This is a genomic window from Xenorhabdus eapokensis (genome assembly GCF_001908105.1).
In genome coordinates, this window is sequence record NZ_MKGQ01000013.1 from 1 (window position 1) to 46,404 (window position 46,404).

The 46,404-nt window shown below is 42.9% G+C and carries 50 protein-coding genes and 2 pseudogenes; 34 read left to right on the plus strand and 18 right to left on the minus strand.

Annotated elements, in window-relative coordinates; genetic code table 11:
- The 7 genes from tssI to Xedl_RS10600 all read left to right on the plus strand — a co-directional run.
- Positions 1-1,461: type VI secretion system tip protein TssI/VgrG (gene tssI, locus Xedl_RS10570; RefSeq protein WP_074023668.1), on the plus strand; the 1,461-nt coding region annotated here is incomplete at its 5' end.
- Complete coding sequence (locus Xedl_RS10575; RefSeq protein ID WP_083600305.1) at positions 1,458-2,246, plus strand: DUF4123 domain-containing protein; 789 nt, start codon at positions 1,458-1,460, stop codon at positions 2,244-2,246. The genes tssI and Xedl_RS10575, both read left to right, overlap by 4 nt.
- A gap of 21 nt (positions 2,247-2,267) precedes the next feature.
- Positions 2,268-4,211 (plus strand): T6SS phospholipase effector Tle1-like catalytic domain-containing protein, encoded by a 1,944-nt coding sequence (locus Xedl_RS10580; RefSeq protein WP_074023670.1) that lies wholly within the window; start codon positions 2,268-2,270, stop codon positions 4,209-4,211.
- A complete protein-coding gene (locus Xedl_RS10585; protein WP_083600306.1) occupies positions 4,208-4,915 on the plus strand; it encodes a DUF2931 family protein in 708 nt (235 codons plus the stop codon). Before Xedl_RS10580 ends, Xedl_RS10585 begins: the two co-directional genes overlap by 4 nt.
- A 58-nt stretch (positions 4,916-4,973) precedes the next feature.
- The gene (locus tag Xedl_RS10590) at positions 4,974-5,315 is read left to right on the plus strand and encodes a type VI secretion system baseplate subunit TssF (RefSeq protein WP_279625356.1); all 342 of its coding nucleotides are present in this window, start codon (positions 4,974-4,976) and stop codon (positions 5,313-5,315) included.
- Between the two features lie 33 nt (positions 5,316-5,348).
- Complete coding sequence (locus Xedl_RS10595; RefSeq protein ID WP_074023672.1) at positions 5,349-5,648, plus strand: contractile injection system protein, VgrG/Pvc8 family; 300 nt, start codon at positions 5,349-5,351, stop codon at positions 5,646-5,648.
- Positions 5,649-6,254: 606 nt separating this feature from the next.
- Positions 6,255-6,791, plus strand: a complete 537-nt coding sequence (locus Xedl_RS10600; RefSeq protein WP_244149697.1) for a hypothetical protein — start codon at positions 6,255-6,257, stop codon at positions 6,789-6,791.
- Between the two features lie 89 nt (positions 6,792-6,880).
- Here the strand turns inward: Xedl_RS10600 and Xedl_RS10605 are convergent, their stop codons facing one another.
- A complete protein-coding gene (locus tag Xedl_RS10605; RefSeq protein WP_074023674.1) occupies positions 6,881-7,240 on the minus strand; it encodes a DUF1090 family protein in 360 nt (119 codons plus the stop codon).
- Between the two features lie 207 nt (positions 7,241-7,447).
- Between Xedl_RS10605 and Xedl_RS10610 the strand changes: the two genes are divergently transcribed.
- Complete coding sequence (locus tag Xedl_RS10610; RefSeq protein WP_074023675.1) at positions 7,448-8,290, plus strand: 23S rRNA (adenine(2030)-N(6))-methyltransferase RlmJ; 843 nt, start codon at positions 7,448-7,450, stop codon at positions 8,288-8,290.
- A gap of 206 nt (positions 8,291-8,496) precedes the next feature.
- Positions 8,497-9,849: a glutathione-disulfide reductase gene (gene gorA / locus Xedl_RS10615; RefSeq protein ID WP_074023676.1), complete on the plus strand. Its 1,353-nt coding sequence runs from the start codon at positions 8,497-8,499 to the stop codon at positions 9,847-9,849.
- Positions 9,850-9,976: 127 nt separating this feature from the next.
- On the opposite strand, the gene Xedl_RS10620 is transcribed toward gorA, so the two are convergent.
- The 3 genes from Xedl_RS10620 to Xedl_RS35655 all read right to left on the minus strand — a co-directional run bounded on the left by Xedl_RS10620 (position 9,977) and on the right by Xedl_RS35655 (position 12,653).
- On the minus strand, positions 9,977-10,366 hold the full coding sequence (locus Xedl_RS10620; protein ID WP_083600307.1) for a hypothetical protein: 390 nt from the start codon (positions 10,364-10,366) through the stop codon (positions 9,977-9,979).
- 499 nt (positions 10,367-10,865) lie between these two features.
- Entirely contained in the window at positions 10,866-12,458 is a 1,593-nt protein-coding gene (lsrK, locus tag Xedl_RS10630) for an autoinducer-2 kinase (protein ID WP_074023677.1), read from the minus strand.
- Positions 12,459-12,527: 69 nt separating this feature from the next.
- Positions 12,528-12,653, minus strand: coding sequence for a hypothetical protein (locus tag Xedl_RS35655; RefSeq protein WP_279625355.1), 126 nt, complete (start codon positions 12,651-12,653; stop codon positions 12,528-12,530).
- Positions 12,654-12,991: 338 nt separating this feature from the next.
- Here Xedl_RS35655 and Xedl_RS10635 point away from each other — a divergent pair, with 338 nt between their 5' ends.
- From Xedl_RS10635 to lsrG, 3 genes are read left to right on the plus strand one after another with little or no spacing between them, the layout of a single operon-like run.
- Positions 12,992-13,192, plus strand: a complete 201-nt coding sequence (locus Xedl_RS10635) for a hypothetical protein (RefSeq protein ID WP_074023678.1) — start codon at positions 12,992-12,994, stop codon at positions 13,190-13,192.
- A gap of 46 nt (positions 13,193-13,238) precedes the next feature.
- Complete coding sequence (gene lsrF, locus Xedl_RS10640) at positions 13,239-14,120, plus strand: 3-hydroxy-5-phosphonooxypentane-2,4-dione thiolase (RefSeq protein ID WP_074023679.1); 882 nt, start codon at positions 13,239-13,241, stop codon at positions 14,118-14,120.
- 4 nt (positions 14,121-14,124) lie between these two features.
- Complete coding sequence (gene lsrG / locus Xedl_RS10645) at positions 14,125-14,424, plus strand: (4S)-4-hydroxy-5-phosphonooxypentane-2,3-dione isomerase (RefSeq protein WP_074023680.1); 300 nt, start codon at positions 14,125-14,127, stop codon at positions 14,422-14,424.
- Between the two features lie 128 nt (positions 14,425-14,552).
- On the opposite strand, the gene mobB is transcribed toward lsrG, so the two are convergent.
- Complete coding sequence (gene mobB / locus Xedl_RS10650; protein ID WP_074023681.1) at positions 14,553-15,077, minus strand: molybdopterin-guanine dinucleotide biosynthesis protein MobB; 525 nt, start codon at positions 15,075-15,077, stop codon at positions 14,553-14,555.
- A complete protein-coding gene (gene mobA, locus Xedl_RS10655) occupies positions 15,074-15,676 on the minus strand; it encodes a molybdenum cofactor guanylyltransferase MobA (protein WP_074023682.1) in 603 nt (200 codons plus the stop codon). The genes mobB and mobA overlap by 4 nt, the downstream gene beginning before the upstream one ends.
- 145 nt (positions 15,677-15,821) lie before the next feature.
- On the opposite strand from mobA, the gene Xedl_RS10660 reads away from it, so the two are divergent.
- From Xedl_RS10660 to spfP, 5 genes are all read left to right on the plus strand, one after another.
- The gene (locus Xedl_RS10660; RefSeq protein ID WP_074023683.1) at positions 15,822-16,091 is read left to right on the plus strand and encodes a YihD family protein; all 270 of its coding nucleotides are present in this window, start codon (positions 15,822-15,824) and stop codon (positions 16,089-16,091) included.
- 18 nt (positions 16,092-16,109) lie between these two features.
- Positions 16,110-17,099, plus strand: a complete 990-nt coding sequence (locus Xedl_RS10665) for a serine/threonine protein kinase (RefSeq protein ID WP_074023684.1) — start codon at positions 16,110-16,112, stop codon at positions 17,097-17,099.
- A 17-nt stretch (positions 17,100-17,116) separates the two neighbouring features.
- Complete coding sequence (dsbA, locus tag Xedl_RS10670; RefSeq protein ID WP_074023685.1) at positions 17,117-17,740, plus strand: thiol:disulfide interchange protein DsbA; 624 nt, start codon at positions 17,117-17,119, stop codon at positions 17,738-17,740.
- A gap of 409 nt (positions 17,741-18,149) precedes the next feature.
- Positions 18,150-20,942, plus strand: coding sequence for a DNA polymerase I (gene polA, locus Xedl_RS10675; protein WP_074023738.1), 2,793 nt, complete (start codon positions 18,150-18,152; stop codon positions 20,940-20,942).
- A gap of 330 nt (positions 20,943-21,272) precedes the next feature.
- A complete protein-coding gene (gene spfP, locus Xedl_RS41230; RefSeq protein ID WP_438361642.1) occupies positions 21,273-21,320 on the plus strand; it encodes a small protein SpfP in 48 nt (15 codons plus the stop codon).
- A gap of 84 nt (positions 21,321-21,404) precedes the next feature.
- On the opposite strand, the gene yihA is transcribed toward spfP, so the two are convergent.
- The 3 genes from yihA to darT all read right to left on the minus strand — a co-directional run bounded on the left by yihA (position 21,405) and on the right by darT (position 23,878).
- Positions 21,405-22,028, minus strand: a complete 624-nt coding sequence (yihA, locus tag Xedl_RS10680) for a ribosome biogenesis GTP-binding protein YihA/YsxC (protein ID WP_074023686.1) — start codon at positions 22,026-22,028, stop codon at positions 21,405-21,407.
- Between the two features lie 141 nt (positions 22,029-22,169).
- Positions 22,170-23,231, minus strand: a complete 1,062-nt coding sequence (gene darG, locus Xedl_RS10685; RefSeq protein ID WP_074023687.1) for a type II toxin-antitoxin system antitoxin DNA ADP-ribosyl glycohydrolase DarG — start codon at positions 23,229-23,231, stop codon at positions 22,170-22,172.
- Positions 23,228-23,878, minus strand: coding sequence for a type II toxin-antitoxin system toxin DNA ADP-ribosyl transferase DarT (darT, locus tag Xedl_RS10690; RefSeq protein WP_074023739.1), 651 nt, complete (start codon positions 23,876-23,878; stop codon positions 23,228-23,230). The genes darG and darT overlap by 4 nt, the downstream gene beginning before the upstream one ends.
- A gap of 304 nt (positions 23,879-24,182) precedes the next feature.
- On the opposite strand from darT, the gene ppiA reads away from it, so the two are divergent.
- The 3 genes from ppiA to Xedl_RS10705 all read left to right on the plus strand — a co-directional run bounded on the left by ppiA (position 24,183) and on the right by Xedl_RS10705 (position 26,944).
- Complete coding sequence (gene ppiA, locus Xedl_RS10695; protein ID WP_074023688.1) at positions 24,183-24,749, plus strand: peptidylprolyl isomerase A; 567 nt, start codon at positions 24,183-24,185, stop codon at positions 24,747-24,749.
- A gap of 279 nt (positions 24,750-25,028) precedes the next feature.
- Entirely contained in the window at positions 25,029-25,604 is a 576-nt protein-coding gene (locus Xedl_RS10700; RefSeq protein ID WP_074023689.1) for an aminodeoxychorismate synthase component II, read from the plus strand.
- Between the two features lie 122 nt (positions 25,605-25,726).
- A complete protein-coding gene (locus tag Xedl_RS10705) occupies positions 25,727-26,944 on the plus strand; it encodes an aspartate aminotransferase family protein (RefSeq protein ID WP_208605044.1) in 1,218 nt (405 codons plus the stop codon).
- A 64-nt stretch (positions 26,945-27,008) separates the two neighbouring features.
- Here the strand turns inward: Xedl_RS10705 and crp are convergent, their stop codons facing one another.
- The 3 genes from crp to Xedl_RS10720 form a co-directional block, all read right to left on the minus strand.
- Positions 27,009-27,641 carry a cAMP-activated global transcriptional regulator CRP gene (gene crp / locus Xedl_RS10710; RefSeq protein WP_004240730.1) on the minus strand — a complete coding sequence of 211 codons (633 nt, stop codon included), beginning with the start codon at positions 27,639-27,641 and terminating at the stop codon, positions 27,009-27,011.
- A gap of 426 nt (positions 27,642-28,067) precedes the next feature.
- Positions 28,068-28,937, minus strand: coding sequence for a phosphoribulokinase (locus Xedl_RS10715; RefSeq protein WP_074023691.1), 870 nt, complete (start codon positions 28,935-28,937; stop codon positions 28,068-28,070).
- A gap of 65 nt (positions 28,938-29,002) precedes the next feature.
- Positions 29,003-29,221: a YheU family protein gene (locus tag Xedl_RS10720; protein ID WP_074020044.1), complete on the minus strand. Its 219-nt coding sequence runs from the start codon at positions 29,219-29,221 to the stop codon at positions 29,003-29,005.
- Between the two features lie 169 nt (positions 29,222-29,390).
- On the opposite strand from Xedl_RS10720, the pseudogene Xedl_RS25720 reads away from it, so the two are divergent.
- Positions 29,391-29,517: pseudogene (locus Xedl_RS25720) on the plus strand (ISAs1 family transposase); the annotation flags it as partial.
- 10 nt (positions 29,518-29,527) lie between these two features.
- Here the strand turns inward: Xedl_RS25720 and Xedl_RS25725 are convergent.
- Complete coding sequence (locus Xedl_RS25725) at positions 29,528-30,214, minus strand: hypothetical protein (RefSeq protein ID WP_143187419.1); 687 nt, start codon at positions 30,212-30,214, stop codon at positions 29,528-29,530.
- A 343-nt stretch (positions 30,215-30,557) separates the two neighbouring features.
- Positions 30,558-30,719: pseudogene (locus Xedl_RS39315) on the minus strand (transposase); the annotation flags it as partial.
- 107 nt (positions 30,720-30,826) lie between these two features.
- On the opposite strand from Xedl_RS39315, the gene Xedl_RS10730 reads away from it, so the two are divergent.
- Positions 30,827-31,432, plus strand: a complete 606-nt coding sequence (locus Xedl_RS10730) for a LysE family translocator (protein ID WP_074023692.1) — start codon at positions 30,827-30,829, stop codon at positions 31,430-31,432.
- A gap of 3 nt (positions 31,433-31,435) precedes the next feature.
- Here Xedl_RS10730 and murP read toward each other — a convergent pair whose 3' ends face one another.
- Both murP and murQ read right to left on the minus strand, forming a co-directional pair.
- Positions 31,436-32,902, minus strand: coding sequence for a PTS N-acetylmuramic acid transporter subunit IIBC (gene murP / locus Xedl_RS10735; RefSeq protein ID WP_074023693.1), 1,467 nt, complete (start codon positions 32,900-32,902; stop codon positions 31,436-31,438).
- Positions 32,903-32,930: 28 nt separating this feature from the next.
- Entirely contained in the window at positions 32,931-33,836 is a 906-nt protein-coding gene (gene murQ / locus Xedl_RS10740; protein ID WP_208605047.1) for an N-acetylmuramic acid 6-phosphate etherase, read from the minus strand.
- Between the two features lie 1,084 nt (positions 33,837-34,920).
- On the opposite strand from murQ, the gene Xedl_RS10745 reads away from it, so the two are divergent.
- A complete protein-coding gene (locus Xedl_RS10745) occupies positions 34,921-35,814 on the plus strand; it encodes a LysR family transcriptional regulator (protein WP_074023740.1) in 894 nt (297 codons plus the stop codon).
- A gap of 286 nt (positions 35,815-36,100) precedes the next feature.
- Here the strand turns inward: Xedl_RS10745 and Xedl_RS10750 are convergent, their stop codons facing one another.
- Complete coding sequence (locus tag Xedl_RS10750; RefSeq protein ID WP_074023695.1) at positions 36,101-38,056, minus strand: ABC transporter ATP-binding protein; 1,956 nt, start codon at positions 38,054-38,056, stop codon at positions 36,101-36,103.
- A 249-nt stretch (positions 38,057-38,305) separates the two neighbouring features.
- Here Xedl_RS10750 and Xedl_RS10755 point away from each other — a divergent pair, with 249 nt between their 5' ends.
- Together Xedl_RS10755 and slyD are read left to right on the plus strand one after the other, a co-directional pair.
- Positions 38,306-38,509 carry a YheV family putative zinc ribbon protein gene (locus Xedl_RS10755; protein ID WP_074020827.1) on the plus strand — a complete coding sequence of 68 codons (204 nt, stop codon included), beginning with the start codon at positions 38,306-38,308 and terminating at the stop codon, positions 38,507-38,509.
- A 145-nt stretch (positions 38,510-38,654) separates the two neighbouring features.
- Complete coding sequence (gene slyD / locus Xedl_RS10760; RefSeq protein ID WP_074023696.1) at positions 38,655-39,200, plus strand: peptidylprolyl isomerase; 546 nt, start codon at positions 38,655-38,657, stop codon at positions 39,198-39,200.
- Between the two features lie 125 nt (positions 39,201-39,325).
- On the opposite strand, the gene Xedl_RS10765 is transcribed toward slyD, so the two are convergent.
- Positions 39,326-39,544 (minus strand): SlyX family protein, encoded by a 219-nt coding sequence (locus tag Xedl_RS10765; protein WP_074020829.1) that lies wholly within the window; start codon positions 39,542-39,544, stop codon positions 39,326-39,328.
- Between the two features lie 245 nt (positions 39,545-39,789).
- On the opposite strand from Xedl_RS10765, the gene fkpA reads away from it, so the two are divergent.
- From fkpA to Xedl_RS10810, 9 genes are all read left to right on the plus strand, one after another.
- On the plus strand, positions 39,790-40,554 hold the full coding sequence (gene fkpA, locus Xedl_RS10770; RefSeq protein ID WP_074023697.1) for an FKBP-type peptidyl-prolyl cis-trans isomerase: 765 nt from the start codon (positions 39,790-39,792) through the stop codon (positions 40,552-40,554).
- Positions 40,555-41,028: 474 nt separating this feature from the next.
- On the plus strand, positions 41,029-41,766 hold the full coding sequence (locus Xedl_RS10775) for a helix-turn-helix transcriptional regulator (RefSeq protein WP_074023698.1): 738 nt from the start codon (positions 41,029-41,031) through the stop codon (positions 41,764-41,766).
- On the plus strand, positions 41,766-42,161 hold the full coding sequence (gene tusD, locus Xedl_RS10780) for a sulfurtransferase complex subunit TusD (protein ID WP_074023699.1): 396 nt from the start codon (positions 41,766-41,768) through the stop codon (positions 42,159-42,161). Before Xedl_RS10775 ends, tusD begins: the two co-directional genes overlap by 1 nt.
- Before the next feature lie 34 nt (positions 42,162-42,195).
- Positions 42,196-42,555 (plus strand): sulfurtransferase complex subunit TusC, encoded by a 360-nt coding sequence (gene tusC / locus Xedl_RS10785; protein ID WP_074023700.1) that lies wholly within the window; start codon positions 42,196-42,198, stop codon positions 42,553-42,555.
- 19 nt (positions 42,556-42,574) lie between these two features.
- Positions 42,575-42,862, plus strand: a complete 288-nt coding sequence (tusB, locus tag Xedl_RS10790) for a sulfurtransferase complex subunit TusB (protein WP_074023701.1) — start codon at positions 42,575-42,577, stop codon at positions 42,860-42,862.
- Between the two features lie 226 nt (positions 42,863-43,088).
- Positions 43,089-43,463, plus strand: coding sequence for a 30S ribosomal protein S12 (gene rpsL / locus Xedl_RS10795; RefSeq protein WP_010848548.1), 375 nt, complete (start codon positions 43,089-43,091; stop codon positions 43,461-43,463).
- Positions 43,464-43,561: 98 nt separating this feature from the next.
- Positions 43,562-44,032, plus strand: coding sequence for a 30S ribosomal protein S7 (rpsG, locus tag Xedl_RS10800; RefSeq protein ID WP_047770766.1), 471 nt, complete (start codon positions 43,562-43,564; stop codon positions 44,030-44,032).
- Positions 44,033-44,125: 93 nt separating this feature from the next.
- The gene (fusA, locus tag Xedl_RS10805) at positions 44,126-46,234 is read left to right on the plus strand and encodes an elongation factor G (RefSeq protein ID WP_074023702.1); all 2,109 of its coding nucleotides are present in this window, start codon (positions 44,126-44,128) and stop codon (positions 46,232-46,234) included.
- Between the two features lie 70 nt (positions 46,235-46,304).
- Positions 46,305-46,404: GTP-binding protein (locus tag Xedl_RS10810; protein ID WP_234369306.1), on the plus strand; the 100-nt coding region annotated here is incomplete at its 3' end.

The window sequence follows — 46,404 nt, forward strand, 5'->3', positions numbered from 1 at the left end:
GGCTTGCCGCTGCAATACCAGCCCCAGCCGGAAACCGCGCATGGGGTAGATACGATTTATCAGGTACGGTTAGGCGTCGGCATGAGCCCGCAACGTAGCTTGCACAAAGATTTCAACCCGGAAAACCCGCGCTATCACCTCTCCCATATGCACAGCAGCGAAGGCTTTCGTGACTTCGGCAGCCAGACCCCCTATACCGTGTTTGAAAGTTACGGTCGTTTTCAGAAAGATGCGGCCGCCATCCCATTTTTAAAATACAGGCAGGAAGCGCTGGATAACCAGAAACAGACGGGCAGCGGCAGTAGTAACTGTATCAAACTGATGCCAGGTAAAATTTTCGAGATAAAAAATCATCTCCATAAACCGCTTAATGTTCGCTGGCAGGTGGTCGGTATCAGCCACCACGGGCGTTGCCCGCAGGCATTGGGAGACAGTGGCGGTGAAGGCACCACACTTTCCAACCAGTTCAGTTTTATTTCCGGTCTGGATGATTATCGTCCGCCTTTCCACTACAAGCCTCTGGCAGATGGCGATGAAACTGCCATCGTGGTCGGTCCGGAAGGCGAAGAAATTTTCGTCAACAAAGACGGGGCGATTAAAGTCCATTTCCGCTGGAACCGCTATGACCAGCCGGATGATAGCGCATCGTGCTGGGTACGTGTCGCTCAGGGCTGGAACGGTAACGGCTTTGGTTTTATGGCGATACCGCGTATCGGGCAGGAAGTGATTATCTCTTACCTGAATGGGGATATCGACCGCCCCATCGTCACCGGCTGTGTTTACAACGGCCTGAACCGTCCGCCGCTGGATTTACCGGCGCAAAAAACCCGTACCACGTTTAAAACCAAAACCCACAAAGGCAAAGGCTTTAACGAACTGCGCTTTGAGGATGCGAAAGACAGCGAAGAAATCTATCTCCACGGCCAGAAAGACCTGACTGCGCATATCGAAAACGATGCCTACTGGCATATCAAACATGACCAGAAGAGCCGCATCGATAACAACCGTTACCACGATATCCGCGCCGATGACCATCATCAGGTCGCCGGTTCGCGCAAAATCACCACCGAAGGGGATGTCTCCCACCGGATTGCCGGCAGCCAGCATATCCAGACCGGGGATGCGACCGTCATTGACAGCGGGCAGGAAATCCACCTGAAAAGTGGCGGTAAAGTGGTGCTGGAAGCGGCAGCCGAAATCACGCTGAAAGTGGGCGGTAGTTTTCTCAAAGTCACACCGGGCGGCATTTTGTCTTCCATGATTAATGTCGGGCAGGGTTCAGGCGGCAGCGGGCGAGGGGTTTCACTGCAATTACCGGAAGGCGTGGCACCACTGGCACAAGTGGGGCAACTCCCGATGGCGGAAGCACTCCCGATAACCGAGTTTCCGGCTAAGCCTCCCTGCGCCATTCTCGCGCAACAAGAGGAAAACTGGGTTATTACCGGATCAGAGGAAGCATGATGGAATCGACTAATTGGAAAAGCTGGTTATCACAGCAAGACAGAGGAGCGTGTTATTTTCTGGTCAATAGTCTGGCGAAGCCGAATCCCGTCCAGCTTTTTTACCTCAACGACTGGACAGAGCAGGCATTTCCGCTCTACAGCGGTACACCGATGAATGCCATGCTGGAACAAAGCCCGTGGCTGATCCAACCCAAAGCCAAGTACCTGCCGGAACTGGCGCAATTGCTGGATAAGCATGAATTCAGCGATGCCAGTTGGGGCTGGGGCTATCGCAGTACCTTACCGTGGTCATTTCAGTTAGAACACTGGCGCTTACATCAGCAGGTATTGCTGCGTGGTCAGGTGGTGGTGTTGCGACTGATGGATAACCGCATTTTCACACCGTTACTGCCCGCTTTGAAACCGGGGGACTGGGGTGAACTATTAACCCCGGTGAATGAATTGATGATCGATACGCCTAACCCGGTTTGCTACTACCGCCCAGAAAATTGTCCTCAGGAACTGAACACGAATTTATTTGTGTTGGGTGATCATCTGGTTGAAGCGCGTTACTCAACCGATACGACGCTCAAGAATCTGGCTTACGCGTTAAGTTGTCAGCTTTGGGAAGAAAACTCCGAATTGGCACTGAAACTGGATGAACCGGCAGGACAATTGCAGCACAACCTTTTGGCGTGGCTGAAACAGGCGAGAAACGAAAACGGTAAACTGGACACGTTAACCCTTGAGCACTTTCTGACTGATAGTCAAAAAATTGCCCTTAACGAGCCTATTGACGGATAAATAAAACATAAGGAAAAAAGAATGAAGCCGTTAGATCCGACAAATTGCATTGATTGCCAAAAAATACTGAAACACTGGATTGAATTTCAGCTCGTCGATGAACAGGGTGAACCATTAACGGGTATGCCTTATAAACTGACAAGTCGCGGAAACAAAAGTATTGTGCGGACGGGAACCACGGATGGTAATGGAATATTACGTGAAGCAGATCTTCCCCCTATGCCTGTGACACTTACTGTCTCAGCGCAGCTTTTGGCTGATAAAGTGACCCAATGCCCTGCTCGTCCAGATACCGGAAAAATAGGAAATCTTCAGATAAGAGAAAATAGCTACAACGGCAAACACGACTATCACTATATTACATTAGGTGCAATCAGCGATGCTTACCCAAAAGTCAAAGGCTGGCAAGAAGACGAATTAAAAACATCTGAACACTTTAAGGATTCGGTATTAAAAGGATTTACTGCCCATCCCCTTAATAGACGATATGTACTGGAAGTTCAGGCAATAGAAAGTGGTATTAATTTGATTATTGGCGTCTTTTTTGATGGGACGGGGAATAATACAGAAAATATCAATGAGCGGCTTCTGTGTGTTCCGGAAACAGCAGATCAACAATCGATGCGCTGTTCCTTTAACCAATTTGGCTTGCCCGGTGATACCTCGCGGATCAGTTATGATGGTTATTATACCAATGTACATTTTTTGCATGAGATATATAAGGTGGGTAAAACAGATAACAACTCGCATCAAATTAAAGTCTATATTGAGGGAATTGGTACACAGGCTGGAAAATCAGACAGTGTGGTGGGTTATGGATTGGGGGTAGGGGAAACCGGTGTTCATGCTAAAACTGAAATGGCTATACAGAAAATAAAGATTGAGATAACAGAATCACTGAAAAATATTCAGGATAATATCAGATATCTCCAGTTTGATATTATTGGTTTTAGCCGGGGAGCAGCGGCTGCCCGCCATTTTGCCAACCGGGTTTTTAATCGTGATCCTATTCTGGTGCAAGCCTTAACTGATGGTTTTAATCAACGACGTTACCTGAATAAGTCCAAATATCCTACAGGGAAAAGCCGTTTTCTGGGTATTTTTGATACCGTTGCGGCGATTGGTACACTCAGCAATGGACTTAACCCTCATACCGCTGATACAGGCGATATTGATATTCGTTTACCTGAAGGCATAGCAGAGCATATTTTCCATATTACGGCCATGAATGAATGTCGTTATAATTTCTCTTTAAATAGCATTAAGCCTGATTATCCGGAATTAATATTCCCCGGCGCGCATTCCGATATTGGTGGAGGCTATAACCCGATGGAAACAGAACGGTTATTTATCACACGGCCACGTAGCCTCACCGTGGATGAGAGTACCCCTAATAACACCACCTGGATATATAGAAGAGCACAGGAAGAATTATTTCAGATAAGAAGCTATCCGGCTATTGCCCCGTTATTGCACAACAACGAGGTGAAAGTAGAAACGTGGCAAAATAACCAGTTTTACCCGCGTAACGAGCTGGAGCGTTTTCAAAAACAAGTAGCATCGGCGACAGTACTATATCGGGAAATCACCAATGACTGGTCTAAAGTAGTCATGCTGGTCATGCAGGATGCCGCACAAGAGTCTGGTGTGATTTTTGGTGAGCCTAATGCTGATGATAAAGATTACCAACTCTGTCCAGAACTTGCACCACTGGCAGAAAAAGCAATCAATCAAGGGCGTGCTGTTCGACAAGGCCAGTCATTAATTCCTTTTAACGCAGAAGAGTTAGCCTTGATCCAGACTAAATACGTCCATTGCTCATCACACTGGAATAGTGTGGTAATAAAAGATGAACAGATTCAAGGTGGTGTGAAGGCGGTAGAGTTAGTCAGTTTTGTGAACCGCCCTTGTGAACAATGGCACCGAACCATTTTTGATATTACTGGTAAGGAAATTTCAAAATGAGAAACAAAAAACTATTAGTCCTGTTATTGGGGCTAGGTGTGGTGGTGGGATTAACGGCCTGCCAGTCTTATCTACCCGGCAAACGGGTAGTGAATTACAAGCCTATTGTGCGCCACAGTGAGCCATTGCCTTATGAAAAATGGAGATTTCAATTTATCACTCCGGAATATTTTCCTGTCAGTATTAGTTTTGTTCAATTTCAGGATGAAGATAATTATATAGTGCAAAAATTTATGCCTGATGGAGCTGATTCAGATTATCGTAGTGTAACCACATGGAATAAAAAACTAGGTGGAGGCTCTAGTGGAATTAACAATCATGGTGAAGCACTGCCTAGGTCATTGATTGTTTGCTGGGACTCCGTAATTGATAAAAAATCCTATCAGACTCTGTTTGAATTTACGCCAGAGGTAAGACAATTAATGAGAAAACCAGCTACCTATCCAGGTTATGAAAGTTATCCGCCAGACTATCGAGAGAGAATTTTTATTGGATTAGCACCCGGCGGTACAGCTCGCGCTTGGCTACGGGGTTATGATAAAAATAATGGTGATAATATATTAATTGCCACCGGTGAGTCAGTTTTCGGCGAAAATATGACGGTATGTCAGGGCAAAACAAAAGTTCTGAATGGTTATAGTGAATATTCCGAACGTATCAAGGACTTTATCAAAGGGAAAAAATACCCCTATGGAGAGTGGTAAACAATTACCTTGAAGTCATCCCAATATCAGAAGCCAATTTATTTATGATTTCGATAGCCTGAAACAGTTTCTCCGGTTGTTTGACCCGTATGCTGACACGCATCGCCCCTTGAGCCGCCAGTTCCGCCAACACATTGACGGCATTGTACAGGTGGAAGAGAGTCTGACTGACCGGATGCGGCGGGGGCGCCCCATTCGCGGGCATCTACTCTCACTTATGCTGAACCCTGATTATTATCGTAATCAGGGGGAAATGTATCGCTTCTGCCGGTTAATCAACCAGGCACTGGCTTGTTTTATCACCCAATCTTCGTTTGTCATGCTGGAGATTTTCACCCCGGACAGTCACAAGGTGCTATGGCAGTTCTGGCACGTCGATGGGTTACGCCCGGCCATGTAAGGCATGCATGTCATAACCGATAAGGAATAAAAAATGAAAAGTGGATTACGTTTTACCTGCCGTATCGCGGGTGTGCCGGAAGACACCTTTGCTATAGGCGAATTTTCTCTACAGGAAGGATTATCCGAACTCTTTACCCTCAATCTGACACTGGTCAGAACGGGCAACCCGAACCCCTTTAAACCACAGGCGGAGATTGATTTGGCCTCGCTGCTGATGCAGGAAGCGGTACTGCAAATCTTTCATGGGGCAACCGAGCAACGCAAAATCACCGGCATCATCTCCCATGCGGACTGGGTAGGCACCGATGGTAATAAGACAATCGCACATTGAGCCGCAGTTGACAAATGAAGGCCAGCCAATCTTATTTATCATGTATAAATTACCAGTATTTAATTTCTTTTTATGATTATTCCATTACATAACAATTCAGGCACATTTGATTACCCTAAAACTATCATAAAATCACGTTAGCAACTATTTATCTAGTATATTATTTGTTTACCATGTTTTTCTATTTGAAATCAAAAAAAACATGGGTACAATTACTATACTTTTTAGCCATTCAGAGTGTTTCTGTATAACTCTTTTGATGCTAAAGGTTAGAAGTAGGCATTTATTTTTATCTTGTAAACCGCATTTAAGATACCAAATAGTAATTTTATAACAATCGCTTGTATGTAATAAGTGATGTGGAGTTGTCTCCATAATTCAAGATATACCTTCATGTTATATTGTAAATTCCAAAAATATCAGGCTGCTGTTGGAAAGGCAGATGGGGACATTTTCTGTCTGTGTTTATCTATCAGTGTCGTGATGTAAGATGTGGCGATAAAAATGAAGTTGTAAAATTCATAGGAAATAATATCAATTAGTTGATTTTAAAGGTTAAAATTCCAAGGCCGTTTTCTCATATCAAATTTGATTATGAAGGGGGGAATGATGTTTTTCCGTGGTGTCAACAAAAGTAATATGATTATTTTTTCGTTAATACTGGGAATTACTATTTTATTTTTGTCTTTTGAAAACAGCAGATTAGGGATTATTGATTACGCCGATAAGCATTGCCGGAAAAATACAACCTGTTTGATTGATGTAAATAAGATTATTCCTTTTGACTGGGATAAAATGTATATCATCGACAAAGGTATCTCACCGGAAGATATTGAAAAAATTATCGGGGTGAAGTTTAATTACGAAACGGGGCTTTTTTATAAAATTATTTTTGTCAGAGATCAGAAGGTGATTTATTCAGATGAGTATCATCTATCTGATGAGTCCCATATGAAAAAATTTATTAAGCCTAATTTTCACTATCCTTATGAAAAAGAAGGGAATTATTTTAGTCATTTTGCCATTTCTAAAGACAATCCCATTCTTTCAGTAAAAATTGAAAATGAACCGCTTATGAGTGATAAAATTTATTACAATATTTTTCCTTCTAATGCGCAGCAAATTAGAGGGAAAGAGCTATAAAGCTTGTTGGAAATAGATAGAATAAATACAGGATTGGATGCAGGCCGTATTCTTACGCGCCTGCATTTTTTATTTATTTCTTATGATATCTATTTTTTGCTTTTAGAAGGTTTTTGAGACTGCTTTTTGCTACCTGGCTGTTTAAATCGTGGTGAATTGTTTTTATCAGCTAAACTCCCTGTTGTATTATTTTTTGCATTGTCTTTCGTTGTTTCTGATTTATTTTTTTGTTCCTGCAAAAGTTTTTCCAGAGCACATGTGGTTTTTATGTTTTCCAAAGTGCGAGCTAATCCTTTTATTAAACGCTTATCTTTATCAGCTTGAGCATATTGGAGCTGTTTTTCTAACGTTTTTTTCTTTATCTCGCATCCCGTTTTACCTTGGTTTGCATAGGTAGCACTCATACTGAAAACGATCAATACAGATAAGATCACTGTTTTCGACACCATGAATTATTCCTAAAATTTTAAGAATACCTATCTGAAATTTTACACGCTGATCTCGATTTGATCTTGAAAACCCCTTGGATCCACAACGAAGAGGGAGCACAAAGAGGCTTTTAACTTTTTTGTTGGGAATGAGGCTATAATGCCTCTTTAGTTGTCTGGTAGGGCATCAGGCAAGTTATCAATATTTTGCTCTTGGGGTTAAATCCAATGTTAAGTTATCGCCACAGTTTCCATGCCGGCAACCACGCTGATGTGTTAAAGCACGTAGTACAAAGCCTGATCATTGAGTCGTTTAAAGTAAAAGAAAAACCTTTCCTGTATCTGGATACCCACTCTGGCGCAGGCCGTTATCACTTGAGTGGAGAACATGCCGAGCGCACAGGAGAGTATCTGGAAGGTATTGCCCGTATTTGGCAGCGTGATGATATTCCCGAAGAATTGGCTGCGTATATGGATGTTGTGAAGGCGCTGAATCCACAAGGTTCTTTACGTTATTATCCTGGCTCTCCATTGATTGCCCGTCACTTATTGCGTGAGCATGATGAGCTTAATCTGAGTGAATTGCATCCCAGCGATTTTCCTCTGTTACGTACGGAATTCTCCCGCGACATGCGCGCCCGTGTCCTGAGGGAAGATGGTTTTCAGCAGTTGAAATCCAAATTACCACCAAAAAGTCGTCGTGGGTTTGTGCTGATCGACCCGCCTTATGAGTTGAAATCGGATTATCAGAATGTTGTTCAGGGTATTCAGGAAGGGTATAAGCGCTTTGCTACAGGTACTTATGCACTGTGGTATCCTGTTGTTCTGCGTCAGCAGATTAAACGCTTAGTGAAGGGGTTGGAAGCAACGGGTATTCGTAAGATCTTACAAATTGAACTTGGTGTGCGCCCTGACAGTGATCAACGTGGCATGACGGCATCAGGTATGATTGTCATTAATCCACCGTGGAAATTAGAACAACAGATGAAGGCTATATTGCCGTGGTTGCATCAGGTACTGGTTCCTGAAGGTACAGGACATACATCAGTAGAGTGGATTGTCCCCGAATAAGGTAAAGGTTCAGCATGGCATCATTATAAAATGTGTTGTTATTCAATTGATTACCCATGAATAAACTGTGGTGCGATATCACTCGATAGCCGTGGCCTATGGCAATAAGAGTTAGAATCGTCCACCGTCAATGATAACTTTTTGTAATAATGACGTTAGGTTGAACTTGAGCAGTAACTTAATTGATTAGACGGAAGTGACCTAAGATGAGTAAACATTACGATTATATTGCAATTGGTGGCGGCAGTGGTGGCATTGCTTCCATTAACCGTGCGGCCATGTATGGGCAAACATGTGCCTTGATTGAAGCAAAGGCATTAGGTGGGACATGTGTTAATGTGGGCTGTGTACCAAAGAAAGTAATGTGGCACGCTGCTCAAGTTGCGGAATCTATTCATCAATATGGTCCCGATTATGGTTTTGATACCACCGTTAATCATTTCGACTGGAAAAAACTTATTGCCAGCCGTACTGCTTATATTGATCGTATCCATCAATCATATGAACGCGTATTGAATAACAATAAGGTCGATGTCATTCAAGGATCCGCCCGTTTTGTTGATGCACATACTATTGAGGTTAATGGCGAAAAAATCACGGCCGACCATATCCTGATCGCGACAGGGGGTCGCCCGATACGTCCAGATATTCCCGGTGCGGAATATGGCATTGATTCAGATGGTTTTTTCGAGCTTAATGAAATGCCGCAGCGCGTTGCTGTGGTAGGGGCTGGCTATATTGCTGTTGAAATCGCGGGTGTTTTGAATGCGTTGGGTAGTGAAACGCATCTGTTTGTCCGTAAACATGCGCCATTACGCTCTTTCGACCCTATGATTGTGGAAACACTGTTGGAAGTCATCAAAACTGAAGGGCCAACATTGCATACAGATGCGATATTACAGTCTGTAATTAAAAATCATGATGGCAGCCTGACGGTTAAATTGCAGGATGGTCGAGAGCAAGTTGTTGATACGCTTATTTGGGCGGTTGGGCGTGAGCCGATGACAGATAAGCTGAATCTGGCCGCAACAGGTGTTGAACTGAATGAAAAAGGCTATATCCAAGTCGATAAGTTTCAGAATACTAATGTTAATGGTATTTATGCGGTTGGTGATAACACGGGAGCGGTGGAATTGACGCCAGTTGCGATTGCGGCAGGGCGTCGTTTGTCAGAGCGTCTGTTTAATAACAAACCTGATGAGCATCTGGATTACACTAATATACCAACTGTGGTATTCAGCCATCCGCCAATTGGTACTGTAGGTTTGACGGAGCCACAGGCAAAGGCTCAGTATGGTGAAGATCAGGTTAAGGTTTATACATCATCATTTACCGCAATGTATACTGCGGTGACACAGTACCGCCAGCCATGCCGTATGAAACTGGTCTGTGTGGGAGCCAATGAAAAGATAGTCGGTATTCACGGTATCGGCTTTGGAATGGATGAAATACTGCAAGGTTTTGCGGTTGCGCTGAAAATGGGGGCAACGAAGAAGGATTTTGATAATACGGTTGCTATTCATCCCACGGCAGCGGAAGAGTTTGTGACTATGAGATGAGAGATTAGAAAATTTCTTCTTATCAGTTGATCCTGGAAAACAAAGCTATACTGGCTATATATACTGCATATATAGCCAGTGTTTTTTATAAACTGAATAAATTATATGGTTGAAAGATAAACCGTCCTTAACTTCTAAATCCTAAGTCACTATCATCTTTATTTCCCATAATTTTTCTTGTTAGTTCATAACAACCTGTTATTCTATTCTTACTCACCAAAAATCTGGAAAAAACTTCAAATTCAATCATAGAGCCATCTTTTTTATTAGCCTTAACCAGATGATGTGTATGAACATTTTTACCGTTTTCTGCGACAGATAAAATAGTCACATTCACGTTGGTTAAAGAGATCTTCAGTAGATTTATATGGGAAACAAAATCATTAAAAGATATTTTATTACCATTTACTACTTGGAAATAATCTTTCGAAAAAAAATTTTCAATGGTTGAAATATTCATATCATCATTTTCAAGTATTTGTTTCAAAGCATTTACCACAATATTAGAGTGAGACAAGGTATATCTCTCCATAAAAAAGATGAAAACAATATACAATGTTATAAATTGTAGTAGAGAAAATCTAGGGTGATGGTATTTTATTTTCACTGAATAGTTTATATTTTCCTTTTCGGAATCAAGTATTATAGCTTACGGTTACTTTGTGTTAGGAGGTGATCTATTCTATTTCTCTGTTATTGTAGTTATATTTTTGCTTTGGCAAAGATTTTATCGAGTTATTGCAAAATTAACTAAAAAACATAAAGATTGGTTTTGAGTAATGTTTTAAAGAGTGATGTAAATAACATTATTAATAAAAAATAAGCAAAACATATTCTATGGTGTCAGGTTTATTTATGATCTAATTGATAATATGAGTATGGTATCGTATATGCTGACGCAACGTTCGTGGCAACCTGTTTGGTGAATGGGCGTCCAACAGTCCCTGAAGTTGTCATGAGTGCTATTTGATTGATTATTTGATTGGCCTCTAATTGTTAAAGAGGCCAATAAAAAATCACAACCCCGGTGCTTTCCACAATGAAGTTGTTAGCCCATCATCTACCAGATGCAGTTGGTCTGCATATACTGCCTGCCAATCTTTCTTCGCTTTTTGGTAAACCTCACGGTGGCGTAAATTCGGTTGATATTCCCGCTCCCAACGCACCAATCTTTCTCCCGTCGCGGGCATGGAATCATATAATCCAACACCGACCCCTGCCGCTATTGCACAACCTAATGCCGTTGCTTCTTTTACCACAGGCACCCGAACAGGCAATCCGGTAACGTCAGACAGAATTTGGCTCCAGAGTTTGCCTTTTGAGCCACCGCCAGCGAAGACCAGTGAATCTGGTTGAACGCCAGAGAAAGCCGAAACCATATCGAGGTTACAGGCCGAGACGATAGCCGCGTTTTCTTCCAGTGCCCGGAATAGTGTTGCTTTGTTGCATTTTTCCGGATCAATCGAGAGATTGAGGAAAGATGGAGCCGCGTGATACCACGATTTAAAGCGCATGACATCGGAGAAAATCGGCATGACACCATAGGCACCGGCAGGAACCCTTGCCGCCATATCTTCCAGTAGATTATAGGCATCAACGCCCAATCGTTCGGCCAGCAATTTTTCTTCTGCGCAAAAAGCATCGCGGAACCAGCGCATGGTGAGACCGGTGAAGAAACTAATGGATTCTGCTTGTGCCATGCCGGGAATCACGTGTGGGTTGATACGAATGTTCATGTTTGGATCGGTGATTGGTGCAGGCAGATTGACGACTTGCTGCCAGAATGTTCCGCCGAGTACTGCGGTTTGGGCGGGTTTAACAACGCCAATACCAAGACAGCCGAGTTGAACGTCTCCGCCGCCCATAATCACGGGGATGCCGCTGCTCAAGCCACATTCTGCCGCTGCCTTTTCCGTAATATAGCCGAGCAAGGTTCCTGTTTCTTTGACGGGGGAGAGGATATCAGAGCGTAAGCCTGCCATTTCCAACAAGCTTGGGCGCCAGTCGCGGCTGGTTAAATCCAGCATACCTGTTGTGCCCGCGTTAGAGGGATCAACGGCCAGCTCGCCACTTAGCCTATAAGCCAGCCAATCACTGATCATGGTGAGGGTACTGGCATGTTGATAGATATCAGGGCGGTGATGCGCCAGCCAAAGCAAGCGTGGCATTGCTCCCAATGCCAATGTTTGGCCGGAATAGCGGTAGACGTCATATTCAAAGGTATTATTGTAAAGCTCCTTCAGCTCGCTGACTTCATGGCTGGAGCGGGCATCTACATTGGCACATGCCCAGATAGGATCGCCATCGAGATTATAGAGGACAATACCTTCCCGCATTGAACAGGCAGCAACTCCTTGGATTGCATTGGCGGGCAATTCCGCCTTTTGCAGGGCTTGCCGAATGCATTGGCAGGTCAGTTGCCAGTTATTTTTCAGATCGAATTCCATTGAACCGGCAACATTCGGTACAGGATGGTGTATCCATTCGGCTTGTCCAACGGAAACCTGATTCCCTTCGAGATCAAATATAACTGCACGAATACTGCCAGTTCCTGCATCAAGCGCCATCAAATACTTCCTTGATGGGTGAGCATGAGCGCATTGATTCATAATACTATCCTCGTCTGTTGTTATCTTTGTTCGATATGGCACAGGGAATGGATAGATATATAAGCATTATTAGTCGATCAAGTTAGCATTGCCTTCACGGTTTGTTCTTCTGTCACCAATGAGTTGGTATAACCCCCCTTTTAGTGCAGCAACGATAGCGTCTGCTTTTTCGATACCACCTTTGCGGCCAAACATCAATTGTTCCATCGCCGATATAGCCGGAATGCATGATGGTTTCTTCAGATAATACGCTTTTCTCTGATACTGATTGTTTCTTATTTAATTTGATCGACATAATAACTTCTTTATCCACGAAGAAAGAATAAGAATAAAGATCTCTAATGTACTAGAGTCTTATCGCAAAATTTGAACATATTTAAATGTAGATCTGATTTTTTCACAAAATGTGATCTGATTATTGAAAAAATCTTAAGTTTTTCATTAGAGTCTTGAGCAAATGTTTTTAAAATAAATAAGTGTTCAATTTCATATCGGTGTCAGAAACGCAAACCTAAAATTTCATGAGGTATGTGATGTCACAGAGCAATACTGCCACTAATACCAATGATCCGTCTTGCCTGAATCCAACCAACAATACTCCGCTTTTAGTTGCTCGTGGGATCAGTAAGCAGTTTTCTGGCTTGATGGGGTTAAAGCAGATTGATTTCGTGTTGGCTCCCACTAAGGCACATCAAGATTTCACCAAAGACAATATCAATCAGTACGATTTCTAATTCATGGGGCTGGTGTATAGCCCCTGACACCTTTCTGGAGGGAGAAATGGCAGATTTAGATGATATCAAAGATGGTAAAGATTTTGGCATTAATACACCGCAGCAGAACACGCTGTTTGAACTGAAAGGTTGTGGTGCGTTGGATTGGGGTATGCAGTCCCGTTTGTCACGAATTTTCAATCCCACCACCAATAAAACGGTGATGCTGGCATTTGATCACGGTTATTTTCAAGGTCCAACCACAGGTTTAGAACGTATTGATATCAATATCGCTCCGCTGTTTGAACACACCGACGTGTTGATGTGTACCCGCGGTATCCTGCGCAGTCAGGTTCCGCCTGCAACCAATAAACCAGTCGTTCTGCGTGCGTCTGGAGCCAACTCGATTCTGACTGAACTCTCCAATGAAGCTGTTGCGGTGGCGATGGAAGATGCACTTCGCCTCAACGTCTGTGCGGTTGCGGCACAGGTTTATATCGGTTCAGAACACGAACACCAATCCATCAAAAATATAGTTAAGCTGGTGGATCAGGGAACACGTTATGGCATGCCAACAATGGCGGTGACGGGCGTCGGTAAAGATATGGCGCGTGACCAACGTTATTTCTCGCTGGCGACTCGTATTGCAGCCGAAATAGGGGCGAACATTATCAAAACCTACTATGTCGATAGCGGTTTTGAGCGAGTGGTGGCAGGCTGCCCAGTGCCGATTGTGATTGCAGGTGGTAAGAAATTACCGGAACTGGAGGCGTTGAATATGTGCTATCAGGCGATTGATCAAGGGGCATCTGGTGTGGATATGGGACGCAATATTTTCCAGTCGGAAGCACCTGTTGCGATGCTGAAAGCTGTGCAGGCCGTAGTGCACCATAATGAGAAACCGGCTCAGGCTTATGAGCTTTTCCTGAGTGAAAAAGCCAAGGGGTAATAATATGCATATCACATTAGTGGAAATTAATGTTAAGGCTGACAAGGTAGACGAATTTATCGACGTATTTCGGGATAATCATCTTGGTTCTGTTAAAGAGTCAGGCAATTTACGGTTCGATGTATTGCGTGATGAGAATATTCCAACCCGTTTTTATATCTATGAAGCCTATGCTGATGAAGAGGCTGTTGCGGCGCATAAGAAAACCCCCCATTACTTGCGTTGTGTCGAAAAACTGGAAGCATTAATGACTGAGCCTCGCAAAAAAACGACGTTTATTGGTTTGATGCCGGAAGGGAAGTAAGGCAAAAGGGGACTCAGGCCGAGTGACAGCAAATATTTTCGCCTGTCATCAAATGGAAAATAAGACTGGTCTAACCCTCTGTTTATCAATGTAATAATGATAACGGAGGGTAATTGGCGTCACCATGATTATTGATATAACCATTTGGCAATAAATGCGGTTACTTGCTCCGGCTGATTGATATTAAGCTGTGGAAATGGTGTTGCCAGCGCAATATCGCTAGCAATTGCTATGACATAGGGATCGAGGATCTCATCAACGGTATGATTCAGGCCATCTCGATAAAGGGCTATTTTGGGGATTGGTTCTTGTTTGAATCCTTCAACCAAAATCAGATCCAGCGAATTTGCATCAAATCGGCTGGCAAGATAGTAAAGATCCGGTTCTGGTAACTCTGGGGTTTCAGTCATTAAAGCCCAGCGCTGCTGGCTGGCGACTAACGTTTGTACCGCCCCCGCTTTGCGGAGTTCATAGCTGTCTTTGCCTGGCTTATCGACATCCATATTGTGATGAGTATGTTTAATTAGCCCAACGCGGATATGTTGCTGGCGTAACAGTGGAATGACTTGCTTTAATAGTGTTGTTTTTCCGGTTCCACTATAAGCGGTGATACCCAGAATAGGCAGTGCTGTATTGTTGCTGCTGTGGTTCATGCTGGCTCCTGAAGGCATTCCCAATGACGGTGTTTCCAGTTATGGCATTCTTCAGGTGTATTTAAGTTAGTGAAAGCGTTGGGATTGGGAAAATAGACCGCCTTTGCCTTAATCATCTGCATAAATAACATCAGTTTTCTGTCTCCCAAAGCGAGATAGCTTTCCAGACGGGGGATTAGGTTGCGGTGCATTAATACCAGGGTAGGATGTGCACGCACGCAATCATGTGCATAAGCAGCCCAGGCGTTTTGTTTGTAGTGCCACAGTTTTGCGACCAGGTTTTCAGGGAAATTGGGGACATCGCAAGGGACAAATACCACCCATTCGTGGATGGCGCTTTTTAAAACCGCCAACATACCTGCCAATGGTCCGGAAAAATCGGCAACGATATCCGGTATGATGGGATAGCCACTCTGATGATAAATTTCCAGATTGCGATTGGCATTAATCAACAGTTCATGAATCTGTGGCTGCAATCTGGTGGCAATGTGTTGGTATAGTGGGGCATTGTTAAATTGCAGCAATCCTTTGTCGTTTCCCCCCATGCGGGTGGATAATCCCCCCGCCAGAATTGCGCCACTGATTTTTGGATGCGTCATGTTTAATCACCTGGTATTGGGCAATGAACTATTTCTAACCATGCTGCTTGAGGTGGCAGTATAACTTTACGCTGATTGACAGACCAATGCTTTCTCTGAGCCATTAACCCTGCTAATTTGTATCGTGATTTATAAGGAACTAAAAATGAAGTATCACCGCCTCAATGAAGTTATCGAACTTTTACATCCAGTATGGAAAAATGAGCCGGATTTGAATCTGATAGAGCTGTTGCAGAAACTGGCTGATGAAGCGGGATTCACAGGGCAGTTGTCTGAATTAACGGATGATATTCTGATTTATCATCTGAAAATGCGCGGTACGGATAGCCATGCCGAAATCCCTGGGTTGAAAAAAGATTATGAAGAAGATTTTAAGACGGCGTTGTTGCGTGCTCGGGGCATTGTTAAAGATTAATGAAGAGAGAACTGTGTTGTGACAGAACCGAAGGCTTTTAATTTCCAAAATATCACGCCAGATTTAATCATGGATGCATTGGGGCAATCTGGCCTGTACCTTGATTCTGGTCTAACCGAACTGAATAGCTATGAGAATCGGGTATATCAGTTCATGGATGAAAACCGCAAACGCTATGTTGTGAAATTTTATCGCCCCCTGCGCTGGAGCCAGCAGCAAATTCAGGAGGAACATGATTTTGCGCATGAATTGCAACAGGCTGATTTGCCCGTGGCAGCGCCGTTGATATTTGATGGGCAGACGGTGCTAAATTATGGTGGTTTCTTTTTTGCCATTTTTCCCAGTGTGGGGGGACGCCAGTACGAATCAGATAGTGTTGACCAATTGGAAGATGTTGGGCGCTTGCTGGGAAGAATGCATCAAATTGGGGCAAAAAAACCATTTTCTGCTCGTCCTACTCTTAACCTGAATGAATATTTATATCAGCCGTATCAATACTTGGCTGAATGTGAACTCATTCCCGCCAGGCATAAACAGGGTTTTCTGGCTGCACTGGATGAATTAAATCAGACGGTGGCAAGCCAATGGCATGATAACTGGCAGGTATTGCGGCTGCATGGGGATTGCCATGCTGGTAATATCTTGTGGCGTGATGAAGCATGGTTTGTGGATCTTGATGATGCCCGCAATGGTCCCGCTATGCAGGATTTGTGGATGTTGCTCAATGGCTCACGGCAAGAACGGTTGATCCAGCTGGATATTTTGCTTGAGTCGTATGATCAGTTTATGGCATTTGATCCCAAGACATTGGCATTAATAGAGCCTCTGCGAGCGATGCGAATGGTCTATTATTTAGCCTGGGTTGCTCGTCGTTGGCAAGATCCGGCTTTTCCAAAAGCGTTTCCGTGGATGGCTGATAGTGATTTTTGGCATAAGCAAGCGAGTCTTTTTTCTGAACAAGTCCGGCTGTTACAGGAGCCACCTTTACAGCTCAACCCGATGTATTAATTTTTTTGGAGACCATTATGAAGAAATTTTGGCTAGCGCTGGTGGGAGCGTTCATGGCATTTAATGCGTCCGCTTCCAGTTTTTCTGAAGGCAAACAGTATACCGAGTTAAAAGATCCGGTTGCGAATCAGCCTCAGGTGGTGGAGTTTTTCTCTTTTTATTGTCCTCACTGCTATCAGTTTGAAAATATTTATCATGTTCCTGCTACTGTTGAGAAAAATTTGCCAGCAGGTGTGACTCATGAACGTTATCATGTGGATTTTCTGGGGCCTTTGGGGAAAGCACTAACTGATGCCTGGGCAGTCGCCATTGTCATGAAGATAGAAGATAAAGTCACGCCTATTTTGTTTGATGGCATTCAGAAAAGCCAGACCATCAATAGTAAGGAAGATATCCGCAATGCTTTCATCAAGGCGGGAGTATCTGGTGAAGAATATGATGCAGCCTTGAACAGCTTTATCGTGCAGTCGGTAGCCGCTAAAGAGCGTCAGTCAGCCAAAGATTTCAACTTGCGCGGTGTTCCGGCGATCTTTGTTAATGGTAAGTACTTGATTAACAATGGTGGAATTGATACCCGTTCAGCTTTGGACTATGCCCAGAAATTCTCTCAAGTAGTGAACTATTTGGTGAACAAAAAATAAGTCGCCAGATGCGGATGTAAAGAAACAAAAACGCGAGTATTAATATAAAATAATACAGGTATTGTGCCGACTATAAGAGAGTTGGCACAATACTTGCCAAAAAACACCTTTCATAACATAAACTCTGGTAATATCCACAAGTCAGTGATTTTAAAGCGGTTGTAATATTTATTTAATATTTTGCGTAATTCATTGATTTTTTATCTCCTGTTATCCACGCTTTGTGGGAATAAACATAAATCTGTTTTATATGCCATTTTTTGTGCACAAAGTTATCCACAGAGTACTTATCAGAATATTTGCCATAAAATGCAAGTTGGTACGAGAAATTTCCCGCAAAATTCGTCTAGAACGACACAGTATGGCATTCTATTCTTTATTTATCCCACAGAACGACGAAGAAAATTTTATGGCACAGATAGCAGACAATCCCCTGATTTTGGTTGATGGTTCTTCATACCTTTATCGTGCATACCATGCGTTTCCTCCACTGACAAACAGTTCAGGAGAACCGACGGGCGCCATGTATGGCGTGCTGAACATGTTGCGAAGTTTAATCATGCAGTACAGACCCAGTCATGTGGCGGTCGTGTTTGATGCCAAAGGCAAAACGTTCCGTGATGAGCTATTTGCTGAATATAAATCCCATCGGCCGCCCATGCCGGATGATTTGCGTTTGCAGATTGAGCCGTTGCACAAAATGGTCAAGGCAATGGGACTGCCAATTCTGGTTGTGCCAGGGGTTGAAGCTGATGATGTTATCGGTACATTAGCTTTGCAGGCAGAAAAAGAGGGGCGTTCGGTGCTGATCAGCACTGGTGATAAGGATATGGCGCAATTGGTGACGCCAAATATCACCCTGATTAACACCATGACCAACACTATTTTGGGGCCGGAAGAGGTTGAGGGAAAATATGGTATTCCTCCTGAACTGATGATCGATTTTCTCGCCCTAATGGGGGATTCTTCCGATAATATTCCGGGAGTGCCAGGAGTGGGAGAGAAAACTGCCCTGGGGTTATTGCAGGGGATTGGCGGATTGAATGAGATTTATGCCCGGCTTGATGACATTGCCACACTCGGTTTCCGTGGTGCCAAAACACTGGGTGGTAAAATGGAACAGCATAAAGAGGTGGCTTATCTTTCCTACCAATTGGCGACAATCAAAACCGATGTTGAATTGGATAAGAATTGTTTAGATCTTTCCATTATGTCACCGGATACGGCTGAATTACTGACTCTGTTTAGTCATTATGAATTTAAGCGGTGGATTAGTGACGTACAAAATGGCAGTTGGCTGGAAGGCAATGGGAAGAAACCTGTTGCAGCCAACGTGAAGTCAGAATCAGTGGCTGCTGTTCCAGCCGCTGCTAAAATTTCACCGGAAAATTATCAAACTATCCTTGAGCGCCAATCCCTTGATGAGTGGATTGAAAAGCTGAAACAGGCTCCGGCATGCTCTTTTGATACTGAAACCGACAGTCTTGATACCCTAACAGCGAATCTGGTGGGGATGTCCTTTGCCATTGCAGTGGGGGAATCAGAAGTCGAAGCCGCTTATCTGCCATTGGGACACGATTATCTGGATGTGCCACAGCAATTAGATCTGCATGAAGTGCTCGCAGCATTAAAACCGCTACTGGAAGATGCCAATCTGCCTAAAATTGGTCAAAACCTGAAATTTGATCGTGGTGTTTTAGCGCGTTATGACATTGCCCTGAATGGTATTGTTTTTGATACCATGCTGGAATCGTATGTTTTGAACAGCGTGGCAGGGCGACATGATATGGATAGCCTTGCTGATCGTCATCTGGCCTATAAAACCACCACATTTGAAGAAATTGCGGGCAAGGGCAAAAAGCAATTAACTTTCAATCAAATTCCGCTGGAGGAAGCTGCAAAATATGCGGCAGAAGATGCGGACGTGACTTTAAGACTGCACCAGGCTATGTATCCTCAATTAGAGGGCGCCCCAACTTTGCAAAAAGTTTTCCATAATATCGAAATGCCACTGGTACCGGTGTTGTCTCGTATGGAAAGAACTGGGGTATTGATCAACGCCCAAACGTTGGCAGAACATTCAAGGGAAATCACTGCGCGTTTGGATGAGTTGGAAAAATCTGCGTATGAGCTGGCAGGGGAAGAGTTCAATCTGGCGTCACCAAAACAGTTACAAGTCATCTTATTTGAAAAAATGAATTTGCCTGTATTGAAGAAGACGCCAAATGGCGCACCATCAACCAATGAAGAAGTGCTGGAAGAGTTGGCAGAGCGCCATGAATTGGCAAGGGTGATTTTAGAACATCGTGGTCTGGCAAAACTGAAAACCACTTATACTGATAAGCTGCCTCAGATGGTGCACCCACTGACACATCGTGTTCATACTTCATATCATCAGGCGGTAACTGCGACGGGGCGCCTCTCTTCCCGTGATCCAAACTTGCAAAACATCCCTGTTCGCAATGACGAAGGACGCCGTATCCGTCAGGCATTTGTTGCACCGGAAGGTTACCGCATTATGGCGGCGGACTATTCACAGATTGAATTGCGTATTATGGCGCACTTATCACAGGACAAAGGCTTGTTGGAAGCCTTTGCCCAAGGTAAGGATATCCACCGTGCGACGGCTGCGGAAGTGTTTGGCATACCATTGGCACAAGTGACCAGCGAGCAGCGTCGCAGTGCCAAGGCGATTAACTTTGGTTTGATTTACGGCATGAGTTCGTTTGGTTTATCTCGCCAATTAGGTATTCCGCGTGGTGAAGCACAGCGCTATATGGATCTCTATTTTGAACGTTATCCGGGAGTGTTGGCTTATATGGAACGTACACGGGCGCAGGCGGCTGATCACGGATTTGTCGAAACGTTGGAAGGCCGTCGGTTGTACCTGCCGGATATCAAATCGCGTAATGCCATGCGCCGTAAGGCGTCAGAGCGCGAAGCCATCAATGCACCTATGCAGGGGACGGCAGCGGATATCATCAAATTGGCAATGATTGCGGTAGATAACTGGCTTGTCAGTGAGCAACCCAAAGTACGTATGATCATGCAGGTTCACGATGAACTGGTATTCGAAGTACATGAGTCAGAGCTGGAAACAGCGGGGCAGAAAATCAGGGAACTGATGGAACAAAGCATGCAGCTTGATGTGCCGTTAAAAGTGGATATTGGGATTGGTGATAATTGGGATCAGGCTCACTGATCTCCCTTCTATCTTAAAAACTGAAAAAGAGCCGCAGAAATGCGGTTCTTTTTTTATTGCATGTTTTTTATGGAAATGCTGCTTGTTTAATGAACTTAATTTGTCTCAATTATGCTGCGAAGAGGCGTATGACAAGAATTTCAGTTAGGTTTTAGATTAGATCTAGATCTCATAAATATGTAATTAAACTACATAAATGACGACATAATAACCTAATTTGCTTAAATGTTAACTGCTGAATCGAGGTAATAGGTGAAAATTAATTACAAAAAAGTCTTTTTTTGATGAAAAGAATAGGTTAAAGTTATCGGCGTAGGGTACAGAGGTAAGATGTTCTATCTTTCAGACCTTTTACTTCACGTAATCGGATTTAGCTGAATATTAGCTGCCCCAGTCATCTCTTTTGACTGGGGCGTTTTTTTATGTCCGATTTATAGAAGTGCGGTGAGCAAGGGGCGGATATTACTCCGTCTCAATAGCAGGCTGATTGAACCAAAGGTTGAGTTTTTGCTCTAGTTTATCGGTGCCGATTTTTTTCAGAGCGGAGAAGTATTCGATCTGAATATCACCATTCAGAGATGCCAATTCCTGACGAACTTTCGCCAGTTGGCTTTTACGGGCACCGGAAGTCAGTTTATCGGCTTTAGTGAGCAATACCATGACGGGGACTTGCATCACGACTGCCCATTCGATCATTTGCCTATCCAGATCTTTCAATGGATGGCGAATATCCATCAAAACCACCAGCCCTAGCAAGCATTCACGTTTTTGGAGATACTCCCCCAAGGCTTTCTGCCATTTACGTTTCATCTCTTCTGGGACTTCAGCGTAACCATATCCCGGTAAGTCTACCAGACGAACACCTTCTTCAACTTCGAACAGGTTAATTAACTGAGTACGGCCGGGGGTTTTACTGGTACGCGCAAGACTCTTTTGACGGGTTAATGCATTCAGGGCGCTGGATTTACCCGCATTCGACCTGCCGGCAAACGCGACCTCAATGCCCGTATCTTGAGGCAGGTGGCGAATGTCAGGTGCACTCGTGACAAAGTGGGTCATATGATAGTTGTAGTTCTTGATGGTCAAAATGGTTATCTCCCTGAGGAATACACAAAAATAGCGCGGTGATTATACCGAGAGCAACCGCTTGTGGACAGGCGTAACTTGATGAGTCTGCTTAACCTATTAATTCAGATGATTAGGTCCTTTAATTTATTCTATTTTTACTTAAATTGAAGCAAGCCTATTTATAGCGATATTGACATGGCGATCTTCAAACAACGATAGTTTCCGTGTAGCCCATTTAGCACCACCTTTCCATTGGCTCAAGCCCCTTTTAACTGATTCTATGTTGCTATCACATTTTTCTTTATATAAGAGCCAATCGACTGTAGCCAGCAACTCCATGCCATAGGGCGACTCAAATCCTTCAATGAGCTCTGCTGTTTTTTCTAATACGGATAAGTAATCTTTAGCTTCGGTTCTCAAATAAATCTGAAGTTCTTCTTTTTTAGCATCATTAAATCGGATCACATCTAGTGGATCACTATCAGGAATACGTTTATCAGAGCAAAGGTAGCTACCATCTAATGCATTGAGTAAATGAGTTAAGTTGTGGGCATATGGTCCATAGTTTTTCGCTTCAAACTTAAGCTTGAGAATGTCCGGAAGGCTTTGTTTTTCAAGTTCTCTAGAAAGCAGCCAAGCTAGCTTCTGAATTTCGAGTAAACTACACTCCATACCTAGTATCCAGTAACGACGAATAAGTTCTGCGATCATGGCTCGGGCTGGAGTTAATGCATCAATTCCCTTTTTTTTACTAACATTTTGGTATCTGGCAATAGGTTCGTAAATGTAGATGTTTACCTCATTTAGAGGTGATAGTGCTACTTCGATCGCTGGTTTCACGTCATCCCAGTTAAGACCACCATTACCTGCCCCTAAAGGAGGAATTGCAATAGATTTGATGTTATTTTTCACTATCCAATCTTTAAGATCGCTTAACCCTTCAACAATCCATTCCATTTTAGAAGGGGAGCGCCAGTGCTGTTTAGTTGGAAAGTTAACAATCCAGCGAGGGCGAACAAGCTCTCCTGTTTCAGTAACAAATATTTTTCCAGTCTCAACGTCACCAGAATTACAAGCTTTTTTATACAACGCCATGTTCAAAGGGAAACGTTCTTTGAACATTAAAGCAATTCCTTTGCCCATAACTCCTACGGTATTGACTGTGTTGACTAATGCTTCCACATCAGAGTCGAGTAAATTGCCTTTTGTATAATGAATCATGAAAAATACCACCCTGGTCTTGCGATCACCTGAACATTATGACCAGATTGTTTAATTAACTTTTCTAAGTATTGCTTATCTTTTTCAGAATAACACACGATACCAATAAGAGCCTCTACGGGGCAATAGTTATGTATAAGGGCTTCAGTTTGGTAACGCTCAAATTTTGCGAGATCATCAGGATCTCTTTTGAAATCTTTTGATTGGATAATATCCCAGTCAATTTTGTCTAGATCTGCAACATTAGAGTAAAAATTCGACCACATGTAGTACGCGTGGCTATCAGTAAAAATAAAGGGAACATCTAATTTATTTAATTTATGCAAACTGGAAACAAGGATGATTATTTCATTATTAGGGCGTTGTTTTATTCCTCCCCAACCACTATGTATGTTCTTTAGCAGAGGAGAAAAAGGTGTGAAGTAAAACGGGATATAATCATTTAGTGTTCCTCCTGGGGCAATGGGAACAGGGTGATTAGCCCTTTTCAATATGAGTTCTGGATTACCAATATCTACCCAATCATTTGATTTATTGCTACTATTTCCAGCGAAAAAACCATTTTGAAGAATCCATAATAGGTTATTTTTGTGGATAATTCGCCAGATCAACGCTTTTTCGGGATTCAATCTTTCTTTATAGTTCATGTTAGCGACCATTCTGGAAAAAATATCCGAAGGCGCAGTTTAAGAAACTGAGCTTACAGATTTTGAATTATTCTGATCATACTGTCGAGTGTTCATCAATCTTCAATTTTTATACTTTGACATGGAAAGCGTATCAATATGGGGGTTATTCTCAAAATAACCTTTGTTTAAATATGCGAATATAAAAGTCATATGACTCGTAAATGTAGGTAAATCTTTGGAACTTAACTCCATTGGGAATTACACTTAATGAGTTTTGTTGTTATGAGTTTTATTGTTGACCTCAAAAATAAAGGAATCATCAATGTTTAAACGTATTTTTGTGTCGCTTATGACTGCATGTGCCATCAGTGCGATAGCTGTCCCAGCATTAGCCGCTGAAACTCACGTGAAGCTGGTAACATCGGCTGGAGAAATCGAACTTGCGTTAGATGGCAATAAAGCACCAATTACTACCAAGAATTTCGTTGAGTATGTCAATGAGGGATTTTATAACAACACTATCTTTCATCGCGTTATTCCAGGTTTTATGATCCAGGGTGGCGGTTTTACAAAAGATATGAAGCAGAAGGCCACCAAAGAGCCAATCAAAAATGAAGCAGATAACGGTCTGCGTAACCTTCGTGGCACGATTGCTATGGCACGTACCGCAGATAAGGATAGCGCAACCAGCCAGTTTTTTATCAACGTGACCGATAATGCTTTCCTCGATCACGGGCAGCGTGACTTCGGTTATGCAGTCTTTGGCAAAGTCGTCAAAGGCATGGATGTGGTTGATAAAATTTCTCAAGTCAAAACAGAAAATGTTGGCCCTTATCAAAATGTACCGGTAAAACCTATTGTGATCTTGTCTGCCAAGGTTGAACCTTAACAGCCTGAACACAGACATAATACGGTATTCGGATAATCATTAATGGTTGTTTGAGTACCGTTTGTATTCCCCCTCCCCCCCTTTCTACGTTGTTGCATGGTTGCTGCATGATAGTAATGCGCTCGCCGTATCACTATTTTAAAAGTGCTTCTGTGGTATGATGAATCCCCCATTGTTGTTGATACTGTTTTACCTGATTTTACTATTATACAGAATGCATAATACCCCAATGGGGTAGGGCAACTTATAAGACTATAATAATCAGTAGGATATACTCCTATGTTACTAATAATAGATAATTACGATTCTTTTACATTCAATTTATATCAATATTTTTGCGAGTTAGGGGCAGAGGTTGTAGTTAAGCGTAATGATGAGATCCAGCTTGAAGATATCGAAGATTTGGCGCCTACTCATTTAGTCATTTCTCCGGGGCCTTGTACGCCGAATGAAGCAGGGATCTCACTGGAAGCGATCTCACATTTTGCAGGGAAATTACCCATCCTGGGCGTGTGCCTGGGACATCAGGCAATAGGCCAGGCTTTTGGTGCGAGCGTTGTTAAAGCTCGTGAAGTGATGCATGGAAAAACCAGCCTGATCCACCATAGCCAGCAAGGGGTATTCAAAGGATTGGATCGTCCATTGACAGTCACCCGTTATCACTCTCTGGTCATTGCCGCAGAAACGCTTCCTGCTTCATTTGAAGTGACGGCCTGGAGTCAGCGTAATGGTGACGTAGATGAAATCATGGGAATACGCCACCGTACTTTGCCACTGGAAGGAGTGCAATTTCATCCAGAAAGCATTCTGAGTGAGCAGGGACATGAATTATTGAATAATTTCCTCAAATATTAGGCAGATATCGCCACATTCCCTCATTCTGTTGTTTTTTTATTTGCCCTTAAATGATTTTTTATTCATATTTTATGATTATTATTTCATTTCTGAATGGCAAATATAAAAATAAGGTGAGGGAAATGGTAGAAAATAAAGCAGTAAACCGAAATATCTATGAGCAAGTGATGTTGCCCATTTATGCACCGGCGAATTTCATTCCTGTCAAAGGACAAGGCAGCCGAGTATGGGATCAACAGGGTAAAGAATACATTGATTTTACCGGTGGCATTGCTGTCCTGGCTTTGGGGCACTGTCATCCGGCTTTGGTGAATGCGTTGAAACAGCAAGGTGAAAAATTGTGGCATATCAGCAATGTTTTTACCAACGAGCCGGCCTTAACCTTAGCGCAGAAATTGATTGATGCGACTTTTGCCCAGAAGGTCTTTTTCGCGAATTCGGGAGCGGAAGCCAATGAAGCGGCATTTAAATTAGCACGTCGTTATGCGATTACTCGTCATCATCCCAATAAAACTAAAATTATTGCTTTCCATCAGGCGTTTCATGGACGCACTTTTTTCACTGTTTCGGTAGGCGGGCAGCCGAAATATGCCGAAGGGTTTGGGCCTAAACCTGCTGATATTGTTCATGTGCCTTTTAACGATTTGGATGCCGTCAGGGCGGAAATCAATGATCGCACTTGCGCTGTTGTTTTGGAGCCAATTCAAGGAGAGGGAGGCGTCATGCCTGCGACGATGGAGTTTCTGCATGGAGTGCGTGAATTGTGCGATAAACATCAGGCTTTGTTGGTCTTTGATGAAGTTCAGAGTGGAATAGGGCGCACGGGTAAGTTATATGCTTACCAGCATTATGGCGTACAGCCGGATATCTTAACGACAGCAAAAGCGTTGGGGGGCGGTTTTCCAATCAGTGCAATGTTAACGACAGATACAATCGCGGCGGCAATGGAAACGGGTACACACGGAACGACTTATGGTGGAAATCCATTGGCTTGTCGTGTCGGTTGTGTCGTACTGGATATTATCAATACGCCAGAAGTGCTGATGGGCGTGGAAAAACGGCACGATATGTACATTCATGCTCTGGAAAAGATGAACCAAAAATATGGCATCTTTCGTGAAGTTCGTGGCAAAGGGTTGCTGATGGGCGCCGTATTGAAGGCTGAATATCAAGGCAAAGCCAGAGAAATATTACAGCAAGCGGCGGAAATGGGATTGATGTTATTAAGTGCAGGAGACAGTATCTTGCGCTTTACGCCATCTTTGATTATTCCTGAGGAGGAAATCACCGAGGGTATAATGCGGCTGGAAATGGCGATCTCCCGTTGGTTAAATAAATAACAGTAAAAAAAGCCAGTACGAAGTAACAAATGCACTGGCTGAGTAGTTTCTGGTTTATCGGGAATTAACGTGTCCCATAAACAACGATGGTTTTACCATGTGCAGAGATCAGGTTTTGATCTTCCAGCATTTTCAGGATACGGCCAACCGTTTCACGCGAGCAACCCACAATCTGCCCAATTTCCTGACGTGTGATTTTGATTTGCATACCATCAGGGTGAGTCATGGCATCAGGTTGTTTGGCCAAATTGAGCAACGTCTGGGCGATACGGCCTGTGACGTCCAGAAAGGCTAAGTTACCTACTTTTTCGGAAGTGGTTTGTAGGCGACTGGCCATCTGAGCAGATAAACGCATCAGAATATCAGGATTGACCTGAATTAACTGGCGAAATTTCTTATAGGAAATTTCAGCCACTTCGCAGGCACTTTTTGCTCGTACCCATGCAGTACGCTCTTGCCCCTCTTCAAACAATCCAAGTTCACCAATGAAGTCCCCCTGATTTAAATAAGAGAGAATCATTTCCTTACCTTCTTCATCTTTTATTAGAACAGCAACCGAACCTTTAACAATGTAGTAAAGCGTTTCTGCTTTCTCGCCTTGATGAATAAGCGTGCTCTTGGATGGATATTTGTGAATATGGCAGTGTGACAAAAACCATTCAAGAGTAGGGTCTGTTTGTGGCTTGCCGAGAACCATTCGCTTTATCCTCTGTTGTTATTTCTGCCTTTATGAATGTGAGAAACGGTAGTTCCTCTTCAGGCTGGCTTTATAAAGTCAATAGATTAACATATTAACCTGCTGAAAAACTGACAAGCGGGAATTTTATATGGATTATAAAGATGTCAAAATGTAGGCATATTGATCTTAACCCATATACCTTGCCAGTCCACGCTTGTAACCTTGTTTGTAACACAGGAAAGCATTTCTGTCTCCTCCTGTATCGCTTCAGCATATTAAACTGGCTGCCAGATTACCAGAAATCAGGCAGAAGAGTTGGTTTTATTGATTTTACATTTATAAAAGGGAAAAAATTATGTCACCAAAAATGGTCTGTTTATTTAAATAAAACAGGTAACGTTATTTTTTGTTACCTGCCTTATTAAAAATTAAATAAGGATTAAATTACGCAATTTTTTTACCTTCCAGTAATTGTTTAACCAGCGGTGCCATAATTAATTCCATTGCCAGCCCCATTTTTCCACCTGGAACGACGATAGTATTTATGCTGGAAATAAATGACCCTTGAAGCATCGCTAGCAAATAAGGAAAATCAATTTGAGTGAGGCCACGGAAGCGGATCACAATAAAACTTTCGTCCAGCGAGGGAATGGACTTGGCAGAGAAGGGGTTGGAGGTATCAACGGTAGGGACACGCTGGAAATTGATGTGGGTACGTGAAAACTGAGGTGTGATGTAGCGGATATAGTCATCCATTGAGCGGACAACAGAATCCATGACTGCTTCTCTGGAATGCCCACGCTCGCCAGTATCACGAATGAGTTTTTGTATCCATTCTAAGTTGACGATAGGCACAACGCCAATCAACAGATCCACATAACTGGCGACATTGTGTTGTGGCGTGACAATACCCCCGTGCAGTCCTTCATAAAAGAGGACGTCCGTATTTGATGGCAGGGGTTCCCACGGTGTGAAAGTCCCTGGTGATTGGTTATAGGGAACGGCTTCATCATAGGTATGGAGATATTTTCGACAGCGGCCATTGCCCGTTTCACCATATTCAACGAATGTCTTTTCCAGTATAGCGAAATCATTAGCTTCTGGCCCAAAATAGCTGATATGTCTGCCTTGTTCTCTTGCTTTGCGTATCTCGGCATCCATTTCAGGACGAGTGTAACGATGGAAACTATCTCCTTCTATCAGTGCGGCTGTTATATCAAATTGTTGGAAAATCTTGCGGAAAGCGACACTGGTAGTGGTTGTTCCTGCTCCACTGGAACCAGTGATTGCGATGACGGGGTGTTTGGCAGACATGAACAGACTCCTTAATCAATAAAACTGGCGAATCAGTCAGTTAGCATGAGGAAAGTAAGTTGAATTTACGGACGGAACATCTCTTTAGGCAAGATATTAACGGTTCCATGTAGTTCAGACCATACCAACAGAACCTCACCTCGTTCAAGCTGACGTTTCACATCCTGCACTTTTTGTTCGAGTGTTTTTTCCTGTTCACCGTAATCCGTACCTTCCCGCAGGACAAAACTTTCAATCAAGTTGTGGAGTGTATCGGCTTCCAATTGTTGCCACGGGATAATCATTGTGGTTGCTCCTGAGAATACGGTAATTCATTATCGGGTAAAGTTAGACGTTGCCACTGGGGTTGTAGTCTGGGATTCATAATGAATTGATTTCATGATTAGGGACTGTTAACGTTTTGTGAAGGATTATGACAAGCCTGAACACCGTTTGACCTTGGAAGGTATTCCAGTCAGCGCTTGGGCAGTGGCAAATCAGCTTTGTTTTGGTCAGGTGAAAGTGTCGGATAAATCAAACGAAATTACTGCATCCTCCCAAACTTCTCGCCTTGCTGGATATTGAAGGTTCCACAATCACCAATAAAACCATCAAAATGGCTCATTTTTGGGTATGTATTGATTCCATAATGCCTCACCTTCTTTACCCTCCCAAGGTGGAGTAGTAGGTTTGCCCCTCAACCAAAATTGTATTTTTTGTTGAACCCGATAGAGATGCCTATTTCTATAAACCCATCTTAACTCACGCGCAGTGATATCTGACGCGCTGCCCCAAAAACTAATATATGCTTTTTTTTGCACTACATATACCATGTCTATGCTATCAAGAATAAAATGCACATGCATATCTTTGGTTATTTCGTCATCGCTTATGGTTATCCAAGATAATCCCCCCTTGCATTTTCTACCGAATTGTAACATTACGTTAGCATCTATTTTTTCATCTTCTTTTTCTTCCTTTTCTATGTCCGCCAAAGATCTTTGGGTAGTGCAATATTTAGGATGCTGATCAAGATATGACATAAAGTTACTTTGGAAACGCCGTTTTTTCCCCAAGGTCATTCTGTTTTTTTGTTTCTGCCCGCTAACCTTTGTCTCTGCGTCTATTGGAATCACATACTCATCTATTATTCGAGGTCGTACTCTGTACTGATTTATTTTTAGTTCAATTAGTTGAAATTCATAAACTCCTTTAATGTATTTAAATCTGTCTTCCATTAGTCCACAAATAAGATCACTAGGATAAATTTTTTGCCTAAACGGTGCATTGAATGGCATTTTTTTCTCCTTATATTATTATCTTGTTTTTGATAATGGGCTTTTACTTATGTTGGTGTTTTATGCTGAACGAGTCTAATGTTTCCGCCCTCAGTAAGTTTAGTGATTTATTCTTAATAATTTCTGATTGTTTTTATATTCCTCTGCCAAAGGAAGAAGACCTGCGATACATCGGAATATGACTTCTGGAAGCCTGACTATCGTACACTTTGTCAGTTATCACAAAGTCCGAAGGGAGGAGTGTTCGAATAAATTTTCAGTATGGACAATATCATGCGCTTGTCCTCCGGACAATACTGCCATTAATAAACAACCATTCCCTATCGATAAACTCAGATAACTATTTGAAAATTAGTTATAAAATCCCTTTCTTTGACCAGACATTAAAACGCGAAAAGACACTATTCCATTTGTCGGATTCTGTCGGTAAATCGCGCCAAGGAATGTTCGTTTTCATTAGATAAAGAATGCCTTCCAAAGTCAAATAGTATTCAGGCTTGTCATAATCCTTCGCTAAACGTCGACAGTCCTATTATCTTGTATATGAAATAACATCCTGTTATTTTTCTTGAAAAGAAATGCCAACTAACTGGGTGAGAGGGGAATCTACCCATGACTTTAAGCCTGATATTTTCGCTTAGTATATTTATGTTTATTTCCGCTGTCACACCAGGACCAAATAATTTGTTACTGACATCATCGGGAGCTAATTTTGGTATTCGCCGCTCTATCCCGCTTTGTCTGGGCATTATTCTGGGAATGCAGACTATTTTGCTGCTGTCTGCGTTTGGTGTTGCGGCGTTATTGTTGATTTATCCTGCTATACACATGGGGCTGAAAATACTCGGATGTCTGTATTTATTATGGCTAGCCTGGAAAACAGCCACTTCACATTATACGCGGCTGGACACCACAACGTCGGCAGGAGAGCCAATCAAAATTTACCAAGGTTGGTTATTGCAGTTCTTGAATCCCAAAACATGGTTGATGGGATTGGGAGCCATCAGTAGTTACAGTCTGGCTGGAGAGCTGTATAACCATTCCATTTTTGTTATCAGTATCGTGATGTTAATCGTCAATACCCTTGCGGGTGCAATCTGGCTTGTGCTCGGTTCACTGATAGGTCAGTTACTGAAAAGCCGTCGCGCGTGGTTTACATTCAATATCGCAATGGGTGTCCTGACTGCCGCTTGTGTGCCTTTAATCTGGTTTGGCTGAGCTTTAACTTAAGTCGATATTTTTGCTGCCGAAGAGTAGCGTTAGTGTGAAGCCAGCGATATAAGAGACGATTAGTCCGGCACCATATATTGCCATGCCCGTGAAGATGCCGCTGTTGGATGTCATCAGCGGCAGGGCAACCAGCCCGGAAGGGCCGAAAACGCTATTTAATCCGACAGGCCATCCCCACCAGGCAATCAGGCCGATAAAAAAGCCACCTACGGCACCGCCGAGACAGGCGGTGACAAAAGGTTTGACGCGGGGAAGTGTGACGCCATAGATCAAAGGCTCTCCAATTCCCAGTAAACCTGGAAGGATGGCGCCTTTGATCTGAGTACGGAGCAAAGCCCCTTTTTGGGCTTTGGCATATAACGCCAGTGCAGAGCCTACTTGCCCCGCCCCTGCCATCGCCAGAATGGGAAAAAGGGAATTAAATCCTTGTGCTTCCATCAAAGCAAAATAGACGGGGACAAAGCCCTGATGCACACCAAACATCACGGCGATTAGGAATAGCCCTGCCAAAATGGCTGTACCGAACGGATTGCCATTCAAGTTCATAAATAGCCATGACATCATGGTAAACAGATAACTTCCGACAGGCATAATGACGATAAATGTGACAGCGCCCATAATAAGTAGGGTGACAGTGGAAGTCAGGATCATATCCAGATCAGAGGGCATGATTTTGCGGATCTGTTTTTCCACCCAGGCACCGAGAATACAGGCAATCAGTATCCCGATAATATTGCCTCGCGGGTCAATGGCGAAGCCAAAAAAATGGCTGATACCAGCGTAGAAGACACTGGTAGCTGCGGCGTTATAACCCAATACAAATAGAGAAGCGATGATGGCTCCGTTGACTCCAGATCCTCCGAATGACTTTTGGGTATTGTAGCCAATCAAGATACCGAAGAAACTGAACATGCCTTTGCTGAAAATTTTCAGATAGCCAACCATCTCAACCAATATAGCGTTGGGATGAGTGACTTCTTTAATAAAAACTTGTTCCAACATAGTAGCAAAGCCTAATAACAGGCCAACGGCGATAAATCCTGGGATCAGGGGAGTAAAGATGGTGGCAAATTTAGCCAGAAATTTATGGACTGAACGGGTTTGCTTTTCTTTGAGGTGTTTTTTGTTCGAGGTGGAGATATTTTTTAGCGTGTCAGAATGGGGTTTAGCAGAGGAAAATGCAGAACCACGGGGATGACGTGTGTCACTTAACAGCGTTTTCATCATCTCTGCTGCTGTTTGAGCTTTGCCGGAACCAAGGACAATTTGCAGTTGATCGTCAGTTTCTATGACGCCTAAGACACCGACAACCTTCTTCAGCCTGAATATATCGGCAAGTGAATCATCCCGTAGAGTCAACCGCAGGCGGGTCATGCAATTTCCACAGCGTACAACATTATCCGGCCCGCCAATGGCGTTGAGTATTTCCTCCAACATTTCCTGACGAATTTTAGCCATTGAAATCCCCCTTCTAAAGAGGTAATGATTATCGGTCTGCTGAGATAGCTGGCCGGATAAGCCCTTGGTGTTCAGCCAGTAATGTTTTAGCCTCTTCGGCGCTGACGCCCGATAAAATCATTACGATTGCGGTCTTGCAATGACCACCACAGGTGTTTAAGGCCTGTTCTGCCATTTCTCTGCTGCATTCAGTGGCAGCCATGACGATATTTTTCTGGCGTTCGATTAATTTGGCATTGGTAGCTTCTACGTCAACCATTAAATTACCATATACCTTGCCAATACGGATCATGGCGCCTGTTGTGATCATATTCAGTATCAATTTTTGTGCCGTTCCTGCCTTCATGCGGGATGAGCCTGTTATCACTTCTGGCCCCACGACGGGCGTGATGGCAATATCAGCCAATTGCACCATTGGGCTGTCTGGATTGCAACTGATACAGGCGATAGTGGCACCCACTGATTTGGCATATTCCATTGCACCTAATACATAAGGTGTCCGGCCACTGGCAGCGATCCCTACCAGCACATCTCTTGGGTTAAAGTGTAAAGCCTTAAGATCTTCTGTACCTAATTGCCGATTATCTTCTGCATTTTCGACAGCTTTCAGAATGGCTTGATGCCCTCCGGCAATTAAGCCGATTACCTGCTCTGGTTTTGTACCATAGGTTGGTGGGCATTCACTGGCATCCAGGATACCTAAGCGCCCAGATGTGCCGGCTCCACTATAGAGTAAGCGCCCACCCTGACGAAATGCCTCGGCAACTTTATCAACCACATTGGCAACTTGAGGTAGTGTTTTTTCAACAGCAATAGCCACTTTTTTATCTTCATCGTTGATAACACGCAGCATATCAAGAGTTGAGAGTTGATCAATGTGGGTACTGGCGGGGTTACGACTCTCTGTTATCATATTGCTCAAGTCGATTTTCATCATTTTTCTGCCATATTTTGTCGAAATTAAGAAGTGATTTATGTAGGTCAGATTATCTTACTGAGCATTTAATATAAAATATACCCTAAAATAGATTAAAAACACTATTTTTCGCTTTCTCTTTTATACGGGGAAATTGTCGATATTATGTTTAAAGGAGGTTTCTTAGATGACTGAGCGACTGGAGAAGGAATAAAATTATATACTATATTGGTCATCAATTTGGTTCTGTTTGTGTTTTTTATTTTTTCGATAAAAATCAAAATGCTTTATTCATAAAATGGCAGGCTAATACAGAATATTCTGATATAAAAAACATCAAGAGCTTGTTAAGAATAGGTGTATCTTATCATTAGTAACACACGATAAAGCCTGCTATTGTCATATTGCTGTTTTTTTGATATCACGTTTATGAGCGGTGTTTTTTACTCGTTTTATGATGGTTTCTATCATTATTGTTGTATTTAATATAGCACCTTAAATTAATCTCCTTATTAACACGCAATAAGAGTAAATATTAAAATGACCAGAAAAGCAAAACAGGGATGAGTTATTAGTAATATAATGAATATAAACTATATGCTGTTTGTTACATTATACGAGCAAACCAGACATATATACTTTTCTTTATATTGATCAATGAGATTATTCACACAATAATTTCGTAGAATGATGTTTTTGTCTTTCATGATCTTTGGTGTTTTCTTTATTAAATTATCAATAAGTTAAATTTATGAAACTGTGGCGTGGTGTTCATTATCTTTATCCAGCGTGGCTTTAAACTTAAAAACATTAATAACATTGTAGTTTAAAAAATGAAACAGCATGTTAAATAATATTAGCAACAAGGAGTGGTGCTTATTTTGTCAAAATAATTAGTTACTTTTGAAATTGTCTTTGAATGAAATTAGTGTGTAATAATAATAAATTTTTTGCGAATTTTTCCCTTATTAACTAACATTTTATTAGTTAACATTTTGACCATTTGACCTGATAAAACCTTTGGCAAAACACTAAGTTAAAATGCTATCACCATGAATCTGTAATGTTTTGTAGTTATTTAACAATCATTGGGCTAAAGAACATGGATATACGCAATCTTGAAGCTTTTATCATTTTGGCTGAAACTCTTAATTATCATAAGGCTTCTAAAAGGCTCTATCTTTCCCAGCCCGCCTTGACGAAGAAAATCCACGGGCTGGAAGATATTCTTGGTGCGTCACTATTTACAAGAGGACCAAGTGGAACAAGGTTGACAGATTTTGGGCAGAAGACATTGGAAAATGCCCGAAAGTTTTTAACTCACTATGAACACTTCAAAAGTCAGGTTCATTTTGATTCAAAAGAGGATAAGGTCAGGCATTTATATGTTGGCTCTTGTTTTCCTATCCACAATTATTCTCAAATAGAGAAGCAGATTGTGGAAAAGAAAGAGAATGTTGTGCTGTCATTGGTGACGGGGCTGTCAGTTGAACAGCAAATAAATTTACTGAATGCGGGGATGCTACATATTGCAGTGATGCCACTATCATCTATTAATGCTCAATTAGAGTCCAAAAAGGTATTTACCGAAAAATTGGTCTATATCTTTAAGAAGGGCAGTTATTTGGTATCTAAATTTAGAACAGTCTTAAATAAGTTTGAAAATGGGATTATTCCGACAAATTCATCAGAAAAAGAAGAGGTGGTTGAGTTAACAGATTATTTTAATGTTTTTCCTATTTATACGGGTAATAATATGAATTTGCTATTAAAAACAAATGATATCATGTTGATAATAAAGATGATTATAAAAAATAGTGCCTATACATGTGTACCTAAACGCATTATTAGTGCTATTCCTGAGTACTATATGAATTCTTTAGAAGTTGTTGAAACGGGTAAAAAAATTGATCTTGGTGTGGTATGGGCAAAATCCATGGATGAGGCTTTGATTGAGGATGCTGAAAACTTCTCTACCTTAGTTGCTAATGTATAACTCAGTGATTATTGTTTGTTTTATGTAGGATGTTTTCATTTGGTCTCTTATGATAATCAAATTTGAGGATAACTTGTAAAAATTTTCTCAGTAAGGCGTGCAAAATGAGAATGAGCACCTTAAACATTTTTCAATTATAAATAATCTTCTGCGTATATAGATGGATTTATTATTTTTTACGGCGAGTATTTTAGTTGTTTACAAGCAATGATGGGATAAGGGAAGAGGGGATAATCGGGTATTGAATGATAAGACCGATTATCCCCACACGCTTACACCTAAAAGATTAACTGATTCCTTGACTCGCGTTAAATACGGCTGTCACTTGTTCAAGCTGTTCCTGGATATCTAACCATTCCATTTCGGTATCTTCCAGTTTAGATTTTGTTTGCGTTTGTTGATGCAGACATTCCGTTAGCTCGGTTTTACGCTCAGTATCGTAAAGTGTGTTGTCTGACAGCTTTTCTTCTAATTCCAGCAACGCCGTACCCAGTTTTTCCATCTGTTTTTCAAGGGCTGTAAGCTGTTTGCGCAATGGCTGCGTTTGGTTACGGAATTCAGCTTCACGCCGTTTTTGATCTTTACGCTCTTGAGCACTGTAATTTTGAGTATTATTTGCTGAAGATTCGCTCTCTGATTTTTCTTTTTCCTGGCTATCCCGCATTTGTTGGCGTTGTAGTTCAGTTAACCATTGCTGGTAATCTTCTAAATCGCCTTTAAAAAGTTCTACTTTGCCATCATGCACCAGATAAAGCTCATCTGTTGTAGAGCGCAGTAAGTGCCTGTCATGCGAGACGACGACCAGAGCGCCTTCGAAATCAATAAGTGCTTCAGTCAATGCCTGTCTCATGTCGAGATCAAGATGGTTGGTCGGTTCGTCAAGCAGAAGGAGGTTAGGACGCTGCCAGACAATTAGCGCCAGTACCAAACGGGCTTTTTCACCACCGGAAAAACGTCCGCTTGGATCGGTCACTTGATCGCCTTTGAAGCCAAACCCTCCCAGATAATCCCGAAGCTGTTGCTCCGTCTCTTGGGGAGCGATTCGGGCTAAATGTTGTAATGGAGATTCATCTGCCCGCAGGTATTCTAATTGGTGCTGTGCGAAGTAACCCAGCTTAATGCCTTTCGATAAGGCAATTTCTCCTTGCTGAGGTGCAAGCTCGCCTGCCAGCAATTTGATCAACGTGGATTTACCCGCACCATTGCGACCTAGCAGGCCGATCCGTGAACCCGGCACCAGATTTAATTTAATCGAGTTCAATACCGTTTTTTCACCATAGCCAGCACTGACTTTATCCATGTTTAAGAGTGGATTTGGCAGATTATCCGGCTGGCGGAAACTGAAATGGAAAGGGTTATCAACATGAGCAGGAGCGATAAGCTCCATGCGTTCCAGCATTTTGATGCGGCTTTGTGCCTGTTTTGCTTTAGAGGCTTTGGCGCGGAAGCGGTCAATATAGCTCTGCAAATGTGCCACTTTTTCCTGTTGGCTTTGGTATAGCGCCTGTTGCTGGGCAAATTTGGCCGCACGTTGCCGTTCGAAGGAAGAGTAGTTGCCGGTATATTCGTACAGATCCTGCTGCTCAATATGCAGAATTTTATCAATGATTGGATCGAGAAAATCGCGATCGTGGGAAATGAGGATCAGGGTGCCGGTATAACTTTTTAACCATTTTTCCAGCCAGATAACCGCGTCCAGATCAAGGTGGTTGGTCGGCTCGTCGAGTAATAGCAGATCAGAGCGGCAGATCAGTGCTTGTGCCAGGTTGAGGCGCATACGCCAACCACCAGAGAATGAACGTACAGGTTGTTCTAGCTGAGTCTGGGAAAAACCTAATCCATGCAGCAGACTAGCGGCTCTGGCGCGAATTGTCCATGCCTGAATAGTATCAAGCAAGCCATGAAGATGGGCGATGGCGTGACCGTCATTTTGTTCATTGGCTATTTTGAGTTTTTGTTCCAGTTGCCGGAATTCGCGGTCACCATCAATAACATATTCTAGGGCTGATGTTTCCAGGGCTGGAGTTTCCTGATTAACCCAGGCCAGTGCCCAATTATTGGGAAATGTGACAGAACCACTTTCAGCCTGAAGTTCATCTTTCAGTAATGAAAGCAGGGTAGATTTACCACAGCCATTTTTGCCAACTAATCCTACTTTTTGTCCAGGATTGATGGTTGCGTTGGCGTTATCCAGCAGGACGCGAATACCACGACGGATTTGCAGTGAAGAGAAAACAATCATAGATGTCGTCTATATATAATGTGTTAAGTTAATTAATAGTTAGATTTATATATCCTTCATCTTTCAAGTTGCTGCTATGTTGACTGTGTTCCCCATACCAATCGTATATTGATATGCATAGTGATCGTTGATGCGTATAGTGATCGATGTGCCGCAATTTGAAATCTATTGGGTATATGTGTTCAATTTTAAGTGCTTGGTGTGCATGGTAGCGGAAAATAAGTGTTCTGACACGTCTTAGGGGGAATTATGTCAATTAGTCGTAAGCGTTTTATTGCGGGAGCGGTTTGCCCAAAATGCCAATCACAGGATACGTTGGCAATGTGGCAGGAAAATAAGGTTGATGTAGTTGAGTGTGTCCATTGTGGCCACATACAGAGGCAGACGGATGAAGCTGTTACCTCCCATATCAGAGAGCAGGAACAGGTCATTGGGATCTTTACACCGCAGTAATTCAATACACGTACAACGAATTGTGGATAAATTTTACTATTTGTCTAGGTACAGCAACGTAGAATTCCGTTACAATTAACCGCATTTTTTGGATAGTAAAAAATTTTCCTTCACGGGTTTTTCCCTAGGGTATGTAGGAGTTGTCATGAAAGTAGCAAAAGACTTGGTGGTCAGCCTGGCTTATCAAGTAAGAACAGAAGATGGTGTTTTAGTTGATGAGTCCTCGGTGAGTGCACCGTTAGATTATCTGCATGGCCGTGGTTCTTTAATCAGCGGATTAGAGAAAGCACTGGAAGGCCGTGAGGCGGGTGAACGTTTTGATGTTAGCGTAGAAGCAGCAGATGCATACGGTCAGTATGATGATAATCTGGTTCAGCGTGCACCAAAAGATGTGTTTGTTGGCGTTGATGATCTTCAAGTTGGTATGCGTTTCCTGGCTGACACAGATCAGGGTCCTATTCCAGTAGAAATCACTGAGATAGAAGGTGATGAAGTGGTTGTTGATGCTAACCACATGCTGGCTGGCCAGAATCTGAAATTCAATGTTGAAATTGTAGCGATCCGTGAAGCGACCGAAGAAGAATTGGCTCATGGTCATGTACACGGTCAGGGTGGCTGTGGTGATCACGATCATGATCACGGCGATCATGATCATGGCGATCATGGATGCTGCGGTGGTAGCTGCCACTAAAACTGACTCAGGACTCACTGAAAATCGTTAGTCACCTGAAACATCAGTAAGCAGAAGAGGGAAGCACATTAGCGCTTCTCTTTTTTGTCTAAGCCTTCCTTGGCATAGATTGCTCCAGACAAATATCAGTAATGGGGGGGAGGTGTTTCTTCAGAAAGTGGTGCAATGATAGATGTCTGGTGAGTTTGCAGACGTTCAGCTATTAATTTTAGTTGTTCTTTCAATTTGTCAGTTTCGATTTGTTGCTTTATCACTTCCTGATTCAATTCTTCAATGGTAGCTTCTTGATAAGCCAGCTTGGTTTCTAGTTGCTCAAATCTTTGCTCAAATTTAGATAATTCCATTATCTTTCCTCCTGCCTCTGAATCAATTAATGTAAATAACGAAGCGATTACTTGGTCAAGATGACATTATAATGCTCATATATCCAGTGAAATAGGATATTACGAAATCTCTTTGCGTTAATGTTGTCTCAACGATTTTTATTGCAAGGTCTAGCAAATATTGTCATTGGTTTCCTTAGGCGGTTATAGTAGATATCATGACCTATGCTGATGGTAACCCCACCCAAACTTTATTGGAGAATAGGATGAAATCATTGTTTAAAATAACTCTGTTGGCAACAACTCTAGCGGTGGCATTTAGCGTTCCTCAAGCTTTGGCCACTAACACTGAAACCAAAGACGAAGTAAAACTAAATAGTGCTTTTAAAACAGCAGAACAGCAAAATTCTTATGCTCTGGGTGCTTCTCTGGGGAGCTACATGGCCAACTCACTGCAAGAGCAGAAAACGCTTGGGATCAATATAGAAAAAGAACAGTTATTGGCTGGTGTTGAAGATGCGTTAAATAATAAAGCTAAACTGAGTGAGAAAGAGGTTCAGGAAACCCTGACGACTTTTGAATCTAAAGTGAAAAGTGCAGCCTTAGCCAAGGCAGAAAAAGAAGCCAGTGAAAATGGCGAAAAAGGTGCCAAATATCGTAAAGAGTTTGCTAAACAAGCGGGCGTAGTGGAAACTAAAACAGGGCTGCTTTATAAAATTGAAAAAGAAGGCACGGGTAACGCACCTAAAGAAACCGATACTGTGGTTGTTAACTACAAAGGTTCTTTGATCGATGGTCAGGTTTTTGACAGTTCTTATGACCGTAAAGAGCCGCTGACAATTCGTTTGGATAGCGTTATTCCTGGCTGGAGAGAAGGTATACAGCATGTGAAGAAAGGTGGAAAAATCACATTAGTTATTCCTCCTAAGCTGGCTTATGATCAGGCAAATTTACCTAAAATTCCAGCTAACTCCACTTTAGTTTTCAATGTTGAATTGTTGGATATTAAGCCTGCTGCCAAGGCAAAATAATTCCTTTAATTAAAGGACATTAGCAGGGGCTTAAGGCTCCTGCTTTATCAGATATTTCTTCCACCTTTCGATTTGCTGCTGATATTTACCTCTATTTGATTAGTAATAAGCATGAATAAAGAATAATAAATTTATTTGCTTATTATTTCCTGCGATATTAAATGAGATATTGCTTTTCGTATTTTAGGTGGATTCAGCATAAAGCTGTGATAGAACCCCGCGCTATACTCAGCAAGAGCTTGACGGCAGTTCAATGTGGTTTTAACGTCACTATTCTGAATAGTCCGAATAGAATATAGAACAAACATTTTAACTGTTTGTTTTTAGAACTTATCACATAAGGCTATTTAATTTGTTTGTAACAACAGGTGTTTACCAAAGTAGATGCTGAGTTGCAGTAATGTGATTTTATAATAAATCTTGCCCTGATGTTTTTGGTAAGGCAAAGTCAGAATTTGAAGGATGGTGTATTACATGTCTACCCCGCTATTAACCGGTGATAATATCTCTAGTGATAACAGTGATATTGATTTAATGGGAAATCAATCGTTTAGTGAAACTGATCACGAAATTTTAAAATCTTACGAAGCTGCTGTTGATGGCCTGGCTATGTTGATTGGTGGGCATTGTGAAATAGTTCTTCATTCACTGGAAGATCTTAAATGTTCAGCCGTCAGAATAGCTAATGGCGAGCATACAGGGCGTAAAATTGGCTCTCCGATTACCGATCTGGCGTTGAGAATGCTGCATGATATTACGGATGAAGACTGTAGCGTTTCTAAGGCATATTTCACGCGGGCAAAAAGTGGCTCGTTAATGAAATCTATCACGATTGCTATCCGCAATCGCCAGCGTCGAGTCATCGGGCTTTTGTGTATCAATATGAACCTCGATGTGCCTTTCTCTGAAATTATTCAGACCTTTATCCCGGAAAAAACGCATGAAGTTGCTTCAAACGTCAATTTTGCCTCTTCTGTGGATGATCTGGTGGCACAAACTCTGGAATTCACTATTGAAGAAGTGAATGCTGATCGTAATGTTTCCAATAATGCGAAAAACCGACAGGTCGTGCTGAACCTTTATGAGAAAGGTATTTTTGATATTAAAGATGCCATTAATCAGGTCGCTGATCGTTTGAATATTTCCAAGCATACGGTATATCTCTATATTCGCCAGTTTAAAAATGGTGAATTTACTGGTTCGGAGAAGTAATGTCGCCACTGTCTTATTGTTTGCTGGTCACTGGGCCAGCTTACGGTACTCAACAAGCCAGCAGCGCTTACCAATTTGCTCAGGCGTTGATCGCCTCAGGCCATAAACTGCATAGCGTGTTTTTTTATCGCGAAGGTGTCCAAAACGGCAATCAGTTGGTTGCTCCTGCTAATGATGAATTTGATTTGGTCAGAGCCTGGCAAGTATTGGCCGTCCAACATCAATTCGATCTGTTTATCTGCGTTGCAGCGGCATTGCGGCGTGGTGTCGTGGATGAACAGCAAGCCCGTGAATTGAATCTTCCTGCCGCTAATTTAGCCGAAGGGTTTGAACTTAGTGGGTTGGGATCGTTAGCAGAAGCCATGATGCGATGTGATCGTGTCATACAATTTTAACGCTGTTTAGGTTTGGGAATTTTCGTGGGTATCGATGAAAAAAATTGCCTTTGTTTTTACTGAAGCGCCTCACGGCTCTTCTGCCGGTAGGGAAGGGCTGGATGCACTGCTTGCGACGTCGGCATTGACTGAGCAGATCGGTGTATTCTTTATTTCTGATGGCGTATTTCAATTATTGGCCAATCAGCAGCCGGATAAAATCCTGGCTCGTGACTATATCTCAACTTTTAAGATCTTACCGCTTTATGACATTGATAAATGTTATGTTTGTCTGGATGATCTAGTCATTCGAGGAGGCAGCCCAGCAAACAATTTTGTGCTGGAAGCTGAATTTCTTTCTGCTGCCGCCATCCGAGAATTGTTGGCGGGTTATGATCTTGTGTTGAAATTTTAATCTATTTCAGGCGGGTAACATGTTATATACTGTCAGTCGCTCACCTTATCATAATGACTTCGATGCAATGCTTGGCCTTGTATCTGATACAGATGATGTTCTATTGATGCAGAATGGTGTGTTATTGGGTATTAATGATAACCGTTATTTGGTTGAGTTGCTCCATACAGGGGCTGGCATCTATGTTTTGAAGGAAGATCTTGATGCACGGGGGCTGATTGAACAGATTTCAGACCGTGTAAGGGTGATTGATTACAATGGCTTTGTTAGCTTAACGGTGAAACATCAGCAAAATTTTGCCTGGTAGAGGTGATTGGTAGATCTGAATGGCATTTTTCAGCAATTTTACCAGTTCAGCGCTTTATCAGCAGCACTTTATCGATGCGGTACTTTACCGATATAGAAAAACTGTATATTTCTTGACACCTCGTTAAGTCAGCAATAAAATTCCGCGTCCTCTTGTTTTGTCATAATGGCAGAGAGAGGGTAAAATCCGTGTTTACGAAGCAAAAAAACCAGGAGCTTTTTTAATAATGGCAACTATTAATCAGCTGGTTCGCAAATCTCGTAGCTCGAAAGTTGTGAAAAGCAACGTTCCTGCTCTGGAAGCTTGCCCGCAAAAACGTGGCGTATGTACTCGTGTATATACCACCACTCCTAAAAAACCAAACTCCGCACTGCGTAAAGTATGCCGTGTGCGTTTGACTAACGGTTACGAAGTTTCTTCCTACATCGGTGGTGAAGGCCACAACTTGCAGGAACACTCCGTTATCCTGATCCGTGGCGGTCGTGTTAAAGACTTGCCAGGTGTGCGTTACCACACTGTTCGCGGCGCTCTGGACTGTGCCGGTGTTAAAGACCGTAAACAAGGTCGTTCTAAGTACGGTGTGAAGAAGCCAAAGGCTTAATGGTTCTCCGTTAAGTAAGGCCAAACATTTTTCACATTAATGTCAAAATAAACTCGTAGAGTTTTGGACAACCCTGAAATTCGAAACGGAGTATTTCCATGCCACGTCGTCGTGTAATTGGTCAACGTAAAATTCTGCCAGATCCAAAATTCGGATCTGAACTGCTGGCTAAATTTGTAAATATCCTGATGGTAGACGGTAAGAAGTCTGTCGCAGAAGCAATTGTATATGGTGCGCTTGAGACCCTGGCTCAGCGTTCTGGTAAAGATCATCTGGAAGCATTCGAGCTGGCACTGGATAACGTGCGCCCGACTGTAGAAGTTAAGTCCCGCCGTGTTGGTGGTTCTACTTATCAGGTTCCAGTTGAAGTTCGTCCGGTTCGTCGTAATGCTCTGGCAATGCGTTGGATCGTTGAAGCTGCTCGTAAACGCGGTGATAAGTCCATGGCTCTGCGCCTGGCAAATGAATTATCTGATGCGGCTGAAAATAAAGGCGCTGCTGTGAAGAAACGTGAAGACGTTCACCGTATGGCAGAAGCTAACAAGGCGTTCGCACACTACCGTTGGTAATCCCTTATTGGGTATTCCATCGGCAGTGAATATGTTCTGGGTAGCTGTCCAGCTACCCGTTCTCTAAATTGAACGCCCACGAGAGAGGAAAAAATGGCTCGTAAAACCCCTATAACTCGTTACCGTAATATCGGTATCAGTGCGCACATTGACGCGGGTAAAACCACTACCACCGAACGTATTCTGTTCTACACTGGTGTAAGCCATAAGATCGGTGAAGTTCATGATGGCGCTGCTACTATGGACTGGATGGAGCAGGAGCAAGAACGTGGTATTACCATCACGTCTGCTGCGACTACCGCATTTTGGTCTGGTATGGCTAAACAGTATGAGCCACACCGTATCAACATCATCGACACCCCAGGCCACGTTGACTTCACTATCGAAGTAGAACGTTCCATGCGTGTTCTTGACGGTGCAGTAATGGTTTACTGTGCAGTTGGTGGTGTCCAGCCTCAGTCTGAAACTGTATGGCGTCAGGCGAACAAATATAGCGTTCCACGTATCGCGTTTGTTAACAAAATGGACCGTATGGGAGCGAACTTCCTGCGCGTTGTTGAGCAGATCAAAACTCGTCTGGCTGCTAACCCTGTTCCTCTGCAATTGGCAATCGGTGCAGAAGATACTTTCACCGGCGTTATTGATTTGCTGAAAATGAAAGCAATCAACTGGAACGACGAAGATCAGGGTATTACCTTCGAATACGAAGATATTCCGGCTGACATGCTTGAGCAGGCTGAGGAATGGCATCAGAACCTGATTGAATCCGCAGCAGAAGCATCAGAAGAGCTGATGGATAAATACCTGGGCGGTGAAGAGCTGACTGAAGAAGAAATCAAGGCAGCTCTGCGTAAGCGTGTTTTGGCTAACGAAATTATCCTGGTTACCTGTGGTTCTGCATTTAAGAACAAAGGTGTTCAGGCAATGCTGGATGCAGTTGTCGAATATCTGCCAGCCCCAACTGATGTTGAATCCATCAAAGGTATGCTGCCAGACGGTAAAGATACTCCGGCTGAGCGCCACTCCAGCGATGATGAACCATTCTCAGCACTGGCGTTCAAAATTGCGACTGACCCATTCGTGGGTAACCTGACTTTCTTCCGCGTTTACTCTGGTATTGTTAACTCTGGCGATACCGTACTGAACCCGGTGAAAGACAAAAAAGAACGTTTTGGCCGTATCGTTCAGATGCACGCTAACAAACGTGAAGAAATCAAAGAAGTCCGTGCAGGCGATATCGCTGCTGCTATCGGTCTGAAAGATGTAACCACCGGTGATACTCTCTGTGACCTGAACGCGCCAATCATTCTGGAGCGCATGGAATTCCCAGAGCCAGTTATCTCTGTTGCGATCGAGCCAAAAACGAAAGCTGACCAAGAAAAAATGGGTATCGCTTTAGGTCGTCTGGCTCAGGAAGACCCATCTTTCCGCGTGAGCAGTGATGAAGAGTCTGGTCAGACCATCATCGCAGGTATGGGTGAGCTGCACCTCGACGTTCTGGTTGACCGTATGCGTCGTGAATTCAACGTTGAAGCGAACGTAGGTAAACCTCAGGTTGCTTACCGTGAAACCATCCGTGCTTCTGTTGAGCAGGAAGGTAAACACGCTAAACAATCCGGTGGTCGCGGTCAGTACGGTCACGTTTGGCTACGTATCGAGCCTCTGGAAGCAGGTGGTGCTGGTTACGAGTTCGCGAACGAAATCGTTGGTGGTGTTGTTCCTAAAGAATACATCCCAGGCGTTGACAAAGGCGTTCAGGAACAGCTTAAGAGCGGTGTTCTGGCTGGTTATCCAATCGTTGACGTTAAAGTTGCCCTGTTCGATGGTTCTTACCATGACGTTGACTCCTCAGAAATCGCCTTTAAAATTGCTGCATCCATGGCATTTAAAGAAGGCTTCATGAAGGCGAAACCAGTACTGCTGGAACCTATCATGAAAGTCGAAGTGGAAACACCAGAAGACTACATGGGTGACGTCATCGGTGACCTGAACCGTCGCCGTGGTATGATCGATGGTATGGATGATATAGCTACGGGCAAAATTGTTCGTGCTCAAGTACCATTGTCTGAAATGTTTGGTTATGCTACTGACCTGCGTTCTCAGACCCAAGGTCGTGCTTCTTACTCCATGGAGTTCTTGAAGTACAACGAAGCGCCTAGCAACGTCGCTCAGGCTATTATCGAAGCTCGTAAATCTAGATAAGTTTTCGAGTTTACTATCTTTTTAGCTCCCTCATCTCTGTGACGGGGGAGCAGTATTAAGGAATAGAGTCGTGTCTAAAGAAAAGTTTGAACGTTCAAAACCGCACGTTAACGTTGGTACTATCGGCCACGTTGACCACGGTAAAACTACCCTGACTGCTGCAATCACTA

Bases quoted from the DNA above. Each gene is read 5' to 3' on its own strand.
- Xedl_RS10660 (WP_074023683.1), top strand. From the start codon at position 15,822: ATGAAGTATCACCGCCTCAATGAAGTTATCGAACTTTTACATCCAGTA.
- lsrG (WP_074023680.1), top strand. From the start codon at position 14,125: ATGCATATCACATTAGTGGAAATTAATGTTAAGGCTGACAAGGTAGAC.
- Xedl_RS10605 (WP_074023674.1), bottom strand. From the start codon at position 7,240: ATGGTGTCGAAAACAGTGATCTTATCTGTATTGATCGTTTTCAGTATG.
- mobB (WP_074023681.1), bottom strand. From the start codon at position 15,077: ATGAACCACAGCAGCAACAATACAGCACTGCCTATTCTGGGTATCACC.
- Xedl_RS10595 (WP_074023672.1), top strand. From the start codon at position 5,349: ATGAAAAGTGGATTACGTTTTACCTGCCGTATCGCGGGTGTGCCGGAA.
- Xedl_RS10705 (WP_208605044.1), top strand. From the start codon at position 25,727: ATGGTAGAAAATAAAGCAGTAAACCGAAATATCTATGAGCAAGTGATG.
- Xedl_RS10745 (WP_074023740.1), top strand. From the start codon at position 34,921: ATGGATATACGCAATCTTGAAGCTTTTATCATTTTGGCTGAAACTCTT.
- Xedl_RS10720 (WP_074020044.1), bottom strand. From the start codon at position 29,221: ATGATTATCCCGTGGCAACAATTGGAAGCCGATACACTCCACAACTTG.
- darG (WP_074023687.1), bottom strand. From the start codon at position 23,231: ATGATTCATTATACAAAAGGCAATTTACTCGACTCTGATGTGGAAGCA.
- rpsL (WP_010848548.1), top strand. From the start codon at position 43,089: ATGGCAACTATTAATCAGCTGGTTCGCAAATCTCGTAGCTCGAAAGTT.
- Xedl_RS10585 (WP_083600306.1), top strand. From the start codon at position 4,208: ATGAGAAACAAAAAACTATTAGTCCTGTTATTGGGGCTAGGTGTGGTG.
- fkpA (WP_074023697.1), top strand. From the start codon at position 39,790: ATGAAATCATTGTTTAAAATAACTCTGTTGGCAACAACTCTAGCGGTG.
- crp (WP_004240730.1), bottom strand. From the start codon at position 27,641: ATGGTTCTCGGCAAGCCACAAACAGACCCTACTCTTGAATGGTTTTTG.
- rpsG (WP_047770766.1), top strand. From the start codon at position 43,562: ATGCCACGTCGTCGTGTAATTGGTCAACGTAAAATTCTGCCAGATCCA.
- dsbA (WP_074023685.1), top strand. From the start codon at position 17,117: ATGAAGAAATTTTGGCTAGCGCTGGTGGGAGCGTTCATGGCATTTAAT.
- tusC (WP_074023700.1), top strand. From the start codon at position 42,196: ATGAAAAAAATTGCCTTTGTTTTTACTGAAGCGCCTCACGGCTCTTCT.
- Xedl_RS10755 (WP_074020827.1), top strand. From the start codon at position 38,306: ATGTCAATTAGTCGTAAGCGTTTTATTGCGGGAGCGGTTTGCCCAAAA.
- Xedl_RS35655 (WP_279625355.1), bottom strand. From the start codon at position 12,653: ATGTTTGGCCGCAAAGGTGGTATCGAAAAAGCAGACGCTATCGTTGCT.
- Xedl_RS10575 (WP_083600305.1), top strand. From the start codon at position 1,458: ATGATGGAATCGACTAATTGGAAAAGCTGGTTATCACAGCAAGACAGA.
- darT (WP_074023739.1), bottom strand. From the start codon at position 23,878: ATGAACTATAAAGAAAGATTGAATCCCGAAAAAGCGTTGATCTGGCGA.
- lsrF (WP_074023679.1), top strand. From the start codon at position 13,239: ATGGCAGATTTAGATGATATCAAAGATGGTAAAGATTTTGGCATTAAT.
- fusA (WP_074023702.1), top strand. From the start codon at position 44,126: ATGGCTCGTAAAACCCCTATAACTCGTTACCGTAATATCGGTATCAGT.
- Xedl_RS25725 (WP_143187419.1), bottom strand. From the start codon at position 30,214: ATGCCATTCAATGCACCGTTTAGGCAAAAAATTTATCCTAGTGATCTT.
- lsrK (WP_074023677.1), bottom strand. From the start codon at position 12,458: ATGAATCAATGCGCTCATGCTCACCCATCAAGGAAGTATTTGATGGCG.
- tusD (WP_074023699.1), top strand. From the start codon at position 41,766: ATGTCGCCACTGTCTTATTGTTTGCTGGTCACTGGGCCAGCTTACGGT.
- murQ (WP_208605047.1), bottom strand. From the start codon at position 33,836: ATGAAAATCGACTTGAGCAATATGATAACAGAGAGTCGTAACCCCGCC.
- Xedl_RS10765 (WP_074020829.1), bottom strand. From the start codon at position 39,544: ATGGAATTATCTAAATTTGAGCAAAGATTTGAGCAACTAGAAACCAAG.
- Xedl_RS10580 (WP_074023670.1), top strand. From the start codon at position 2,268: ATGAAGCCGTTAGATCCGACAAATTGCATTGATTGCCAAAAAATACTG.
- Xedl_RS10600 (WP_244149697.1), top strand. From the start codon at position 6,255: ATGATGTTTTTCCGTGGTGTCAACAAAAGTAATATGATTATTTTTTCG.
- Xedl_RS10700 (WP_074023689.1), top strand. From the start codon at position 25,029: ATGTTACTAATAATAGATAATTACGATTCTTTTACATTCAATTTATAT.
- Xedl_RS10635 (WP_074023678.1), top strand. From the start codon at position 12,992: ATGTCACAGAGCAATACTGCCACTAATACCAATGATCCGTCTTGCCTG.
- mobA (WP_074023682.1), bottom strand. From the start codon at position 15,676: ATGACGCATCCAAAAATCAGTGGCGCAATTCTGGCGGGGGGATTATCC.
- Xedl_RS10730 (WP_074023692.1), top strand. From the start codon at position 30,827: ATGACTTTAAGCCTGATATTTTCGCTTAGTATATTTATGTTTATTTCC.
- polA (WP_074023738.1), top strand. From the start codon at position 18,150: ATGGCACAGATAGCAGACAATCCCCTGATTTTGGTTGATGGTTCTTCA.
- slyD (WP_074023696.1), top strand. From the start codon at position 38,655: ATGAAAGTAGCAAAAGACTTGGTGGTCAGCCTGGCTTATCAAGTAAGA.
- gorA (WP_074023676.1), top strand. From the start codon at position 8,497: ATGAGTAAACATTACGATTATATTGCAATTGGTGGCGGCAGTGGTGGC.
- murP (WP_074023693.1), bottom strand. From the start codon at position 32,902: ATGGCTAAAATTCGTCAGGAAATGTTGGAGGAAATACTCAACGCCATT.
- Xedl_RS10715 (WP_074023691.1), bottom strand. From the start codon at position 28,937: ATGTCTGCCAAACACCCCGTCATCGCAATCACTGGTTCCAGTGGAGCA.
- Xedl_RS10750 (WP_074023695.1), bottom strand. From the start codon at position 38,056: ATGATTGTTTTCTCTTCACTGCAAATCCGTCGTGGTATTCGCGTCCTG.
- Xedl_RS10775 (WP_074023698.1), top strand. From the start codon at position 41,029: ATGTCTACCCCGCTATTAACCGGTGATAATATCTCTAGTGATAACAGT.
- tusB (WP_074023701.1), top strand. From the start codon at position 42,575: ATGTTATATACTGTCAGTCGCTCACCTTATCATAATGACTTCGATGCA.
- Xedl_RS10610 (WP_074023675.1), top strand. From the start codon at position 7,448: ATGTTAAGTTATCGCCACAGTTTCCATGCCGGCAACCACGCTGATGTG.
- ppiA (WP_074023688.1), top strand. From the start codon at position 24,183: ATGTTTAAACGTATTTTTGTGTCGCTTATGACTGCATGTGCCATCAGT.